This window comes from Achromobacter sp., assembly GCF_032113835.1.
Classification (GTDB): domain Bacteria; phylum Pseudomonadota; class Gammaproteobacteria; order Burkholderiales; family Burkholderiaceae_B; genus Achromobacter.
On record NZ_DAMCTG010000029.1, the window covers coordinates 1 to 55,513 of the forward strand.

General features: G+C 64.2%; 56 protein-coding genes, 1 tRNA gene and 1 pseudogene. 39 read left to right on the forward strand and 19 right to left on the reverse strand.

The genetic code is table 11. The features are described 5' to 3' along the window. The 6 genes and pseudogenes from RT697_RS12505 to RT697_RS12530 form a co-directional block, all read left to right on the forward strand. Positions 1-557: pseudogene (locus RT697_RS12505) on the forward strand (metal-dependent hydrolase); the annotation flags it as partial. Positions 558-703: 146 nt separating this feature from the next. After that, entirely contained in the window at positions 704-1,471 is a 768-nt protein-coding gene (locus RT697_RS12510; protein ID WP_313699247.1) for an IclR family transcriptional regulator, read from the forward strand. A 65-nt stretch (positions 1,472-1,536) separates the two neighbouring features. After that, a complete protein-coding gene (gene pepE, locus RT697_RS12515; RefSeq protein WP_313699249.1) occupies positions 1,537-2,241 on the forward strand; it encodes a dipeptidase PepE in 705 nt (234 codons plus the stop codon). After that, the gene (locus tag RT697_RS12520; protein WP_313699250.1) at positions 2,238-3,167 is read left to right on the forward strand and encodes a DUF1177 domain-containing protein; all 930 of its coding nucleotides are present in this window, start codon (positions 2,238-2,240) and stop codon (positions 3,165-3,167) included. The genes pepE and RT697_RS12520 overlap by 4 nt, the downstream gene beginning before the upstream one ends. Beyond that, positions 3,164-3,853: an AroM family protein gene (locus RT697_RS12525; RefSeq protein ID WP_313699252.1), complete on the forward strand. Its 690-nt coding sequence runs from the start codon at positions 3,164-3,166 to the stop codon at positions 3,851-3,853. The genes RT697_RS12520 and RT697_RS12525 overlap by 4 nt, the downstream gene beginning before the upstream one ends. A 112-nt stretch (positions 3,854-3,965) precedes the next feature. Then, positions 3,966-4,955: a tripartite tricarboxylate transporter substrate binding protein gene (locus tag RT697_RS12530; RefSeq protein WP_313699254.1), complete on the forward strand. Its 990-nt coding sequence runs from the start codon at positions 3,966-3,968 to the stop codon at positions 4,953-4,955. Between the two features lie 98 nt (positions 4,956-5,053). Here the strand turns inward: RT697_RS12530 and coaBC are convergent, their stop codons facing one another. The 4 genes from coaBC to RT697_RS12550 all read right to left on the reverse strand — a co-directional run bounded on the left by coaBC (position 5,054) and on the right by RT697_RS12550 (position 10,817). After that, on the reverse strand, positions 5,054-6,250 hold the full coding sequence (coaBC, locus tag RT697_RS12535; protein WP_313699255.1) for a bifunctional phosphopantothenoylcysteine decarboxylase/phosphopantothenate--cysteine ligase CoaBC: 1,197 nt from the start codon (positions 6,248-6,250) through the stop codon (positions 5,054-5,056). 211 nt (positions 6,251-6,461) lie between these two features. Further along, on the reverse strand, positions 6,462-6,992 hold the full coding sequence (gene lspA / locus RT697_RS12540; RefSeq protein WP_313699257.1) for a signal peptidase II: 531 nt from the start codon (positions 6,990-6,992) through the stop codon (positions 6,462-6,464). A 2-nt stretch (positions 6,993-6,994) separates the two neighbouring features. Beyond that, complete coding sequence (gene ileS, locus RT697_RS12545; RefSeq protein ID WP_313699259.1) at positions 6,995-9,862, reverse strand: isoleucine--tRNA ligase; 2,868 nt, start codon at positions 9,860-9,862, stop codon at positions 6,995-6,997. After that, on the reverse strand, positions 9,852-10,817 hold the full coding sequence (locus tag RT697_RS12550) for a bifunctional riboflavin kinase/FAD synthetase (protein ID WP_312428520.1): 966 nt from the start codon (positions 10,815-10,817) through the stop codon (positions 9,852-9,854). The genes ileS and RT697_RS12550 overlap by 11 nt, the downstream gene beginning before the upstream one ends. Before the next feature lie 146 nt (positions 10,818-10,963). On the opposite strand from RT697_RS12550, the gene purN reads away from it, so the two are divergent. Both purN and RT697_RS12560 read left to right on the forward strand, forming a co-directional pair. Beyond that, positions 10,964-11,629: a phosphoribosylglycinamide formyltransferase gene (purN, locus tag RT697_RS12555; protein WP_056566693.1), complete on the forward strand. Its 666-nt coding sequence runs from the start codon at positions 10,964-10,966 to the stop codon at positions 11,627-11,629. 1,045 nt (positions 11,630-12,674) lie between these two features. Continuing rightward, entirely contained in the window at positions 12,675-14,090 is a 1,416-nt protein-coding gene (locus RT697_RS12560) for an RsmB/NOP family class I SAM-dependent RNA methyltransferase (protein WP_409517433.1), read from the forward strand. Here RT697_RS12560 and RT697_RS12565 read toward each other — a convergent pair. Both RT697_RS12565 and RT697_RS27095 read right to left on the reverse strand, forming a co-directional pair. Next, complete coding sequence (locus tag RT697_RS12565) at positions 14,074-14,454, reverse strand: hypothetical protein (protein WP_409517432.1); 381 nt, start codon at positions 14,452-14,454, stop codon at positions 14,074-14,076. The two genes, RT697_RS12560 and RT697_RS12565, sit on opposite strands and share 17 nt — an antisense overlap. A 341-nt stretch (positions 14,455-14,795) precedes the next feature. Further along, entirely contained in the window at positions 14,796-14,972 is a 177-nt protein-coding gene (locus RT697_RS27095) for a hypothetical protein (RefSeq protein WP_400524621.1), read from the reverse strand. Here RT697_RS27095 and RT697_RS12570 point away from each other — a divergent pair. The 3 genes from RT697_RS12570 to RT697_RS12580 are packed head-to-tail and all read left to right on the forward strand — an operon-like array spanning position 14,892 to position 18,631. Next, positions 14,892-16,028 carry a fatty acid desaturase gene (locus RT697_RS12570; RefSeq protein ID WP_409517434.1) on the forward strand — a complete coding sequence of 379 codons (1,137 nt, stop codon included), beginning with the start codon at positions 14,892-14,894 and terminating at the stop codon, positions 16,026-16,028. The two genes, RT697_RS27095 and RT697_RS12570, sit on opposite strands and share 81 nt — an antisense overlap. Then, entirely contained in the window at positions 16,025-18,319 is a 2,295-nt protein-coding gene (locus tag RT697_RS12575; protein WP_313699263.1) for a UvrD-helicase domain-containing protein, read from the forward strand. The genes RT697_RS12570 and RT697_RS12575 overlap by 4 nt, the downstream gene beginning before the upstream one ends. A gap of 6 nt (positions 18,320-18,325) precedes the next feature. Beyond that, positions 18,326-18,631, forward strand: a complete 306-nt coding sequence (locus RT697_RS12580; RefSeq protein WP_312428508.1) for a chorismate mutase — start codon at positions 18,326-18,328, stop codon at positions 18,629-18,631. A gap of 94 nt (positions 18,632-18,725) precedes the next feature. On the opposite strand, the gene RT697_RS12585 is transcribed toward RT697_RS12580, so the two are convergent. From RT697_RS12585 to dapC, 5 genes are all read right to left on the reverse strand, one after another. Then, entirely contained in the window at positions 18,726-20,660 is a 1,935-nt protein-coding gene (locus RT697_RS12585; protein WP_313699265.1) for an ABC-F family ATP-binding cassette domain-containing protein, read from the reverse strand. Continuing rightward, positions 20,657-21,562, reverse strand: coding sequence for a 50S ribosomal protein L3 N(5)-glutamine methyltransferase (gene prmB, locus RT697_RS12590; protein WP_313699267.1), 906 nt, complete (start codon positions 21,560-21,562; stop codon positions 20,657-20,659). The genes RT697_RS12585 and prmB overlap by 4 nt, the downstream gene beginning before the upstream one ends. A 95-nt stretch (positions 21,563-21,657) precedes the next feature. After that, on the reverse strand, positions 21,658-22,797 hold the full coding sequence (gene dapE / locus RT697_RS12595) for a succinyl-diaminopimelate desuccinylase (protein ID WP_313699269.1): 1,140 nt from the start codon (positions 22,795-22,797) through the stop codon (positions 21,658-21,660). Continuing rightward, positions 22,797-23,618, reverse strand: coding sequence for a 2,3,4,5-tetrahydropyridine-2,6-dicarboxylate N-succinyltransferase (dapD, locus tag RT697_RS12600; protein WP_105239439.1), 822 nt, complete (start codon positions 23,616-23,618; stop codon positions 22,797-22,799). The genes dapE and dapD overlap by 1 nt, the downstream gene beginning before the upstream one ends. Positions 23,619-23,642: 24 nt before the next feature. Continuing rightward, on the reverse strand, positions 23,643-24,839 hold the full coding sequence (gene dapC, locus RT697_RS12605) for a succinyldiaminopimelate transaminase (RefSeq protein ID WP_313699271.1): 1,197 nt from the start codon (positions 24,837-24,839) through the stop codon (positions 23,643-23,645). 47 nt (positions 24,840-24,886) lie between these two features. Between dapC and RT697_RS12610 the strand changes: the two genes are divergently transcribed. Further along, positions 24,887-24,973, forward strand: a tRNA-Leu gene (locus RT697_RS12610). Between the two features lie 171 nt (positions 24,974-25,144). Further along, positions 25,145-26,551, forward strand: coding sequence for a diguanylate phosphodiesterase (locus RT697_RS12615; protein ID WP_313699272.1), 1,407 nt, complete (start codon positions 25,145-25,147; stop codon positions 26,549-26,551). A gap of 26 nt (positions 26,552-26,577) precedes the next feature. Here RT697_RS12615 and RT697_RS12620 read toward each other — a convergent pair whose 3' ends face one another. After that, positions 26,578-26,982 carry a hypothetical protein gene (locus tag RT697_RS12620; protein WP_313699274.1) on the reverse strand — a complete coding sequence of 135 codons (405 nt, stop codon included), beginning with the start codon at positions 26,980-26,982 and terminating at the stop codon, positions 26,578-26,580. A 396-nt stretch (positions 26,983-27,378) separates the two neighbouring features. On the opposite strand from RT697_RS12620, the gene aqpZ reads away from it, so the two are divergent. The 3 genes from aqpZ to RT697_RS12635 all read left to right on the forward strand — a co-directional run bounded on the left by aqpZ (position 27,379) and on the right by RT697_RS12635 (position 29,463). Then, entirely contained in the window at positions 27,379-28,092 is a 714-nt protein-coding gene (gene aqpZ / locus RT697_RS12625) for an aquaporin Z (protein WP_313699276.1), read from the forward strand. Between the two features lie 136 nt (positions 28,093-28,228). Next, positions 28,229-29,086, forward strand: coding sequence for a 3-deoxy-8-phosphooctulonate synthase (gene kdsA / locus RT697_RS12630; RefSeq protein ID WP_313699278.1), 858 nt, complete (start codon positions 28,229-28,231; stop codon positions 29,084-29,086). Positions 29,087-29,154: 68 nt separating this feature from the next. Then, positions 29,155-29,463, forward strand: a complete 309-nt coding sequence (locus tag RT697_RS12635; protein WP_291378261.1) for a DUF3892 domain-containing protein — start codon at positions 29,155-29,157, stop codon at positions 29,461-29,463. Between the two features lie 14 nt (positions 29,464-29,477). Here the strand turns inward: RT697_RS12635 and RT697_RS12640 are convergent, their stop codons facing one another. After that, complete coding sequence (locus tag RT697_RS12640) at positions 29,478-29,963, reverse strand: GNAT family N-acetyltransferase (RefSeq protein ID WP_313699280.1); 486 nt, start codon at positions 29,961-29,963, stop codon at positions 29,478-29,480. A gap of 161 nt (positions 29,964-30,124) precedes the next feature. On the opposite strand from RT697_RS12640, the gene RT697_RS12645 reads away from it, so the two are divergent. Together RT697_RS12645 and RT697_RS12650 are read left to right on the forward strand one after the other, a co-directional pair. Continuing rightward, positions 30,125-31,774, forward strand: a complete 1,650-nt coding sequence (locus tag RT697_RS12645) for an intermembrane transport protein PqiB (RefSeq protein ID WP_313699281.1) — start codon at positions 30,125-30,127, stop codon at positions 31,772-31,774. 112 nt (positions 31,775-31,886) lie between these two features. Next, entirely contained in the window at positions 31,887-32,144 is a 258-nt protein-coding gene (locus tag RT697_RS12650) for a hypothetical protein (protein WP_313699282.1), read from the forward strand. Positions 32,145-32,169: 25 nt separating this feature from the next. Here RT697_RS12650 and RT697_RS12655 read toward each other — a convergent pair whose 3' ends face one another. Next, a complete protein-coding gene (locus RT697_RS12655) occupies positions 32,170-32,478 on the reverse strand; it encodes a hypothetical protein (RefSeq protein WP_313699283.1) in 309 nt (102 codons plus the stop codon). A gap of 160 nt (positions 32,479-32,638) precedes the next feature. Here RT697_RS12655 and RT697_RS12660 point away from each other — a divergent pair, with 160 nt between their 5' ends. Then, a complete protein-coding gene (locus RT697_RS12660; protein ID WP_313699284.1) occupies positions 32,639-33,037 on the forward strand; it encodes a RidA family protein in 399 nt (132 codons plus the stop codon). Between the two features lie 30 nt (positions 33,038-33,067). Here the strand turns inward: RT697_RS12660 and RT697_RS12665 are convergent, their stop codons facing one another. Continuing rightward, complete coding sequence (locus tag RT697_RS12665) at positions 33,068-33,982, reverse strand: LysR family transcriptional regulator (RefSeq protein ID WP_313699285.1); 915 nt, start codon at positions 33,980-33,982, stop codon at positions 33,068-33,070. A 122-nt stretch (positions 33,983-34,104) separates the two neighbouring features. On the opposite strand from RT697_RS12665, the gene RT697_RS12670 reads away from it, so the two are divergent. The 3 genes from RT697_RS12670 (at position 34,105) to RT697_RS12680 (ending at position 36,075) form a co-directional block, all read left to right on the forward strand. Then, positions 34,105-35,262 (forward strand): DSD1 family PLP-dependent enzyme, encoded by a 1,158-nt coding sequence (locus RT697_RS12670; RefSeq protein WP_313699287.1) that lies wholly within the window; start codon positions 34,105-34,107, stop codon positions 35,260-35,262. 25 nt (positions 35,263-35,287) lie between these two features. Beyond that, entirely contained in the window at positions 35,288-35,674 is a 387-nt protein-coding gene (locus RT697_RS12675; RefSeq protein WP_313699305.1) for a Rid family hydrolase, read from the forward strand. Between the two features lie 95 nt (positions 35,675-35,769). Beyond that, positions 35,770-36,075, forward strand: coding sequence for a hypothetical protein (locus RT697_RS12680; protein WP_313699288.1), 306 nt, complete (start codon positions 35,770-35,772; stop codon positions 36,073-36,075). Positions 36,076-36,100: 25 nt separating this feature from the next. Here RT697_RS12680 and RT697_RS12685 read toward each other — a convergent pair whose 3' ends face one another. Next, a complete protein-coding gene (locus RT697_RS12685; protein ID WP_313699306.1) occupies positions 36,101-36,403 on the reverse strand; it encodes a DUF2513 domain-containing protein in 303 nt (100 codons plus the stop codon). A 123-nt stretch (positions 36,404-36,526) separates the two neighbouring features. On the opposite strand from RT697_RS12685, the gene RT697_RS12690 reads away from it, so the two are divergent. The 5 genes from RT697_RS12690 to RT697_RS12710 all read left to right on the forward strand — a co-directional run bounded on the left by RT697_RS12690 (position 36,527) and on the right by RT697_RS12710 (position 39,144). Continuing rightward, positions 36,527-36,925, forward strand: coding sequence for a hypothetical protein (locus RT697_RS12690; protein WP_313699289.1), 399 nt, complete (start codon positions 36,527-36,529; stop codon positions 36,923-36,925). A gap of 93 nt (positions 36,926-37,018) precedes the next feature. Then, positions 37,019-37,339 (forward strand): hypothetical protein, encoded by a 321-nt coding sequence (locus tag RT697_RS12695; protein ID WP_312428470.1) that lies wholly within the window; start codon positions 37,019-37,021, stop codon positions 37,337-37,339. Between the two features lie 371 nt (positions 37,340-37,710). Further along, positions 37,711-37,914, forward strand: a complete 204-nt coding sequence (locus tag RT697_RS12700; protein WP_006220190.1) for a cold-shock protein — start codon at positions 37,711-37,713, stop codon at positions 37,912-37,914. Positions 37,915-38,053: 139 nt separating this feature from the next. After that, positions 38,054-38,617 (forward strand): DUF924 family protein, encoded by a 564-nt coding sequence (locus tag RT697_RS12705; protein ID WP_313699291.1) that lies wholly within the window; start codon positions 38,054-38,056, stop codon positions 38,615-38,617. Between the two features lie 320 nt (positions 38,618-38,937). Beyond that, positions 38,938-39,144, forward strand: coding sequence for a cold-shock protein (locus RT697_RS12710; protein ID WP_042794090.1), 207 nt, complete (start codon positions 38,938-38,940; stop codon positions 39,142-39,144). Between the two features lie 94 nt (positions 39,145-39,238). Here RT697_RS12710 and RT697_RS12715 read toward each other — a convergent pair whose 3' ends face one another. Further along, on the reverse strand, positions 39,239-39,784 hold the full coding sequence (locus RT697_RS12715) for a TIGR00645 family protein (RefSeq protein WP_313699292.1): 546 nt from the start codon (positions 39,782-39,784) through the stop codon (positions 39,239-39,241). A 255-nt stretch (positions 39,785-40,039) separates the two neighbouring features. Here RT697_RS12715 and RT697_RS12720 point away from each other — a divergent pair, with 255 nt between their 5' ends. The 5 genes from RT697_RS12720 to lon all read left to right on the forward strand — a co-directional run bounded on the left by RT697_RS12720 (position 40,040) and on the right by lon (position 47,038). After that, complete coding sequence (locus tag RT697_RS12720; protein WP_313699294.1) at positions 40,040-40,795, forward strand: M48 family metallopeptidase; 756 nt, start codon at positions 40,040-40,042, stop codon at positions 40,793-40,795. 164 nt (positions 40,796-40,959) lie between these two features. After that, positions 40,960-42,270: a trigger factor gene (gene tig / locus RT697_RS12725; RefSeq protein ID WP_313699295.1), complete on the forward strand. Its 1,311-nt coding sequence runs from the start codon at positions 40,960-40,962 to the stop codon at positions 42,268-42,270. Between the two features lie 4 nt (positions 42,271-42,274). Further along, positions 42,275-42,928: an ATP-dependent Clp endopeptidase proteolytic subunit ClpP gene (gene clpP, locus RT697_RS12730; protein WP_056562440.1), complete on the forward strand. Its 654-nt coding sequence runs from the start codon at positions 42,275-42,277 to the stop codon at positions 42,926-42,928. A gap of 102 nt (positions 42,929-43,030) precedes the next feature. Further along, complete coding sequence (gene clpX, locus RT697_RS12735) at positions 43,031-44,329, forward strand: ATP-dependent Clp protease ATP-binding subunit ClpX (protein ID WP_313699297.1); 1,299 nt, start codon at positions 43,031-43,033, stop codon at positions 44,327-44,329. Between the two features lie 258 nt (positions 44,330-44,587). Further along, on the forward strand, positions 44,588-47,038 hold the full coding sequence (lon, locus tag RT697_RS12740) for an endopeptidase La (RefSeq protein WP_313699298.1): 2,451 nt from the start codon (positions 44,588-44,590) through the stop codon (positions 47,036-47,038). A 206-nt stretch (positions 47,039-47,244) separates the two neighbouring features. Here the strand turns inward: lon and lexA are convergent, their stop codons facing one another. Together lexA and RT697_RS12750 are read right to left on the reverse strand one after the other, a co-directional pair. After that, positions 47,245-47,892 (reverse strand): transcriptional repressor LexA, encoded by a 648-nt coding sequence (lexA, locus tag RT697_RS12745; RefSeq protein ID WP_313699299.1) that lies wholly within the window; start codon positions 47,890-47,892, stop codon positions 47,245-47,247. Positions 47,893-48,042: 150 nt separating this feature from the next. Further along, the gene (locus RT697_RS12750; protein ID WP_105239416.1) at positions 48,043-49,242 is read right to left on the reverse strand and encodes an amino acid aminotransferase; all 1,200 of its coding nucleotides are present in this window, start codon (positions 49,240-49,242) and stop codon (positions 48,043-48,045) included. A gap of 75 nt (positions 49,243-49,317) precedes the next feature. Between RT697_RS12750 and uvrB the strand changes: the two genes are divergently transcribed. From uvrB to hscB, 7 genes are all read left to right on the forward strand, one after another. Continuing rightward, on the forward strand, positions 49,318-51,384 hold the full coding sequence (gene uvrB / locus RT697_RS12755) for an excinuclease ABC subunit UvrB (RefSeq protein WP_056562421.1): 2,067 nt from the start codon (positions 49,318-49,320) through the stop codon (positions 51,382-51,384). A 252-nt stretch (positions 51,385-51,636) separates the two neighbouring features. Then, positions 51,637-52,128 carry a low molecular weight protein-tyrosine-phosphatase gene (locus tag RT697_RS12760; RefSeq protein WP_006386176.1) on the forward strand — a complete coding sequence of 164 codons (492 nt, stop codon included), beginning with the start codon at positions 51,637-51,639 and terminating at the stop codon, positions 52,126-52,128. 192 nt (positions 52,129-52,320) lie between these two features. Further along, on the forward strand, positions 52,321-52,860 hold the full coding sequence (gene iscR, locus RT697_RS12765; RefSeq protein WP_056318865.1) for a Fe-S cluster assembly transcriptional regulator IscR: 540 nt from the start codon (positions 52,321-52,323) through the stop codon (positions 52,858-52,860). 18 nt (positions 52,861-52,878) lie between these two features. Next, positions 52,879-54,090 carry an IscS subfamily cysteine desulfurase gene (locus RT697_RS12770; RefSeq protein ID WP_191575565.1) on the forward strand — a complete coding sequence of 404 codons (1,212 nt, stop codon included), beginning with the start codon at positions 52,879-52,881 and terminating at the stop codon, positions 54,088-54,090. Positions 54,091-54,123: 33 nt separating this feature from the next. After that, positions 54,124-54,528, forward strand: a complete 405-nt coding sequence (gene iscU, locus RT697_RS12775; protein ID WP_313699302.1) for a Fe-S cluster assembly scaffold IscU — start codon at positions 54,124-54,126, stop codon at positions 54,526-54,528. Between the two features lie 2 nt (positions 54,529-54,530). Further along, positions 54,531-54,854: an iron-sulfur cluster assembly protein IscA gene (iscA, locus tag RT697_RS12780; RefSeq protein ID WP_175123402.1), complete on the forward strand. Its 324-nt coding sequence runs from the start codon at positions 54,531-54,533 to the stop codon at positions 54,852-54,854. Between the two features lie 3 nt (positions 54,855-54,857). Continuing rightward, positions 54,858-55,370, forward strand: coding sequence for a Fe-S protein assembly co-chaperone HscB (gene hscB / locus RT697_RS12785; protein WP_313699304.1), 513 nt, complete (start codon positions 54,858-54,860; stop codon positions 55,368-55,370). Positions 55,371-55,513 lie beyond the last annotated feature (143 nt).

Below are 55,513 nucleotides of genomic sequence, written 5' to 3' on the forward strand. Positions count from 1 at the left end.
CGCTGATCTTCAGCACGCTGTACCTTGGCTTCGGGCTGGCGGGCCGCATGGCGGCCGAGCACCGCGTGCGGGACGCCATGCAGGAACAAGGCATCACCGTGACGCAATTGCGCGCGGTCCCCATGCCGTTCAATACGTTGGTGTGGCGGGTGTTTGCCAAGACGGGCGATGGCGACTACTACGAATCGGTCAGCAGCCTGTTCGACCGCGATCCGCCGGAATGGGTGCGCCTGCCGCTCAATCTGGAGGCCGGAAGCGTGTTGACGGGCGAGCCGCTGCACGAACGGCTGCGCTGGTTCACGGACGATTGGCTTCGGTATGACGTCATCGGAGACGCGCTGGTCGTGTCGGACCTGCGCATGGGCATGGCGGGTCATTACACGTTCCGCTTCAAGATGGCCGAGCGCGCGCCGGACGGCGCTTGGCGCGCGGTCACGCCTTCCGTCTGGCCGACCGACCGCGGCGGCTGGAATGAACTGAAGCTGGTGCTCGGCCGCATCCTGCACGCGCAACCGCCATTGCCGCTGGCCGAGTGGTCTGAGCTGGCGAAGCAGTAGGCAGAAGCGGGTCTGACGGCTCGCACGAACAAGGCTCCCGTGATCCGGGGGCCTTTTTTCTTGCCTGGCCGTATTGACCTGTTTCCGCCGCTTGCATTATTCTTGTTCTCTAATAAGGAACTTCGGTTCCGTTAAATGGAACAAATATGAGTATTCTTGACGGCGTCCAACGCGTGCTGTCGCTGTACGCAGAGGGCGCGGCCGAGCTGAGCTTTACCGAAGTCGCCGCGCGGCTGGCCATGCCCAAGAGCACGGCCTCGCGTCTGCTTAACCAGATGCAGAACTACGGCATGCTCGATCAGGACGCCGCCACGCGCCGCTATCGGCCGGGCGCCCTGCTCGCGCAGGCCGTGCGCGCCGGCATGGCCGCCACGCCGCTGGACGAGGCCTGCCGCGCCGTGCTGGCCCGGCTGTCCGACGACAGCGGGCTCACGGCGTATCTGTCCACCCTGAATCAGCGCGAGACCGTCGTGCTGCAACGGTTGAACGGCTCGCATCCCGTGCAAGTGCTGTCGCCGCCCGGATCGCGGCGCGCGGCGTCCGGCACGGCCATGGGCCGGGCGCTGCTGTCGCGCCTGACCGACACCGAATTCCAGGCCCTGTATGGCGCAGATCCCGCCCAGTCGCTGCCCGTGGAAGGACGCGACTGTCCGGCCACCGTGGGCGACCTGGCGCGCCTGGTGGCACAGACGCGCGCGGACCACTGCGGCGTCGCCATCGACCAGGCCATGCCGGGCATTGGCGCCGTCGCGGCGGCCGTGCGCGACCCGGCCACCGGCGAACTGCGCGGGCTGTGCCTGTCGTTCGTCTCGTTCCAGGCCGATGCCGCGCGCGTGGCGGTGCTGCGCGAGTCCGTGCTGCAACACGTCGGCGCGCTTGGCCGCGAGCTCAACGATCCCTACTGGCTCAACTGACCTTCCGAATGCCTTGCGGCGGCTTCACCGCCGCATCCAGAACCATCATCCATCGGACCTTATTCATGAACCTTCTGCTCCTCAGCAATTCCAGCAGCGACGCCGGCTATCTGGTGCACGCCATGGCCGACATCCGCGAACTGATCGAATCCCTGCCGCAAGGCGCGCCGGCCGTGTTCGTGCCGTTCGCCGGGGTCACGCGCAACTGGGACGACTACACGGCGCTGGTCACGTCGGCATTGGCCGACACGGGCCTGGCCATCCAGGGCCTGCACACCGCAGCGGATCCGGTCGCCGCGCTGGAAGGCGCGTCGGTCATCATCGTCGGCGGCGGCAACACGTTCAACCTGCTGGGGCAACTGCGCCGCCAGGGTCTGCTCGAAGTCGTGGCGCGCCGCGTGCGCGAAGGCGCCGCCTATCTGGGCTGGAGCGCGGGTTCCAACCTGACGTGCCCCACCATCTGCACGACGAACGACATGCCCATCACGGACCCGCAAGGCTTCGACGCACTGGGGCTGCTGTCCTTCCAGATCAATCCGCATTACACGAATGCCCATCCTCCCGGCCACCGCGGCGAAACGCGCGCCCAGCGCCTCGCCGAGTTCTGCACGCTGAATCCGGCCATGCCGGTGCTGGGCCTGCCCGAAGGCGCAGGCCTGCGCGTGCGCGGCCACAAGATCGCGCTGGTCGGCCCGCACGACGCGCCGCTATTCCTGGGCCGCGAAGAACCACGCATGTTCCGTCCCGGCCCGGTGGAGATCCCGGCATGAAGCAGGTGATCGACGTCATCGAATTGCTGTCGTCCGCGCACGTCACGGGTGAATCCGTGGCGCAGGTGTTGCGCGACGCCGGCAATTGCGAAGTTGAGGTCACGCATCTTGCGCGCGACGGCCTGGCCACCGACTTCCTGTCCATCGTCATTCCGGGCTTGGATGATTCGGCTCCGCAACTGGGCATCGTCGGCCGGTTGGGCGGCATCGGCGCGCGCCCCGCGGTGACGGGCCTGGTGTCCGACAGCGACGGTGCGGTCGTGGCGATCGCCGCGGCGCTCAAGCTGATGGCGATGGCGAAGCAGGGCGACGTGCTGCCCGGCACGGTCCGCATCCGCACCCACATCTGCCCGCGCGCCGGCACGCGCCCGCATCATCCGGTGCCGATGATGCGCTCGCCGTTCCCCATGCGCGAGATGATGTCGCACGAAGTGGATCCGCGCATGGACGCGATCCTGTCTGTGGACACAACGCGTGGCAACCGCCTGGTCAACAAGCGCGGCGTGGCGCTTACGCCCGTCGCCAAGCAGGGTTATCTGCTGCGCATCCCCGAGACCATGCTCGACGTCATGGGCTGGGTCAGCGGCGAACTGCCGGTGACGCTGCCGCTGACCACGCAGGACATCACGCCCTACGAAAACGGCCTGTGGCACGTGAACTCCCTGATGCAGCCGGCCATCGTCACGGACGCGCCGGTCGTCGGCGTGGCCTTGACGGCGCAGACCACCGTGCCGGGCTGCGCCACGGGCGTCACCAACGCCGTGGATGCCGACGTCGCCATGCGCTTCTGCATCGAGATCGCCAAGCTCTACGGGCAGCGCGCCATGACCTTCTTCGACGACGCCGAGTGGCGCGCGCTGCAGGCCCGCTACGGGTCGATGGCGCACCTGCAGACCGTCGGCCGAGAAGACGGAGCCGCGCAATGAGCGCCTGCACACCGCGCCGCGTCGCGTTTTTCACCATCGGTCAATCGCCGCGCAGCGACGTGGTGCCGGAAATGGCGCCGGTGCTCGGCGCCCACGTGCGCATCGACGAGTTCGGCGCGCTCGACGGCCTGGATGCCGCCGCACTGGCCGCACTGGCGCCGCGCCCAAGCCAGTACCGCTTTGCGACGCGCATGCGCGACGGTTCCCAGATCGAACTGGATGCCGCCGCTGCCGAGGCGCGTTTGGCCGACGTGATGCGCCAGGCGGACGGGCAGGGCTACGACGTCCTGGTCCCGCTGTGCACCGGCACGGCCATCGCGCCCATGCGCACCCTTGTGGTGGAACCGCAGCAGGTCGTGGATCACCTCGTCGCGGGCCTGGCGCAACATTGCCGCAAGGTCGGGCTGGTGGTGCCGCTGGAAGCGCAGGTCGATGCCTTTCACATGGTCGTCCCGCTGGAATGCGAAACGCAGGTCGTGCACGCCTCGCCCTATGAGGCCGACGCGCAGCAGGCCGCCCGCAACTTCGAAGCTGCCGGCCGCGAACTGGCGTCCTGCGACCTGATCGTCATGCACTGCATGGGCTACGCGCAGCACATGCGCCAGATCGTGGCGCAGGCGTCGGGGCGCCCCGTGCTGCTGTCCAACCGCCTGGTGGCGCAAGCCCTGGCACAAATACTGGAATAACGCCGCCGGACGCAATCCCGAAGTTCCGGCCGCACAGGTTCGCGCGGCCGGTCCGGGCGAGCGGCGAGAGGAGACGAAGCCGACTTCGTCAATCAATCGTTGGGAGTTTTTTATGATCAGCCGTACCCTGTACCGCGCCGCTGGCGCACTATTCGCCGTCGCCGCGCTGTCGGCCACTTCCGCGCATGCCGCCGACGCCTGGAAGCCCGCCAAACCCGTGCGCCTGCTCGTGGGCTTCGCGCCGGGCGGTTCCGCCGACACGCTGGCCCGCCTGCTGGCCGAGCCGCTGTCTGCACGCCTGGGCCAACCGGTCGTCGTCGAGAACCTGGCCGGCGCCGGCGGCAACATCATGGCGTATCGCCTGAGCCAGGCGCCTGCCGACGGCTACACCATTGGCATCGCCGCGGCCGGTTCCATGGCCATCACCCACGTGCTGAATCCCAAGGGCACGAACTACAAGCCCGCCGACTTCACGCCCATCACGCTGGCCGCGGTGCAGCCCAATGTGGTCATCGTGAACAAGGACGTGCCGGCCAACAACCTGGCCGAACTGAAAGCGTATTTCCAGAACACGCCGACGGCCACCTACGGCACCGCGGGCGTGGGCATCTCCAATCACCTGATCGCCGAGACCATGCTGTACAAGCTGGGCGTCAAGGTGCCGCACGCCGCCTACCGCGGCGCCGCGCCCGTGATCACCGACCTGCTCGGCGGCCACATCGCCATGACGATGGACAACATCTCGACCGCCGCGCCGTTGGCGTCGCAAGGCAAGGTCAAGGCGATCGCCGTGGCCTCGATCAAGCGCGCCGCGCAATTGCCCAACGTGCCGACGCTGGACGAGCAAGGCCTGAAGGGCTTTGACATGCCGACGTGGCAAGGCGTGTTCGCGCCCGCCGGTGTGCCGGCCGACGTGCTGGCGGCTTACTACGCCGCGCTGCAGGACGTGCTGAAGCAGCCCGCACTGATCGAGAAGATGGCTGGCCTGGGTTCCGAGCCCGTCACCGGCATGGCGCCCGAGAAGTTCAGCGAGTTTCTTGAAAACGACCGCAAGCAGTGGGCGGACATCGTCAAGGCCGCGAACATCAGCCTTGAGCAGTAAGGCGCCGCAGGCGGCTTGAACGCTGCAAAGCAAAACGCCAGACCCGAAAGGGCCTGGCGTTTTTTATTGGCGCGGCTTGGCGGCAACGCACCGCCGCGTCAGGCCGGCATGCGCGCCGCGATCTCGGCGATAAGACGGCGCGCGGCATCCAGCTTGTTGCCGGCGGGCAGCGGGTGCGTGCCTTGCGCGTCGAACAGCACCAGTTCGGTGGTGTCAGCGTCCATGACCTTGTGCGCCAGATTGCCGACCAGCAGCGGAATGCCCTTGCGCGTGCGCTTGGCTTCGGCGTGTTCGGCCAGCTTTTCGGTTTCGGCGGCAAAGCCCACGCACCAGGGACCGTTCTCCAGCTTGGCCACTTCGGCCAGGATGTCCGGATTGGGTTCGAATTCCATCAGCGGCGCGCCGCCGCCTTCGCTGGTTTTTTTGAGCTTCTGCGTGCTGACGTTCTTGACGCGCCAGTCGGCCACGGCGGCCACCGCGATGAATATGTCGGCGTCGCCCACGCTGGCCATGACGGCATCGTGCATCTGGCGCGCGGTGGTGACGGACAGGGCCGTCACGCCACGCGGAATGGGCAGGAACGTGGCGCCGGTGATGAGGGTGACGCGGGCGCCGGCCTCGCGTGCGGCGCGGGCCAGCGCATAGCCCGTCTTGCCGGAAGAGCGGTTGCTCAGCACGCGCACCGGGTCCACGGGTTCGGAGGTGGGACCGGCGGTCAGCAGCACATGACGGCCGGCCAACAGCTTGGGCTGGAAGAAAGCGATCAGGTCGGTCAGGATCTCGTGGGCTTCGAGCATCCGGCCGTCGCCGGTTTCGCCGCAGGCCTGTTCACCGGCCGAGGGGCCCAGCACGGTGACGCCGTCGCCGCGGAGGGTTTCGACGTTTCGCTGCGTGGCCGGGTTGGCCCACATTTCGCGGTTCATGGCGGGCGCCACCAGCAACGGACAGGCGCGGGCCACACACAGCGTGGACAGCAGGTCGTCGGCCATGCCGTGCGCCACCTTGGCCATGAAGTCGGCGCTGGCGGGGGCGATCAGCACGGCGTCCGCGCCGCGCGTCAGGTCGATGTGCGCCATGTTGTTGGGCACGCGCGCGTCCCAGGCGTCCACGAACACGGGGCGGCCCGACAGCGCCTGCATGGTGACCGGCGTGATGAAGTGCGTGGCCGCTTCGGTCATCACCACGTCCACCGTGGCGCCTTGTTCGGTCATGCGCCGCACCAGCTCGGCGATTTTGTAGCAGGCGATGCCCCCGGTCAGACCGAGGACGATGCGTTTGCGGGCGAGATCGAGCATGAGGACGGAGCGGCGGGTTCAGCGCCGCGTAATCGAGGAATTGAGGGGGATTTTATTCTGCATTGCCGCAATGCGCCGTTCGTCATGTATTAGAGGGGGCATCAAACCGGACGAAAGCCGCGGAAAGCGCAACAGGCGAATCGGCGTGACGGAAGCAGAAAGTGCGGCAAAAGAGGGGCAGCAGAAAGGGGGGCGATGCCCCCCAGTCGCATCAGCCTTGCGGCTTGCGGGCACGGAGCAGTTCGTCCAGCACCAGCAGCACGGCGCCGCAGGTGATGCCGACGTCCGCGATGTTGAAGGCGGGGAACTGCCAGTCGTTCCAGTAGAAGAGTAAAAAGTCCACCACATGGCCATACACCACGCGGTCGATGACGTTGCCGATGGCGCCGCCCAGGATGAGCGTGAGCGCCAGGCTGAAACGCGGCTGCCCGTGCGTGCGTCGCAGCATCCATACGATGACCACCGCCGCCACGACACCGAGCCCGGTGAACAGCCAACGTTGCCAGCCTTCTTCGGACGCGAGGAAACTGAACGCGGCGCCGCGGTTGAACACCAGCGTGAAGTCGAAGAAGGGCAGGATGTTGACGCGCTCGCCGTACTGGAATGACGTGTTGAAGTAGATCTTCGTCAACTGGTCCAGCACGATGATCAGCAAGGCCAGCGCCAGCCAGCCGCCCACGCGCGCCGGCGCGGCGCGGGTGGGGGCGGCGTCCGTCACTCCGGGTGCGGAGGGGCGGACCATGTTCAAGCCTTGTCGCGGGCTTCGCCCGAGCCGAACAGGTTGGACACGCAGCGGCCGCAGATCTCGGGATGATCGGCGTCCTGGCCGACGTCAAGGCGCCAATGCCAGCAGCGTTCGCACTTCTTGTGGGCCGACGGCGTGACCTCGATGCGGGTCTCGCCTTCACCCGCGTGCACGGCGGCGCGCGAGACGATCAGGACAAAGCGCAGGTCATCGCCCAGGCTGGCCAGCAATTGCTGGTCTTCGCCGTTGGCGTACAGGTCGACTTCGGCCTGCAGCGACGAACCGATGTCGCCCGCCGTACGCACTTCTTCCAGCTTGCGCTGGACCTCGGCGCGGATGGCGCGCAGGCGCGTCCACTTGGCGGTCAGGGCATCGGCGTCCGCAAACGGCGGCAGCACGTGATAGACCTCGGTGAAGATCGTGGCGCGGGCTGCGTCGGCCTGGTTCTTCAGGGCGGAGCCAACCAGTTCCTTCCAGGCCTCTTCCGCCGTGAACGACAGGATCGGCGCCATCAGCTTGAGCAGCGTCTGCGTGATGTCCAGCAGGGCCGTCTGCGCCGAGCGGCGGGCGCGGCTGTCAGGGGCCGACGTGTAGAGGCGATCTTTCAGGATGTCCAGGTAGAACGCGCCCAGGTCTTCCGAGCAGAACGTCTGCAGGCGCGAGACGGCCGGGTGGAAGTCGTAGCGTTCGTAGTTGGTCTGCACTTCAGACTGCATCTGCGCCGTCATGGCCAGCGCGTAGCGGTCGATCTCGAAGAGTTCGCCGTAAGGCACCGATTGCGACACCGCGTCGAAGTCGGCCAGGTTGGCCAACAGGAAGCGCAGCGTGTTGCGGATGCGGCGGTAGCCTTCCACCACGCGCTTCAGGATCTCGTCCGAGATGGACAGTTCACCCGAGTAGTCGGTGGACGCCACCCACAGGCGCAGGATTTCGGCGCCCAGGGAATCGGATACCTTCTGCGGGGCAATCACGTTGCCGACCGACTTGCTCATCTTGCGGCCCTGGCCGTCCACCACGAAGCCGTGCGTCAGCAGGGCTTTGTAGGGCGGCTGGCCGTACAGCATGCAGCCGGTCAGGAGCGAAGAATGGAACCAGCCGCGATGTTGGTCTGAACCTTCCAGGTACAGGTCGGCGGGCCAGGCGAGTTCGGCGCCATGCGAGCCGGCGAATTCGCCGTCCTTGCCGCCCAGCACCGTCGCGTGCGTGCTGCCCGAATCGAACCACACGTCCAGCGTGTCGCGGTTCTTTTCGTACAGGTCGGCTTCGTCGCCGAGGAGTTCGCGGGGATCGAGCGCCTGCCAGGCCTCGATGCCACCCTTTTCGACGCGCTGCGCCACCTGTTCCAGCAATTCGGACGTGCGCGGATGCAGTTCGCCGGTTTCCTTGTGCACGAAGAACGCCATCGGGACGCCCCACTGGCGCTGGCGCGACAGGGTCCAGTCCGGACGGTTGGCGATCATGGCATGCAGGCGCGCGCGGCCCCAGGCGGGATAGAACGCGGTGGCGTCGATGCCGGCAAGCGCCGATTCGCGCAGCGTCGGGCTGCCGTCCTTGGGGGCGACATCCATGCCTGCGAACCATTGGCTGGTCGCGCGATAGATGATCGGCGTCTTGTGCCGCCAGCAGTGCATGTAGCTGTGCTTGTGCTTTTCGACGTGCATCAGCGCGCCGGCTTCCTTGAGCGCTTCGACGATCTTGGGATTCGCGTCCCAGATCGACAGGCCGCCAAAGAGCGCCAGGCTGTCCACGTACTTGCCGTCGCCCATCACCGGGCTGATGAAGTCGGTGTCCTTCATGCCGTGCTCCTTGCACGACACGAAGTCTTCGATACCGTAGGCCGGCGCCGAGTGCACCACGCCCGTGCCCGAGTCGGCCGTCACGTAGTCGCCCAGGTAGACGGGCGCCTTGCGGTCGTAGGCGGCGTTGAACTGCGCGAGCGGATGGCGGAACTCGATGCCGGACAGGGCCTCGCCGGGCGCCGTGGCGATGACTTCGCCTTCGAGGTCCCAGGACTTCAGGCAGGCCTCGACGCGTTCCTTGGCGATGAGCAGCAGGGGGCCAAATTTGGGCTTGTCAGCGGAAGTGACCCGCACCAGCGCGTATTCGATCTCGGGATGGACGTTCAGCGCCTGGTTGGACGGGATGGTCCAGGGCGTGGTCGTCCAGATGACGATGGCGCCGTCGTCCACCGAATCCAGGCCGAAGGCCTTGGCCAGTTTGGCAGGTTCGGCGAACGGGAAGGCCACGTCCACGGCCGGATCCACGCGATCCGCGTATTCGACCTCAGCCTCGGCCAGCGCCGAGCCACAGTCGAAACACCAGTTCACCGGCTTCAGGCCGCGGAACACGTAACCCTTGTCCAGGATGCGGCCCAGCGCACGGATCTCGTCGGCCTCGTTGCTGTAGTTCATCGTCATGTACGGACGATCCCACTCGCCCAGCACGCCCAGGCGCTTGAAGTCCTTGCGCTGGCGATCGATCTGCTCGAGAGCGTAGGCGCGTGCCTTGGACTGCACTTCCGCCACGGGCAGGTGCTTGCCGTACTTCTTTTCGATCTGGATCTCGATGGGCATGCCGTGGCAGTCCCAGCCCGGCACGTAGTGCGCGTCGTAGCCGGCCATGTTGCGGCTCTTGACGATGATGTCCTTCAGGATCTTGTTGACCGCGTGGCCGATGTGGATGTCGCCGTTCGCATAGGGCGGGCCGTCATGCAGGACGAAGCGGGGCCGGCCGCGGCTGGCCGCACGGATCGCCTGGTAGACGTGGTTTTCCTCCCATTGCGCAATCCAGGCGGGCTCGCGCTTGGCGAGGTCGCCCCGCATGGGGAAGGGGGTATCGGGCAGGTTGAGGGTCTTTTTATAGTCCATGAACGGCAAAATAGGCGCGCGCGTTTCGCGCGTCTTCGGCGATGGCGGCAGTCAGGGAAGGGAGGTCAGGAAATTTTTCTTCGTCCCGCAGCTTTTGCAGGAATTCAACGCGTACGAGTTTACCGTAAGCGTTGACGGACTCGTCGAGCAGGTGTGACTCAAGCAGCACTCTGCCGCGGTCCTCGACCGTCGGGCGCACACCAAGGCTTGCGACCGCCGGCAACGCCCGGTCGGCCAACCCATGAACCTGCACCACGTAGATGCCCGAACGCGCGGCGCATCGTTCGGCCACGCGCAGGTTCATGGTCGGAAAGCCCAGCGTGCGGCCAAGCTTCTGGCCGTGGATGACGTGCCCGCTGATATGGAAGGGGTGGCCCAGCAGATGACGGGCGCGCTCCAGATCGCCCACGGCCAGGGCGGTGCGCACCTCGGAACTGGAAATCCGGTGGCCTTGGCGGTCCGTCACGTCCGCCAGCGTCTGGACTTCAAAGCCATGCACCATGCCGGCTTCGCGCAGCAGGTCGATATCGCCGCTGCGCTTGTGCCCGAAGCGAAAGTCCTCGCCCACGAGCAGCCATTTCGTCTGCAGCCCCTGCACCAGCAGGTGTTCGATGAAGGCGTTGGCCGACATTTCGGCCAGCCGGGCGTTGAACCGCTCGACCACAACTTGCGAGATGCCGTAACGCGCCAACGCGGCCAGCTTGTCGCGCAGTCCCGAAATGCGGGTCGGCGCCAGTTCCGGTCGCTGATTGAGGGTGGCGAAATACTCCCGCGGATGCGGCTCGAAGGTCATCACGGCGGGCGTCAGCCCGCGTTCGCGGGCCACCTGGCAGACGCGGGCAAGCATGGCCTGGTGTCCGCGATGGACGCCGTCGAAATTGCCGATCGTCAACGCGCAAGGGGCGCGCCGGTCGGGCGGGGGCAGGGATCGGTAGATGCGCAGCGATGGTTTCACGAGCGAGAGTTTACAATTTTGGATTACGGGTTTGTTCGTATCCCGCCCGCAGGGTGCACACAGGCGCCTTTACGGGCACGGCGTGCGCAGGGCGCGCGCCTGATTTCGGGACCGGAACCGCCCGTTTTCCCTTGGAATTGTTCATCTTGCCGGAAACTTCTTCTATCAAGCGCCGCCTCGTCATCCTGATCTCGGGGCGGGGCAGCAACATGCAGGCGCTGGCCGAGGCCTGCCGCGACGAACGCTGGCCGGCGGAAATCGCCGCCGTGATCGCCAGCCGTCCCGATGCAGGCGGCCTCGAATGGGCCGCCGCGCAGGGCATCCCCACCGCGGCCCTGTATCACAAGGACTACGCCAGCCGCGAAGCGTTCGATACCGCGCTGGCCGCCGAAATCGATCGCTACGCGCCCGACTACGTCATCCTGGCCGGGTTCATGCGCGTGCTTACGCCCGGCTTCGTCAATCATTACGCTGGCCGTCTGGTCAACATCCACCCGTCGCTGCTGCCCGCATTTCCCGGGCTGCACACCCATGCGCAGGCGCTGGCGACCGGCGTGCGCGTGCATGGCTGCACGGTGCATTTCGTCACCCCGGTGCTGGACCACGGCCCCATCATTGCCCAGGGCTGCGTGCCGGTCCTGGCCGGCGACACGCCGGAACTGCTGGCCGAGCGCGTGCTCGCCGTTGAGCATCAGGCCTTTCCGGCTGCCGTTCGCTGGCTTGCCGAAGGCCGGGTTACCCTGACAAACGATCACCGCGTGGCCGTCCAGGGCGACCCCGTGCGCCTTTTCTCCTGGTCGCCGGCCGCTTGAACGGCCCTGAAAAGCATTTTTCGGGCGGAACACCTCCGCCCCACTGGAATACACCATGACTAAACCCCAATCCCCGCGTTCCCGCCCGGCCGGCTCCTTCGGCGCCGCCTCGGAAGGCCGCGACGGCCGGTCCTTCTTCTCGCGTCCCAAGGGCGACGCCCGCAAACCGGCGCCGCGCGACCGGGCCGAATCCGGCGACCGCGCCCGCGACGAGCGCTCGGGCGATCGCGGCGGCTACGGCCAGGACCGCGGCGAAGGCCGGGGCCGCTCCGACTCCCGCCCGTCGTTTGGCGGCCAGCGTGGCGAAGGCCGCGGCGCCCAGGGACAGGATCGCGGTGAGACCCGCGGCGGCGAACGCGGTTCGTACGGCCAGGACCGCCGTGAAGGGCAGGGTCGCCCGGATTCCCGCTCGTCGTTTGGCGGCCAGCGCGGCGAAGGTCGCGGTTCATATGGACAGGATCGCGGCGGTGCTCGTGGCGGCGAACGCGCTTCGTATGGCCAAGACCGCCGTGAAGGGCAAGGACGCCCGGATTCCCGTTCGTCGTTCGGCGCCCAGCGCGGTGAAGGTCGCGGCTCCTATGGACAGGATCGCGGCGAAAGTCGTGGCGGCGAACGCGGCGCGTACAGCCAAGACCGCCGTGAAGGGCAGGGGCGCCCGGATTCCCGGTCGTCGTTTGGCGGCCAGCGTGGCGAAGGTCGCGGTTCGTATGGGCAGGATCGCGGCGGTGCCCGTGGCGGCGAACGCGCTTCGTATGGCCAAGACCGTCGTGAAGGGCAAGGACGCCCGGATTCCCGCCCGTCGTTTGGCGGCCAACGCGGCGAAGGTCGCGGCTCCTTTGGACAGGATCGCGGCGAAAGCCGAGGCGGCGAACGCAATTCGTACGGCCAGGATCGCAGCGAAGGGCAAGGACGCCCGGACTCCCGCTCGTCGTTCAGCGGCCAGCGCGGCGAATATCGCGGCGAGCGTGATCACGCCCCGCAAAAGCCCCAGTCCAATCGACCCCGCCTGTCGCATGCGGCCATCCGCATCGACCAGGTGCAGCGCGTGCTGGGCGAAATCCTGCAATGGACCTATCCGGCCGACGCCGCGCTGTCGCACTGGCTGCGCCATCACCCGAACCTGGGTGCGCGCGACCGTTCCGAAGTCGCCGAAGCCGTCTATGACGTGCTACGCCACCTGCGCCGCTACCGCCAGTACGGTGAAAGCGGTGTCGGACCCGCCTCGCGCCGTCTCGCCATTCTGGGCCTGAATGCGACCCTGGGCGCCGAGTTCCTGCAGGAAGGCATGGATGCGGCCGAAGCCGAGTGGCTGCAGCGCGTGACGCGTATCGACGTCGCGACTTTGCCCCGCGCCGTGCGCGGCAGCATCCCCGATTGGCTGGACGAGCGCCTCAGCGCCATGGAAAGCCCGGAAACGCTGGTCGAGGCCCTGAACCGCCAGGCCAGCCTGGACCTGCGCGTGAACCCGCTCAAGGCCGAGCGCGATGCCATGCTGACGGAATTGCAACAAGGCGCGGGACGGTATGCGCCCACGGCAATGCCTTTTTCGCCTTGGGGCATCCGCATGGAAGGCCGGCCCGCCATCAACCGGTGGCCCCAATTCGAAAACGGCAGCATCGAGGTGCAGGACGAAGGCAGCCAGCTGCTCGCGCTGCTGGTCGCGCCGCGCCGCGGCGAAATGATCATCGATTTCTGCGCCGGCGCGGGCGGCAAGACGCTGCTTCTGGGCGCGCTGATGCGTTCGACTGGCCGGTTGTACGCCTTTGACGTCTCGGCGGCTCGCCTGGCGCGCGCCAAGCCGCGCTTTGCGCGCAGCGGCCTGTCGAACGTGGTGCCGGTGGTGATCGACAACGAAAACGACGCCCGCGTGAAGCGCCTGGCCGGCAAGGCCCAGCGCGTGCTCGTCGACGCGCCTTGCAGCGGCATCGGCACCCTGCGCCGCAATCCGGACCTGAAGTGGCGCCAGCACCCCGAGGCGCTGGCGGAACTGGGCCAGCTCCAGGAACGCATCCTGAACAGCGCCGCGCGCTGCGTCGCGCCCGGCGGCCGCCTGGTCTACGCCACGTGCAGCCTGCTGGCCGAAGAAAACGAAGTCCAGGCTGACCGTTTCCTGGCCAGCCATCCGGACTTTGAACGTGTGGACGCCGCCGAAATCCTGGGCGCCCGCTGCGAGACCCTGAAGCTGGAAGGCCCGTACGTGCAACTGCGTCCCGACCTGCACGGCACCGACGGCTTCTTTGCCGCCGTGTTCGAACGCAAGAAGAAGGGCGCCGGCACGGATGCCGCGGAGGCTGCCGAGGCCGATCTGGCGGACGAGGACGACCGGCTCGACGCGGCCGATGGCGCAGAGGCCGAATCTCAAGCCGACGCTCAGACCGTCACGGCTCAGGAAACCGCCGTCGAGGAAGCCGAAGTGAAAACGCCTGACGTCAAGGAAACCGAGGTCAAGGAGCCGGTGTAACCCCCACCGTCGCGCTATAGCGGCGGGTTCCGATCGTCTTGTTCTGGTACTTCACTTCCCAGGACAAGGTGTCGGAACCGGGCTGGTCGGCCTGGTAGACCACCTGCGCCACGGGCACCGATTTGTACGCGCAGCGTCCGGAATTATTGGACTGCCCGCGAGTCTGCTGAATGCTGGCCTTGCCCAGCGTCGGCATCTGGGTGATCGACACGCGCGGCGCCCGCAGCGCCAGGCAATCAGAGCCGCGGATCTCATAGTAGGAAGCCAGGACGGCGACGTCCCCAGACTTCAGCGTTTGCGCTGAGACCGGGGCCGTCAGAGCCACGCCCAGCGCGGCCAGGACGGTAAAAAAACGGTGACGCATTGTTTTGGGCGACATTCGTGGGAGAAAAGAGACAGTTGGCGGGCGGAACGGCGTGCAGTGTGCCCCGGTATCGTGGCGCCTTCAAGACTGCGGGTTTGCCTGACTGGAACTTTAAACGCCATATGGTGCCAAAACCCGGTGCGACTGCGAAATTTACGCTGTCCCCCGGGGGCTCCAGCCACTGCGGCAGCACGAGTGAAGGTTCTGCGCGCGCCCAAAGCGCGCGCAGCGCGGCTTTTTTTGCTCAAAACCGCGCCTTAGTCCTTGATTTCTCTCAATAACTATTTTGAAACTAGATTGTCATCAGACGGCTAAGGTACGCTAAACTTTCAGCCACCTTCTCATGCGAGGCTCATAACAGCTTTATGGATTACATCCTCTCCTTCATTGCCGGCGGCCTGACCCAAGCGACTTGGTGGCAGATCGTCGTTTTCACTTTGGTCGTGACGCACATCACGATTGTTGCGGTCACGGTTTTTCTCCATCGCAGCCAAGCGCACCGCGGTCTGGATCTGCATCCGGCTGTCATGCACTTCTTCCGCTTCTGGCTCTGGATGACGACCGGTATGGTCACCAAGGAATGGGTGGCTATTCACCGCAAGCATCACGCCAAATGCGAAAAGGAAGGTGACCCGCACTCGCCCATGCTGTTCGGCATCTGGAAGGTTCTGTTCCGCGGCGCCGAGCTGTACCGCGAAGAATCGAACAACAAGGAAACCATGGCCAAGTTCGGCCACGGTACGCCTGACGACTGGCTCGAGCGCAACGTCTACAGCAAGCACAGCCTGTGGGGCGTGCTGACCATGCTCGCCATCGACGTCGCTCTGTTCGGCGCCGTCGGCGTCACGGTCTGGGCTGTCCAGATGGCCTGGATTCCCTTCTGGGCCGCCGGCGTCGTCAACGGCATCGGCCACTTCTGGGGCTACCGCAACTACAACAGCCCGGACACCAGCACCAACGTGTTCCCGTGGGGCATCGTGATCGGCGGCGAAGAGCTGCACAACAACCACCACGCCCACGGCACGTCGGCCAAGTTTTCGGCCAAGTGGTACGAGTTCGACATCGGCTGGTGCTACATCAACATCCTGAAGTTCTTCGGCCTGGCCAAGATCAAGAAGGTTGCGCCCAAGCTCAAGCTGGACGACTCGCGCACGGGCATCGACCTGCGTACGCTGCAAGGCGTGATCACGCACCGCTACGAAGTCATGGCCCGCTACGCGGACGTGATCAAGAGCGCCGCCCGCGAAGAGCTGGCCAAGCTCAAGGCTTCGCGCCAGGAAGGCAACGCCGAATGCGGCTACACCAAGCTGCATAGCGTGCGCCGCGCCATCCATCGCAACGAAGAAATCCTGCAGCCCGAGCAACTGGCTGCCGTGGACAAGGCCATCGCCCAGAACAAGTCGCTGTCGACGCTGGTGCAGATGCGTCGCGAACTCGGCCGTATCTGGGAAAGCTCCAGCGCCAGCAGCGAACAGCTTCTTCACGACCTGCAGGCCTGGTGCCAGCGCGCCCAGCAAAGCGGCATCGCTGGGCTTGAGCAGTTCGCTCAACATCTGCGCCGCTACGCGGCATGATGCTAGAGAAGCTAAACCCTGAACAACGCGCCGCAGTAACGTTAGAACCGCAGCACGCCCTGGTCCTGGCCGGGGCGGGCAGCGGGAAGACCCGGGTGCTCACCACCCGCATGGCCTGGCTGATTCAAACCGGCCAGGCTTCGCCTTTTGGGCTGCTGGCGGTCACGTTCACCAACAAGGCCGCCCGCGAAATGCTGGCGCGCATGTCGGCGATCCTGCCGATCGATACGCGCGGCCTCTGGATCGGCACGTTCCACGGCCTGTGCAACCGCATGCTGCGCGCGCACCATCGCGACGCCGGTCTGCCCCAGAGCTTTCAGATCCTCGATGTCACGGACCAGCTTGCGGCCATCAAGCGCCTCATGAAGGCCAACGGCGTCGACGACGAAAAGTACCCGCCCCGCGACGTGCAGCGCTTCATCAACGGCGCCAAGGAAGAGGGCCTGCGTCCGCCGGACGTTGAAGCCTACGACGCCCATCGCCGCCGCCTGATCGAGATCTACCAACTCTACGAAGCCCAGTGCCAGCGCGAAGGCGTGGTCGATTTCGCCGAGCTGCTGCTGCGCGCCTACGAATTACTGTCGCGCAACGCGCCCGTGCGCGAACACTATCAGCGCCGTTTCCGTCACATCCTGGTCGACGAGTTCCAGGACACCAACACGCTGCAGTACAAGTGGCTGCGACTCTTGGCCGGTGGCGGCGCCGCCATTTTTGCCGTGGGCGACGACGACCAGTCCATCTACGCGTTCCGCGGCGCCAACGTCGGCAACATGGCCGACTTCGAGCGCGACTACGCGCACGGCACCGTCATCCGCCTGGAGCAGAACTACCGCTCCTACGGCCACATCCTGGATTCGGCCAACGCCCTCATCGGTCACAACTCGGGCCGCCTGGGCAAGAATCTCTGGACCGACCAGGGCGAAGGCGAACCGGTGCGGGTCATCGAACAGCCCTCCGATGGCATGGAAGCGCAGTGGATCGTGGACGAAATCCGTTCGCTCATCCACGAAGGCAGCGACCGCCGGGAAATCGCCGTGCTGTATCGCAGCAACGCGCAGTCGCGCGTCATCGAACACGCCATCTTTTCCGCCGGCATTCCGTACAAGGTTTATGGCGGCCTGCGCTTCTTCGAACGCCAGGAAATCAAACACGCGCTCGCCTACCTGCGCCTGATGGCCAATCCGCACGACGACACCTCGTGGATGCGGGTGGTCAACTTCCCGACGCGCGGCATCGGTGCGCGCACGCTCGAGCAACTGGCTGACGCCGCCCGCCAGCACGACACCAGCCTGTATGGCGCGGTGGCGCTTGTCGGCGGCAAGGGCGGTTCGAATCTGGCGCAGTTTGCGCAACTGATTCATCGCCTGATCGAAGAAACGCGCGAGCTGCCGCTGCCCGAAATGGTCGAGCACATGCTCGAGACCAGCGGCCTGAACGCCCATTACAAGGCCGAACGCGAAGGCGCCGAGCGGCTGGAAAACCTGAACGAACTCATTACGGCCGCCGCGGTGTTCGCGTCCGAGGAAAACTACGACGGCATGCCCGCCGGCGTGGTGCCCGACCACGACACGTCTTCCACGCTCATGCCGGGTGTGGTGGATGCGCCGGCGGTAGCGGGCGACAACCTGACGCCGCTTGCCGCTTTCCTGTCGCATGCGGCGCTCGAAGCCGGCGACAACCAGGCCCAGCAAGGCCAGGATGCCGTCCAGCTCATGACGGTGCATGCCGCCAAGGGCCTGGAGTTCGACGCCGTCTTCATCACCGGCCTGGAGGAAGGACTGTTCCCACACGAGAACAGCATCCTTGAACCCGCCGGCCTGGAAGAAGAACGCCGCCTGATGTATGTGGCGATTACCCGCGCGCGGCAGCGCCTGTACATCAGCCTGGCGCAAAGCCGGATGCTGCATGGCCAGACGCGCTATGCGATGCGCTCGCGCTTCCTGGACGAAATCCCCGAGCAGCACCTGAAGTGGCTGACGCCCAAAGCCGGGCTGGCGCCGATCAGCGCCACGGGCGCGGGCTGGGGCGGCGGCAACCGGGGCGATGCCTTCGGCCGCAAGCCGACCAACACCATTGCGCCGCGTCAACCCCGTGGCGTCGCAACCGGCGTCACGGTGGGCGACAAGCAGTATCGTGTGGGACAGGGCGTCCGTCACGCGCGTTTCGGCGACGGCACCATCATCGGTCTGAGCGGCGCGGGTCAGGACGCACAGGCGGAAATCCACTTCCGCGACGTAGGCGCCAAGACGTTGGCGCTGGGCATCGCCAAGCTCGACATTGTTCAGGGTTGACTACATATGGCCACCAACGATTCCCCCAAAGCCGAGCTGGCGGCCCTGCGCGCCGAAGTCGACGAGATCGATCAGCAGATCATGCTGCTTCTGGGCGTGCGATTCCGTTGCACCGACATGATCGGCGAACTGAAGACCAACCACGGCATGGACCTGGTCGATCCCAAGCGCGAGGCCCAGCAGGTCGAGCGCATCCGCCGCCTGGCCCTCGAAGCGGGCGTGCCGCCCGATCTGGGTGAAACCATCCTGCGCGAAGTGATCGACACGGTGATCGACAACCATACCCGCCTGCGCGAGCGTCCGTACTCCTGACCGCGGGTTCGCACCCCTGGCTTGCCAGGCAAGCGCGCGGACATGAGCAAGCCCAAAAAAATCGGCCCCAGAATTGGGGCCGATTTCATTTGAATCAGGCTTCGCTCTGGTCTATCTCTTCCAGCGAACCCTGCAGCTCGAGCCACTGCTCTTCCAATTCGCCCATCCGTTTGCCGTGTTCGCCGTGTTCCGCCATGACTTTTTGGCGTTCGGCGCGACGCGCGTCGGAATACAGGTCCGGATCGGCGATCACCGCGTCCAGAGCTGCCAGTTTGACCCGCAGCTTTTCCATCTCGGATTCGACCTTGGCCAGCTTGGACTCTAGCGGCTTGCGCAGCGCCGACAGGCGTTGCCGCTGCTCGGCCTCGGCGCGGCGCTGCGCCTTGCGATCGACGACAGGCTCGCCGCCGTTCTCGGCGTTTTCGCGCGCCTCGGCCCGTTCGTCCGCGTTGCGGGCGGCCAGCCAGTCACGGTAGTCCTCCAGATCGCCATCGAACTCGCGCACCGCACCGTCCGCCACGATCCAGAAGCTGTCCACCGTGGTCCGCAGCAGATGACGGTCGTGGGACACCAGCAGCATGCTGCCGCCGAAGTCCGCCAGCGCGGTGGCCAGGGCCTCGCGCGTTTCCACGTCCAAGTGGTTGCTGGGTTCGTCCAGCAGCAGCAGGTTGGGTTTTTGCCAGACGATGAGCGACAGCGCCAGCCGCGCCTTTTCGCCGCCCGACATCGGGCCGACCTTGCTGGTCACCGTATCGCCCGAAAACCCGAACCCGCCCAGGTAATTGCGCAGCTCCTGCTCACGCGCCTCGGGCGCCAGGCGTGCCAGGTGCGCGATCGGCGTGCTGTCCACGTCCAGCATGTCCAGCTGGTGCTGGTGGAAGTACCCGATGGCCAGACCGCGCGAAGCGCGGCGTTCGCCCGCCTGCACGGGGATCTCTTCGGCCAGGGTCTTGATCAGCGTGCTTTTGCCGGCCCCGTTGGCGCCCAATACGCCCACGCGGCTGCCGGCGCGAACCATCAGCGTCACGTCGCGCAGGATGGGCACGGCATTGCCCTCGGCGTCCGTGTAGCCCGCCGACAGGTGTTCCAGCGTCATCAGCGGATCGGGCACCTGTTCGGGCGACGGAATGCGGATGTCGATGCCCGCTTCGGCCTGCAGCGGCGCCAGCACCTGCATGCGCGCCAGCGCCTTAACGCGGCTCTGCGCCTGCTTGGCCTTGGAGGCCTTGGCCTTGAAGCGGTCGATGAAGCCTTGCAGCCGGGCCGTCTCGCGCGTCTGCCGCTCGTAGGCGATGTTGGACTGGCGCAGGCGCTCGGCGCGCTGCGTCAGGAAGTCGCCGTAGCCGCCGCGGTAGCGCGTCAGCTTGGCATGATCGAAATGCAGAATGGAGCGTGCGACCGCATCCAGGAATTCGGTGTCATGGGAGATCAGCATGACGGTGCCTTCGTAGGCGCCGAGCCACTTCTCCAGCCACAGCATGGCGTCGAGGTCCAAGTGGTTGGTGGGCTCGTCCAGCAGCAGCAGTTCGGACGGGGCCATCAGCGCACGGGCCAGCGCCAGGCGCATGCGCCAGCCGCCGGAAAAGCTCTCGACGGGCTGCGTCCATTCGGCGGGCTTGAAGCCCAGGCCGGCCAGCAGCTGCTCGGCGCGCGAGGCGGCGCTCCAGGCGCCGGCCTCCACCAGCGCAGCTTCCACTTCCGCGATCTGCGTGCCGTGGTCGTCGGACAGCGCAGCGCGTTGCGCCTGCAAGGCGCGCAGGTGCGTGTCGCCGTCGATGACGAACTCGCGGGCAGGGCGGTCGTCCGCGTGCAGCTCCTGCTCGACGCTGGCGATGCGCCAGCCGGCGGGCAGCGACAAGGTGCCGGCGTCCAGGTCCAGCGCGCCGGTCAGCAGCGCGAACAGCGAGGACTTGCCCGCGCCGTTCTTACCCACGATACCGACCCGTTCACCCGGGTTTACGACGAATTCGGCGCCGTCCAGCAGCACTTTCGTGCCGCGGCGCAGGGTCAATCCAGAGGCGCGTATCACAGGCTAAGTTGCTCGCGGGTAAGCAGCAGAAGCTGGTCCGAGGCTTCCTCGGTGTCCAGCCAGACAGGCGAAAGCTGCGGGAAGGCGGCCTCGAAGAAATCGCGCTCGTGGCCGATTTCCAGCACCAGTACACCGTTTTCCGTCAGGTAGCGCGGAGCCGCCTCCAGGATGCGGCGCACGAGGTCCATGCCGTCGTCGCCGCCGGCCAGCGCCAATTGCGGTTCGTGCAGGTATTCCTGGGGCAGGGCGCGCATCGAACCGCTGTTCACGTAGGGCGGATTGCAGACGATCACGTCGTATTCACGCGCGGGCAGGTTGTCGAAGAGGTTGCTCGCGTGCAGGTCCAGGCGGTCGGAAAGCCCGTAGTCGCCGACGTTGCGGCGCGCGACTTCCAGCGCGTCGGCGGACACATCCACCGCGTCCACGTGCGCATAGGGAAAGGCCAGCGCCGACAGGATCGCCAGGCAGCCCGAGCCGGTGCACATGTCCAGCACGTTCTCCACGGCCAGCGCATCCTGCACCCAAGGCGACAGCCCCTGGTCCAGCAGCTCGGCGATCGGCGAGCGCGGCACGATGACCCGCTTGTCCACGTAGAACCGATGGCCGCGAAGCCAGGCTTCGTTGGTCAGGTAGGCGGCCGGCACGCGTTCGGTCACGCGGCGGTCCAGCAGGTCGAGCACGCGCTCGCGCTCTTCGCGCACCACCCGCGCATCCAGGAACGGATCCAGCGTGTCCAGCGGCAGGTGCAGCGCGTGCAGGGTCAGGTAGACCGCCTCGTCCCAGGCATTGTCGCTGCCGTGTCCCAGCGACACTTGGGCGCCATTCAGGCGCGACACGCCGTAGCGGATCAGGTCGCGCACGGTTTGCAGTTCTTCGCGGGAGGTTGCGTTCGTATCAGGCATTCAATTCACCGCCCCAGGGGGAAAACGGAAAAACGCCCCCGGGAAGGGGGCTAAAAAGATCGCGCGGCGGGACTGGCATCCCGCCGGCGCGCGCATCATGCGGGCAACAGCAGGTTTTCCAGCGTGCGCCGATAGATGTTTTTAAGCGGTTCCAGCGAGGCGACCTCGATCCGCTCGTTCACCTTGTGGATCGTCGCGTTGCCGGGGCCGAACTCGATGACCTGCGGGCAGATCTTGGCGATGAAGCGGCCGTCCGACGTGCCGCCGGTGGTCGACAGCTCGGCGGTCACGCCGGTCTCGGCGTGGATCGCCTGCACCAGTGCATCGGTGAGCGAACCGCGCGGGGTCAGGAAGGGCTCGCCACCCAGTTCCCACTCCAGGTCGTATTCCAGGCCATGCTTGTCCAGCACGGCATGAACTCGCTGCTTCAGGCTTTCCGGCGTGCTGGCGGTCGAGAAACGGAAGTTGAACAGCGCCACCGCCTCGCCCGGCACCACGTTAGTGGCGCCCGTACCGGAATTCAGGTTCGACACCTGGAACGTAGTGGGCGGGAAGTACTCATTACCCTGGTCCCATTCGATGTTCACGATGTCGGCCAGCGCCGGCGCAAGCTGGTGCACAGGATTGCGCGCCAGATGCGGGTAGGCCACGTGGCCCTGGATGCCCTTGACCGTGAGCTTGCCCGACAACGAACCGCGGCGTCCGTTCTTGCAGGTGTCGCCCAGCACCTCGCCCGACGTGGGCTCGCCGACGATGCAGTAATCCAGCTGCTCGCCGCGCGCTTTCAGGGCGTCGCAGACGATGGCCGTGCCATCGATGGACGGGCCTTCCTCGTCGGACGTGATCAACAGGGCGATCGAGCCGCCATGGTCCGGATGGGCCGCCACGAACTCCTCGGCCGCCACCACGAAGGCGGCGATCGAGCTTTTCATGTCGGCCGCGCCGCGGCCATACAGCCAGCCGTCGCGTTCAGTGGGAACGAAGGGATCGCTGTTCCACTTTTCGCGCGGGCCCGGGGGCACCACGTCGGTGTGGCCGGCAAAGACCGTCAACGGGGCGGCGCTGCCGCGCCGGGCCCACAGATTGGTCACGCCGCCCTGCGCGATGGTCTCGCAAGTAAAGCCAATGCGTTCGAGCCGGGCGGCAAGCGCCGCCTGGCAGTCTTCGTCCGCGGGCGTCACGGAGGGACGCGCGATCAGGTCCTTGACCAGATCCAGTACGGCCGAATTGCTCATCAAGCCCTCAGCAGGTCGTTGATGCTGGTCTTGGCGCGGGTCTGCGCGTCGACACGCTTGACGATCACGGCGCAGGCCAGGCTGTGCGAACCATCAGCCGACGGCAGCGAACCGGGCACCACGACCGAACCCGAGGGCACGCGGCCGTACGTGATCTTGCCGGTGGCGCGGTCATAGATCTTGGTGCTTTGCGACAGGAACACGCCCATGGCCAGCACCGAGTTCTCTTCGACCACCACGCCTTCCACGACTTCGGAGCGCGCGCCGATGAAGCAGTTGTCTTCGATGATGGTGGGGTTGGCCTGCAGGGGCTCGAGCACGCCGCCGATGCCAACGCCACCCGACAGGTGGACGTTCTTGCCGATCTGGGCGCACGAACCGACGGTGGCCCACGTGTCGACCATGGTGCCTTCGTCAACGTAGGCGCCGATGTTCACGTACGAGGGCATCAACACCACGTTGCGGGCGATAAACGAGCCGCGGCGGGCCACGGCCGGCGGCACCACGCGGTAGCCGCCTTGCTTGAAGGCGTTGTCGCCGAATTCCGAAAACTTGAGCGGCACCTTGTCGTAGAACTGCAGCGGCGCCTGGCCCATGATGGCGTTCTCGTTCAGACGGAACGACAGCAGCACGGCCTTTTTGATCCACTGGTGGACGACCCAGTCGTCATTGATCTTCTCGGCCACGCGCAGGCGGCCCAGATCCAGCCCGTCGATGGTGTGCTCAACGGCTTCGCGCACTTCCGCGCTGGCGTCGGTGGGCGACAGGTTGGTCCGGTTTTCCCAGGCTTGTTCAATGGTGGTCTGCAGGTCGAGAGTCATATCGGCTCAGCTTTTAAAGGTTGGTCAAACAGAGGTATGTACAAAATGGGCGATGCGTTCGGCCGCCTGCACGCAGTCGGCCAAAGGCGCCACCAGCGCAATGCGGATGCGGCCCTGGCCAGGATTGAAGCCATGCGCTTCCCGCGCCAGGAAACTGCCCGGCAGCACGGTAACACCGGTGCGGCCATAGAGGTCACGTACGAACGCGGTATCCGAGCCGGGCGTTGCCGCCCACAGATAAAACGAAGCTTGCGGCCGCGACACATCCAGCACTTTTTGCAGGATGGGCACGACCGCATCGAATTTCTCGCGGTACTGGCGCCGGTTTTCCTTCACGTGCGCCTCGTCCGTCCACGCGGCAATGCTGGCCGCGGAAACGATGGGGCTCATCGCACTGCCATGATACGTGCGATACAGCAGAAACCGTGCGATCAGCGCCGCATCGCCCGCGACGAAACCGGACCGCAGGCCCGGCACGTTGGATCGCTTGGACAGGCTGGAAAAAGCCACCAGATTGCGGTAGTCGTCCCGGCCCAGACGCCGCGCCGCCTGCAAACCGCCCAGCGGGGGATCGCCTTCGTCCAGGTAGATTTCGGAATAGCACTCGTCCGACGCGATCACGAAACCATGACGGTCGGACAGCTTGAACAGGGTTTCCCATTCATCCAGCGACATCACGTTGCCGGCGGGGTTGCCCGGCGAACACACGAACACCAGACGCGTCTTCTTCCAGATGTCGTCCGGCACCTGGTTCCAGTCGCTGCCGAAATTGCGTACCGGATCGGCGTTGACGAAGTAGGGCGTCGCGCCCGCCAGCAGCGTGGCGCCTTCGTAGATCTGGTAGAACGGGTTGGGGCAGATCACCACCGAACCGGCCGACGGATCGATCACGGTCTGGGTGAATGCAAACAACGCCTCGCGCGATCCCAGTGCCGGCAGCACCTGCGTGTCGGCGTCAGGCGCCGGAATGCTGTAGCGGCGCGCCAGCCACTCGGAAATCGCCCGGCGCAATGCGGGATCGCCTTTCGTGGACGGGTACACGGACAGCCCGCCCATGCTTTCGCGGATGGCTTGCGCCACGCGTTCGGGCGCGGCGTGCTTGGGCTCGCCGATCGACAGATTGATGGGCGCAATGCCGTCCGGTTGCGAGCTGGCGGAAGCCAGCAAAGCCCGCAGTTTTTCGAACGGGTAGGGGTGTAGGGCATCGAGGCGCGGATTCATGACGCAAGATTTTAACAAGCAAGCTACAATAGCGGGCTTGGCCTATTGCGAAGGTGGCGAAATTGGTAGACGCACCAGGTTTAGGTCCTGACGCCGTAACAGGTGTAGGGGTTCGAGTCCCCTCCTTCGCACCACCAAATTCCCCATGATTTCAATGACTTAGGTTCAATGACTTAGGTTCGACTACTTAAGTTTTGAGCCTGTCATTTCCGGAATGATTGGGCCGGGCATGCCAACTGTCCGGTTTCCCGGATTATTCAGGCCAAACCCGCCAGGCCGATCCGTCCAGACCTTTGCAACCGGTCTTGAAATCCTCAGACGGCATCGGCTCCCATGCGTGTCAGTGCATGCGTTTCAGTGCATACGCGCCAGCGAATCGTGTCTCCCTCGACGCCGTCCAGTCGCTGCGCTTCGCGCCTTGCGTTCACCCGCCGGCCGCTCGACATAGCTGCGAGCCATTACCCTTCCGACCCGTCTGCAAAGAGCACGACATGCTATCGACACTGATATACCGCAGCCGTGCTGTCACCCCGATGAACGCGCAGGATCTGACCGACCTGCTGACGCCCGCCCGCGCACGCAACGCCGCCATGCAGGTCACCGGCATATTGCTCTTTGACGGCGTTCATTTCGTGCAGTTGCTGGAAGGCCCGGACGAAGCGGTCAACCTGATATTCGATGCCATTCGGCGCGACGATGCCCACAAGAACGTCGTGCTGCTCATGCAGGACCAAGGACCTGCCCGTCGGTTTGGCGGGGACGCGATGGCGCTGCTGGATTTGCGAGAGCTTGGCCCGCAGCAGGTTTCCGCGCGCATTCTGGCGAAGATGGAAAAGCCGCCGCGATGGGCGGGCAGTGACGACCGGGTGGTAAAGATCCTTGGCTGGTACGCGGATGCACGCGGCACGGACCCTATCGTCGAGGGCGAGGAGGCGGCCAACTGGCAGTTGGTGGCCATCGATGCCCCTTTGGCGCAGGAAGACCCCGCGGCGCCTGCGCGCCCATATCCTTTTGCGCTGCAACCCATCGTCGATCCGCTGCGGCGCGAGATCACATCATTCGAGTTTCTGATCCGCAGCCAAGCCGGCGGGTCGCCGGAGCAATTTTTCGCCAGCCTCGACCCCGCAGATCGATATCGCGTTGATCTGGAATCCAAAGCCTCGGCATTCGAGCTGGCGCGGCGGTTGGGCCTGACCGACGTGAAGCTGTCGGTCAATCTGCTGCCGATGTCGCTGATCGAAGACCCGTGCGCCGTCGCCCGTCTGGTGGATCAGGTGGCGACGTGCGCGCTGTTGCCGCAGCACGTGATCGTCGAGATCACCGAACAGGAAGCCATCGAGCGGCCGCGCGCCTTCAGGGACGCGATCGAGCGCCTGCGCCGCGCGGGCATCGGCGTCGCAATCGATGATTTTGGCGCGGGTTATGCGGGCCTGTCGATGCTGGCCGAATTTCAGCCGGACAAGCTCAAGATCGACCGCCAACTCATCCAGAACATTCATCAGGACGGACCCCGCCAGGCGATCGTCAGCGGCATTGCCCGCGCGTGCAGCGCCATGGGCATCACGCCCGTCGCCGAAGGCGTGGAGCGGGTCGAGGAATGGTGCTGGCTGCAAGCCGCGGGGATCGAGCGGTTCCAGGGCTATCTGTTCGCCAAGCCGGCGCTCAATGGCGTGCCGGCTGTGCGGTGGCCTGAACGCATCCCGCCGCGCTGAATCCGTCTCAGGCCCGCCGCGCGCATTTACCGCCGGGCCGCCTTCGGCAACCACGCCGTAAACCAGGCCGCCGCGCCAAGCGCCGCCAGGATGACCACCGTGCCCACGGTGGCCGTGAAAGCCGGCACGTACATCATCGCCAGATCCGCCAGGACGATGACCACGAAGGCGCCTGCCCACGCCCACGCGATCCGTTCCGCAGTGCGCCGGAACGCCGGACGGGCGGCCACGTCGGGCGACACCTTTTCCATCGCGTACTGAAGTGTGAAGGGGCGGCCGGCAAAGATCGAGCCCAGCACGATGGCCAGCAGGCCCGCGTCCACCAGCAGCCGAACGCTCAAGAGCGACGGGCTGAACCCCGCGAAGCGCGTGGCGAAGGCCAGCACCCCAAAGAGGATCAGCGATCCCACTTCCAATGTCTTGGGCGACACATGAGAATGAACCGGTCCCGGATTACCAGCAGGGCAGAAACTGCCGTGGCCGCCACAAGCGCGGCGTGGGTGCGGAGCCGGTGCTCCAACAGCGCAAAGGTGATGAAGGGAACAAAGGCGAGCAACAGTTTCACGGTGTCCCTCCGGCTATGTCGTGCCGCTGAAAATTGCACCCGCCGATTTTTTCCGTCAACGGAATCGGATCCAGCACCGCGACAATCGAATGCGGTTCCATCCCCCATCCGAACGATCCCAAGCGGCGTGCGCCCCGGCTATGTTGTCCAGCAACTGCTCGCCTGACGCGCTTGCATACAAGAATCGTCAAGATTGTCGATTCTTGAATATTGCCCCGCGCGCTTGCCGATACCTTAGGGCTTTCGATACTGAGGAATGGACATGTATTCACTACCCAAGCGTTGCGGCGCTGAGTTCTTCGGCACCTTCTGGCTCGTGCTGGGCGGTTGCGGCGCGGCGGTGCTTGCCGCCGGATTTCCGCAATTGGGCATTGGTTTCGCGGGCGTCGCGCTGGCGTTCGGCCTGACCGTCCTGACGATGGTCTTTGCCGTGGGCCACATATCGGGCGGACACTTCAACCCCGCTGTCACGGTGGGGCTGGTGGCTGGCGGCCGCTTTCCCGCTCGCGAAATCCTGCCGTACGTCATCGTTCAGGTGCTGGGCGCCATCGCCGCGGCGGCGGTCCTGGCCTGCATTGCAAACGGCAAGCTGGGTTTCGACCTGAAGGCCAGCCATTTCGCCGCCAATGGCTATGGCGCCTATTCACCAGGCAAGTACACGCTTCTGTCCGCGCTGGTGACCGAAGTGGTGCTGACGGCCGGCTTCATCTTCGTGATTCTCGGCGCCACCAGCCGGCGGGCGCCGGCCGGCTTTGCCGCCATTCCCATCGGCTTTGCGCTGACCCTCATCCACCTCATCAGCATTCCGGTCACCAACACGTCGGTGAACCCGGCGCGCTCGACCGGGCCGGCACTGTTCGTGGGCGGCTGGGCGCTGGAGCAGCTGTGGCTGTTCTGGCTGGCGCCGATCTTGGGTGCGATCATCGGCGCGGTGGCCTACCGGCTGGTCAGCGACCCGGCGCTCGAGCGCGCCTGACAAGACGGAACCGCGGCCCGTGAATCACTTCCGGGCCGCTGCCTGACGGAAAATGGGGCCGGTCAGGGAAAGGCGCAACGAAGCAGGTTGTACATTACGCACTATCACCTGCTTCACCTTTACAGGATCGCCCATCATGACCGCCCCAGAAGTCGTAATTTCCCCCTCGATCGCCTGCGCGAACGACCGGCCCTTCGTGCTGTTCGGCGGCATCAATGTGCTGGAATCCAAGGAGCTGGCGCTGCGCGCCTGCGAGGAATACCAGCGCGTCACCATTAAGCTGGGCATTCCCTACGTGTTCAAGGCCTCGTTCGACAAGGCCAACCGCTCGTCCATCCATTCGTACCGCGGCCCCGGCCTCGAAGAAGGCATGAAGATCTTCGAAGCCGTGAAAAAGGAATTCGGCGTGCCGGTCATCACCGACGTCCACGAGCCGTGGCAGGCCGCGCCCGTGGCAGAAGTTGCCGACATCCTGCAACTGCCGGCCTTTCTGGCGCGCCAGACCGATCTGGTGGTCGCCCTGGCCAAGACGCAGCGCGTGGTCAATATCAAGAAGCCGCAGTTTCTTAGCCCCGCGCAGATGCTGAACATCGTCGAGAAGTTCACCGAAGCCGGCAACGCCAAGCTGATCCTGTGTGATCGCGGCACCAGCTTTGGCTACGACAATCTGGTCGTCGACATGCTGGGTTTCGGCGTCATGAAAAAGGTGTCCGGCAACCGTCCGCTGATTTTCGACGTGACCCACGCCTTGCAGCAGCGTTCGTCGCTGGACGCGGCATCCGGCGGTCGTCGTGAACAGGTGGCGGACCTGGCGCGTGCCGGCATGGCGGTCGGGCTGGCGGGCCTTTTCCTGGAAGCCCACCCCGATCCCAAGAATGCAAAATGCGATGGCCCCAGCGCCTTGCCGCTGGACAAGCTCGAGCCCTTCCTGACGCAGCTCAAGCAGCTTGATGACCTGGTGAAGTCCTTTGCGCCGATCGACATCGAACCCTGACGCGTGCGCGGTCATCACACGGCCGCCAAGCTGTTATACGATCCAGGCCAAACATTAGGGAGGCCTGGATGTCTTTGTATGTGATCGTCGCCGTGCGCAAAGAGGCCGGAAGTGGCCATATCGCCTACGTGCGCTGGGGGCAGGCCGTGCGCGGCGTTCCCGGTTGGATCTCGGAGCCCACGACGGCTGCAGCCGCCGAAGTCATTGAACTCATCAAGGACGGCGCCGAGGTCGAGACCGCGATCAGCGTCGACGGCCTGACCGTCGCATCGCGCGCGGTGCGCGTGCTGGTGGACGCCGGCGGGCGCGAACACCTTGCGTCGGTGCCGGTGCCCAGTTCCACCTTGCACACGCTGTTCGACCTGCCGGAGTTTTAACCGGTGCGGCTGCCCTAGCGGCGGCCCTCGGCGAAGTTGACCAGTGCATCGCCTGCCATCCGATAGCGCACCCATTCGTCCTGGGGCAGGGCGCCGATGGATTGATAGAAGTCGATGGCGGGCTGGTTCCAGTCCAGCACGCTCCATTCCAGACGTCCGCAGCCGTTCGCCACCGCCTCGCGCGCCAAATGACGCAACAGGTCGCGGCCCGCGCCGATGCCACGGTGTTCGGGTGTGACGTATAGATCTTCCAGATAGATGCCGTTCTTGCCGAGCCAGGTGGAGTAGCTGTAGAAATAGACGGCGTAGCCGATGGCCTTGCCGTCCAGCAGGCACATCAACGCGCGGGCGGGCGCGCCTTCGGCAAACAAGGTGCGCTCGACGTCTTCGGCGCTGGCGATCACCTCGTGCGCAGCCCGTTCATAGACGGCCAACTCGGTGATGAAGGCATGGATCTGGGCCGCGTCCGACGGCGCGGCGGGACGGATTTCGATATTCACGGAGCATTCCTGTTTATTGGGATGGCTATCCTACCCGCTATTGGCGCAGCAGGCAGCCGGGGACGTCGGGAATACCCTTGTTGCGCGGCGGACCGCCCGGCGCGACCCTTGATCGGGATTGCACCCAGAGTCCGTACGCGTGCTCAAGAAGGATGCCCTCAATGCCCGAGACTGCGCCTGCCGCCGTCCAAAAGCCGCCGCCCGCCGGCCGCGGCCGGCGATTTTCCTGGATTTGGCTGGTGCCGATCGTCGCGGTGCTGGGTGGCCTGCTGCTCGTGCTGAAGGTCTGGATGGACGCGGGGCCCGAGGCCACGATCAGCTTCCAGACGGCAGAAGGGCTGGAGGCCGGCAAGACACAGGTCCGCTACAAGGAATTGACCGTCGGCACGGTGCAACGTGTGGCGCTCAACGCGGACCGGACCGGCGTGATCGCGACGGTGCAGCTCAACAAGGACGCGGCAGGGCTCCTGCAAGAAGGCACCGTGTTCTGGGTGGTGCGGCCGCGCCTGACCCTCAGCGGCGTCTCGGGCCTGAGCACGCTGCTGTCCGGCGCCTACATCGGCCTGGATCCCGCCGGCCGCAATGGCGGCAGCGATCCGCGCAAGGCGACCAAATTCGCATTCGTCGGCCTGGAAGTCCCGCCCGAGGTGACGCAGGACAGGCCCGGCAAACGCTTCACCCTCAAGGGCCACGACCTCGGCTCGCTGGACATCGGGTCACCCGTCTATTACCGGCGCATCGCGGTGGGACAGGTGGTGAGTTACCGGCTGGATGCCACCGGCAAGGGCGTCGATATCCAGGTGTTCGTCGACGCGCCCAACGATGCCTTTGTCAACGAAGGCACGCGATTCTGGAACGCCAGCGGCGTCGACTTCTCGGTGGACGCGGGCGGGCTGCAAGTGCGGTCGCAGTCGCTGGTGTCGGTGATCGTGGGCGGCGTCGCCTTCGATTCCGTCGAGACCCGTTTGCACACCGCGGCCAAGCCGGACACCGCGTTCGTCATCTACCCCTCCGAGACCGCGGCGCGCGCGCAGCCGGACGGCACGCCGCTGCGCATCCGCTTGCGCTTCAATCAGTCGGTGCGCGGACTGTCCGTCGGTGCACCCATCGACGCGTTTGGCGCGTCGGTCGGGCGGGTCGACGCCATCGGACTGGAACTGGATCGGAGCACGCAGGAGTTCTACGCGCTGGTCGACGCCACGCTCTATCCCGAGCGGCTGGGCGCCAAAACGGTTGAGGAGATCAAGGAGTTTTCCGGCTCTACGGACACGCATCCCACCGGCAAGCTGATGGCGGCCATGATCGACCAGGGATTGCGGGCGCAACTGCGCATCGGCAATCTGCTGACTGGCCAGCTGTATGTCGCCATGGCCGTATTTCCGGACGCCGAGCCCGCGACGTTCAAGATGGAGGACGCGCCTTTCATCCCCACGGTGCCGAACAATCTGGACCAGTTGCAGCTGCAGATCAACAGCATCCTGACCAAGCTCGACAGGGTCCCTTTTGAAGGCCTGGGCGCCGAGCTCAACAACCTGCTGCAGGGCACGTCAAAGCTGATGAAGCGTCTGGACACGCAGCTTGCGCCCGAGGCGACCGCGACGTTGCGCCAGGCAAGCCGGTCGCTGGCCGCTGTCGGCGGGCTGCTCAGCCCCGATTCGGGCTTGCCCGTCAACACGAGCGCACTGCTGCAGGAGCTGGTGCGCACGGCGCGGTCGTTACGGGAATTGGCCGACTACCTGCAGGCCCATCCGGGGTCGCTGCTGCGAGGGCGCGCGCAAGACCCGGCGCCGGGGCGGGCAACGGCTCGTTGATCTGCCTCGGGTGTCTGACACCGGGACCCGGCGGGAACGCCACTTGCTGTATGCCTCCGGGGCGCCCGGTGGTTGCGGACCGAGCGGCGCCGCGTCAGAGCGGAGACTCAGCATGGACCATAGTGAAATGATGGCGCGCATGATCACGTTGCCGGTGTCGCCGGGCAGGTCCGACGGATGGGACGGCGTGCTTTCAAGCCTTGCGGACTGCCTCATGCAGGTGCAGGGCAAGCTCTCGGAAGCCGATGTGAAGCGCTTTCTGGACGTGGGAGCTCTGGTGTACCGGACCTGCTGTCAGGACGAAGCGCGCCAGCGCTGGACCGCGGAAGAATTGGCCGCCTTTCATCGCAAGGCGCCCGCCAACGCCTGAGGCGCGGGGCGCATCGCGTTGCGGATCAAAAAAGGCACTGTCTCAACGCAAAGGTCCTGCCAAACGCGCGGACCTCGTCGCCGTCCACCGACGCCGACACATCCCAATGGTCGCCCCGCGTGACAAGAATGGACTGGCTTGAAAAGGCGTGGCGCAGCGCAAATTGCCAGAACGCGCTTTCCGAGCCTTCGGGCGCCAGGTCATGCGGCCCGATCTGTAGCCGCGACGGCCGGGGCGTGGCGCCCAGCGACCATTTCAATGCGATCAACAGGAACGCGAAACGCGCGGATGCAGATGCGGGTTGAATGCACAGGACTCGAATCTTGTCGCTCATGGCCATCACCCTGGCTGAACAGATGAGCCAGCGTAGCAAACGCCGTGCCGCCCCTCCATACCGCGTTTGGTCGATCCGGCGGGGCGCCTGTGTGCTGACGCAGGCTGCCCGATTGCTAGAATGGCCAGCCGCCCAGCGCCGGCTTGCACAGGAGAAGTTCATGTCCCGAATCGTCGTCAATCCCGACACGGTATTCAATTCCGTGCAGTACGGTTTCAGCCAGGCGGTCATCGTGACTGGCCAGTGCCGCATGCTGCTGTCCGGCCAGGTCGGTGTGGACGCCAACGAAAAGACCGTCGGACCGGGGCTGCAGGTGCAGACCGAGGCCGCGCTGGACAACATCGAGCGCGTGCTGGCGGCGGCTGGCGGCAGCATGTCGCAGGTCATCATGCTGCGTATCTATATCTGCGATTCGGTCAGCACCGAACAGGAAGTCGTGGCGCAGGCGCTGCGGGACCGCTTCAAGGTCGATCCGCCGCCGTCTTCGTGGATCATCGTCAGCGGGCTGTCGCTGCCCGAATGGCTGATCGAGATCGAAGCGGAAGCGATGCTCGACTGAGCGGATTGCAGCTTTCGATCTGCGCGGCTGTCATGCCGACGGCTCGCGCCACGGCGGCACGGCGAATGCGGCGCGCAGAGACGCCAGAAATCCCGCGGTGCGCGCGGACAGCTCCTGCCGCGATTTCACCAGCGCCACCACATTCGCATCGGGCAAATTCCAGCCCGCCAGCAACGGCACGAGTTCGCCCGTGCGCAGGTGCGCGGCAACGTCCCATTCGGACCGCGCGATGATGCCGTGTCCGGCCCGCGCCCATTCCAGCGCCGTCGCGCCCGCATTGCACGACATCACGGGCGCGATGCGCACGCCTACCGCCGCGCCGCGCGCACGCCTGAATCGCCACAGCGTCACGTCTTCGTCGTTTTCGCGCAAGGCGATGCAGTCATGGTTGCGCAGGTCTTCCGGCGACGTCGGCGCGCCCCAGCGCGCCAGGTAGGCGGGCGATGCGCACAGGATGCGCCGGTTGGGCGCCAGCGGATAGGCGACCAGCGTGGAGTCGCGCAGCTCACCGATGTGGACCATCACGTCCCAGTTGTCGGATGCCAGCCGGGGAGGGCCGTCCGACAACGTCAGGCTGGCCGTCACGTCTTCGCTGCGCGACCGGAAATCGGCGACCAGGCCGGCGATGTAACGCTGACCGAACCCCAGCGGCGCGACCACCCGAAGATGTCCCGCCACGACGCCACGGCGGCCCGCCAGTTCGTCGGCCAGCAGGGTCAGGTCATTGCAGATCTGCGCGGCGCGCATGGCCAGCAGACGGCCTTCTTCGGTCAGCGCAATGCCGCGGGCCGAGCGGTTGACCAGCCTTACGCCCAGCCGCTTTTCCAGCGCGTTCAGGCGTTGCGTGATGGCAGGCGGCGTCACGTCCAGCGCGCGCGCGGCTTGCGCAAGCGAGCCGGCCGTGGAAAGGCTCAGGAAAAAGCGCAGGTCGTCAGTGGCGATCATTCAATTGTGGCTTAATGGAATATTAAGTTCGTATTAAACAAGCGAAGCGTCATCCGCGCCATACTGCGTACTGATTTCCGCGGGCCGCGACGTGCCCGCCGCTTACTCGCAAAGAGACTGCCATGACCCTGGAAACCGCCGTGTCCACGCTGGATGCCCTGGAAACGCCTTGCCTGCTGCTCGACGAAACGCGCATGACGCGCAATATTGAGCGCTTGAACGCCCTGATGGCCGGCCACGGCGTCCGGCTGCGTCCCCATCTGAAAACGCCCAAGTCGATCGAGGTCGCCCGCCGTCTGATGGCGACGCCGCAAGGGCCGGCCGCCGTCTCGACCCTGCAAGAGGCCAAACAGTTCGCCGCCGCGGGCGTCACCGATCTGCTGTATGCGGTCGGCGTATCGCCGTCGAAGCTCGACCGTGTGCTGGCCTTGCGTCAGCGCGGCATCGACCTGACCGTGGTGGTCGACAGTATCGAGGCCGCGCGCGCGGTGTCGGCACGTTCCAAGGCTGCCGGCGACCCCATCCCGGCGCTCATCGAGATCGATTGCGACGGCCACCGTGCCGGCGTGCAGCCCAAGGACACGGACCAACTGCTGGCAATCGCGCGCGTGTTGCACGAAGACGGCGCCTGCCTGCGCGGCGTCATGACGCACGCGGGCGAATCCTATGGCTGCCGCAGTGTCGAGGCCATTGCCGACATGGCCGAACAGGAACGCTGGGCCGCCGTAAGCTGCGCAGAAGCGATCCGCGGCGCGGGCCTGCCGTGTCCGGTGGTCAGCGTCGGTTCCACGCCCACCGCGCACTTCGCGCGCAATCTGGACGGTGTGACGGAAGTCCGGGCCGGCGTGTACGTCTTCTTCGACCTGGTGATGGCCGGGTTGGGCGTGTGCAGCGTGGACGACATCGCCGCCACGGTGCTCACTACCGTCATCGGCCATCAGCCCGAGAAGGGCTGGATCCTGGTCGACGCGGGATGGATGGCGATGTCGCGCGACCGTGGCACGGCCAAGCAGCCCGTCGACCAGTTGTATGGCCTGGTGTGCGACGTGGACGGCAAGGTCTATACGGACGTGCTGCTGGCCGAAACCAACCAGGAGCAGGGGATCATCAAGGTGCGCCCGGGCAGCAATGCGGTCCTGCCGGACCTGCCCATCGGCGCCAAGCTGCGCATCGTCCCGAATCACGCCTGCGCGACGTGCGCGCAGCACGACGCCTATGAGGTAGTGCGCTCCGGAGAGCCAGGCGTGGTGGCACGCTGGGAACGCTTCCGTGGCTGGTAAGCCGCGCATCACCAAGGACTTCGGCATGGACTTCATTCAAACCCCCGACGCCACGCCGCCGGCCGGGCATTACTCCCAGGCGGTTCGCGCGAACGGCTTCATCTTCGTCTCCGGGCAACTGGGCTTTTTACCCCCGGCCGGACCCGGCGTGCGCGCCGTCCTGGCGGAGGACGCGGCCGGGCAGACGCGGGAAGCGCTGCGTAGCGTGCGGGCCATTCTCGAGGCTGCAGGCTCGTCGTTATCGTCCGTGGTCAACGTCACCGTCTACATCCCGGACGTCAGTCTGTGGGATGAGGTCAACGCGGTGTACGAAGCGTGCTTCGGCAGCCACCGCCCCGCGCGTGCAATCGTGCCCACGCGCGAACTCCACTACGGCGCGCTGGTGGAAATCAGTGTGGTGGCGGTGGGCTGACCCCGTTCTGTGGGGCGAGGACGGACGCGAGAGGCCGCCAAACAGGCGACGCCTATAATGCGGGCGCCTCAATGCCCTTGGCGGAGACCGTCCACATGCACTACGAGTATCTGTTCTGGTCCATGGCTGCCATGGTGGCCGCCGCGCTTGCCGGCGGCGCCCTGTGCGGCCGCCTGCAGTCCGTCAAACACCTGGTGATCGGCCTGCTGGGATGGGCGGCGGCGATTTTCGCGGCCGTGCTGCTGCTGGCGCGCCAGGGAGGGTTCGACGAACTGGCGGCGATGCTGTCGATCGCCGCCTTCATGTTCAGTCTGGTGATCGGCGCCGCTGCGGCGCTGCTGACGCGGCGCATCCGCCTGCAACGGCAGCACCGGCAAATGGCTCAGTCATTGCGCCAATGATGCGCTGATCGGACGGACGGGCTTCTCATTCTTCCGCGTCGAAGTCCTCGTCCTCATCTTCGTCGTCCTCATCCTGCTCGAGGGCGTCATACCCCTTCCAGGTAATGCGCCAGCGCGTCGCACCGGCGTTCGCCGCGGTCTCGCTGACCTGCTTGACCAGGCCGGCATCTTCCAGCAGGTCCAGGTGATGCGCGATGACCTGCAGGCCTTGCTCTTCGGGGTGCGGCGCCAGCGCGGCATTCTTGATGTCGTGCGTGCTCAGGTTGGGGCCGGGGGCGTCGCGCAGGGCGCCCAGAATCGTGACGACCAAGTCGAAATCGCGTTGCATGATGTCCACCATGTAGGGGTAAAAGAACAGGTCGACGATAGCAGACTTCGGCTTCAGCAATAGGACTGCGCGCGCGCCTGCGTTACAGTCCGGGGTTCTTGCTAAACCACATTCGAAAACACCATGAAAAAACCCGCAGAACGGGATTGCCTGGCGGTCGTCCCCGGCTACACGGGCCAGTCCGCCAAGCTGTTCCTCTCGCGCGGCGAGGATGATCGCATTGACGGCGTCACCGTCTACGACCTGCTCGGCCACGTCAAGCAGCAGGGCGATGCCGAGGCCGCCGCCGCCTGGGTGGGCGAATGGCTCGCCAAAGAGGCTGACAACCGCAAGGCCCGCCGTACCCAGCTCCAGGCCCAGCTTTTCCTGTGCAAGCTGGCAGGCGACGAGAAGACCACGTTCCTGGCCGCCCAGAAGCCGCTGGCCCGCGTGCTGGCGGAAGCCGGGGTGCGCTGCCGTAGCGTGGCTGCCACTTCCGGGGCCGCGCGGCAGTCGCTAGGCCCCCTGTCGAAGAAACATTAGCCTAAGGCTGTTATAGTCGCGCCTGGGCGTGCGTGAGCACCTGCATGGTGCGGCGCCCTGGCGGGCTCAGCCCGCAAATCAAGGAAGATGGAAATGGAAATACTCAGTCGGCACGTTGCCGACGTAGCGGGCGGCGTCGAGCTGCACACCACGCTGGATGGCGAAAGCATCAGCGTCTATGTCGTGATGGGCGTAGACGATCTCAATGCGATCGCAGATATCGTGCCGCGCGAAAAAGTCGATGCAGGAGCGGACATACACGCCGCCAATGTCGACAATGTTGATAATGCGCAAGAACAGATCGACCAAGTGCTGGAAAATATGAATCCCGGCGACGTGGCGGTTTTCCTTTGCTCGGGCCCCGATGCTTTTGGCGCGGCGCTCGACTTGTTGGGTTTACCTATCGACGAGTAAGCCTGACGGCAAACCATAGTGTCATCCAAACGGCGTATTGCAGGTCGCGCTGACTTTAGATGGCATTTATATAAGCCTTGTTTGTTTTTTTATGATGTATTGGTGTTAACACCAATGCAGGGACCCGTTTTGCCTTTAAAAACGTGCGGAATAACTGCGCAGTTTCTCTTTGTTGCATTATTGGCACGTATTTTTTAGGATTATGTTGACTTGTGAGGGGAACATAACGATAGTGTCGGCACACGATCACAAGCGTTGCGATTTTCGATCAGTGCCGTGCCTTTTCCGGCTCAGCGTTATTGTTCTACTGTCCCCTCCTTGATTGATTCGTGACCTCCGGGCATTTGCCCATTATCTCTAGGAAATACAGTATGGAAACCGGCGTCGTTAAGTGGTTCAATTCGGAAAAGGGTTATGGCTTCATCACCCCGGAAGCGGGCGGCAAGGACCTCTTCGCTCACTTCTCCGAAATTCAGGGTTCGGGCTTCAAGTCTCTGGAAGAGAACCAGCGCGTCAGCTTTGTGACGGCCAATGGCCCCAAGGGCCCGCAAGCCACGAAGATTCAAGTCCTGTAAGGATCTGAGTTTTCTCAAGAAGGCCCCCTAGCGGGGCCTTTTTTGTTTTCTGCGCGTTATGCTTGGCGGCCGATTTTCCTTGGCGCGGCCAACGTTTCTGCGGCGGCAGCGCTTCCAATCCCAAGAGCCCATCGCCGCCATGACCACGACACCCCCAAAGCCGTCCGACCCGCAACCCGCCGATGTGGTCGCATTCTGGCTGGACGCCGGACCCGCGCAATGGTTCAGGAAGAGTGCGGAATTCGATGTCGCCTTTCGCGCACGCTTCGAAGGTGCGCACATGGCGGCTGCGGCACGCCAGCTCGATGCCTGGTTGGACGAGCCCGCGGGCGCGATCGCGCTCATGATCCTGTTGGACCAGTTTCCCCGCAATGCCTACCGCGATACCGGACACATGTTCGCCACCGACGCGCTGGCGCTGCATTTTGCTGAACGCGCCATCGCTGCGGGCCATGACCTCGCGGTCGATGCCTCGCTGCGTCAATTCTTCTACATGCCGTTCGAACATGCCGAGAGCCTGGCGGCTCAGAATCGGGCTATCGCGCTGATGGAGCCGCTGGGCGCGGAATCTGTGCGATGGGCCATCTTGCATCGCGACATCATCAAGCGTTTCGGGCGCTTCCCGCACCGGAACGCGGCGTTGGGGCGCCAGACGACCCAGGCCGAACGCGAGTTCCTGGAATCGGGCGGCTTTGCAGGGTAGGGCGCGGCGGCGTGGGCAAGCTCCAAGCGGCGCAGTGTCTACGTGTATCGGTACGTGGCAAGTTGAAAATGTTGAGCGTGTGCGCGCATCCGGCTTGCGCTCTTTAGCGGGTGTAGCCGGCTTTTTCGGGCATCAATCCAGCCCTTTCGGACATTTGACGTTTTTCCGGGTTCACCAATAAACTGGTTTCAGCGAGATTCTCAAGCGACGCGGTCTGCGTTCTCCTTGGTCGCCGTCAGTGGTGCCGCGGTTGCTATCCTCTCCCATCCTTGAAGATCTGGCGTCCCGCGAGCAATCGCTTTTTAGGTCAAGGACATCCCATGGCAACCGGCATCGTCAAGTGGTTCAACGCCGAAAAGGGTTATGGCTTCATCATGCCCGACGACGGCAGCAAGGATCTTTTCGCTCACTACTCCGAAATCCGCAGCGAAGGCTATAAGTCGCTGCAAGAAAACCAGCGGGTCACTTTCGACGTTGGAACCGGCCCCAAGGGTCCCAGCGCCAAGAACATCAAGGTCGCGGCCTGACACCTTTCGGGTAGCGTTCCGGGCTCGCCCGGCGTTCTATCCATAAAAAAGCCCCCACGTTTGCGCGTGGGGGCTTTTTTTGTCGTGGTTTGCCTCAGTGCTTGGCGGTGCTGCTGGTCGACAGCTTGTCGACCAGGGCGATCCCAAGTGCCGACAGGATGAAGATGGCGTGGATGATGGTCTGCCACATCACGCCAGCTTCGGTGAAGCGCGCGTTCGGCGTGCCGATGGTGCCGGCTTCGATGAAGGTGCGCAGCAGGTGGATCGACGAGATGCCGATGATGGCCATCGCAAGCTTCACCTTCAGGACGCTGGCGTTTACGTGGCTAAGCCACTCCGGCTGGTCGGGATGGTTCTGCAGGCGCAGGCGCGACACGAACGTCTCGTAGCCGCCCACGATGACCATCACCAGCAGGTTGGAGATCATGACGACGTCGATCAGCCCCAGCACGATCAGCATGATTTCCATTTCGCCGAAGCTGGCGGCGTGGGTGACCAGATGCCAGAGTTCCTTGAGGAACAGCATCACATAGACGCCCTGCGCGACGATCAGGCCCAGGTATAGCGGTAGCTGCAGCCAGCGCGAACTGAAGATGAGACTGGGAAGCAGGCCTAGGCGGGGAGGGGGATTCGGGATCATGTTGGGTGCGAGCCGTTGGATTTGCGAAAAAAAGCGCGGCGGCAATTCTATCAACGCCATGAGACAGCGGGCATCTCTTTTGAACGGCTTCAAATGGCCTGAAGATGCTTAGCATGGCAGCCTTCGAATTGCTCGGCTATTTGGTAAGCGAAAATCGCATTTGCGAAACTCTGTGCCGGAATGCTTCGAAAGCTATGGGCGTATATAGAATTGCCGCCTCGTTTGCATAGAACAAGTCAATAGGAGTTTGTTCCCATGAAGATCCGCTACACCGTCGCCGCGTTGGCCGTTGCGCTTGCCCCTTACTCGGCCGCACATGCGTTGGACATCGGTGGGCTCGTCGGCGCTGGCGCCAAGGTCGTCCAGGCGGCCACGCTGAGCGATGCCGAGATCAAGACCCTGTCGGACAAGGCGTGCGCCCAGAGCGATTCGCAGGAAAAGATCGCCGGACCGGGCAGCAAGTACGACGCCCGTCTGCAGAAGATCGCCAAGGCGCTGGGCAGCACGGTCAATGGCCAGAAAGCCAGCTACAAGGTTTACGTCACCAAGGACGTCAACGCCTGGGCAATGGCCAACGGTTGCATCCGCGTTTATAGCGGCCTCATGGACATGATGACGGACGACGAAGTGATGGGCGTGGTCGGTCACGAAATCGGCCACGTGGCGCTCGGTCACACGAAAAAGGCGATGCAGACCGCCTACACGGTGTCGGCTGCGCGTGACGCAGCTGGCGCGGCGGGCGGCGCGACCGTCGCTCAGCTGAGCTCCTCGCAACTGGGCGATCTGACCGAGAAGTTCATCAATGCGCAGTTCTCGCAATCGCAGGAAAGCGCGGCGGACGATTATTCGTTCGACCTGCTGCAGTCCAAGAAGCAGAATACGCGTGGCCTCGTGACCGCGTTCCAGAAGCTGGCTGAGCTCGACGGCGGCAAGAGCGATATGATGAGCTCCCACCCGTCTTCGGCCAAGCGCGCACAGCACATCGAAGACCGCATCGCCAAGGCCAAGTAACCGCTTAGCCAGGCGTCGATCGTCGTTTTTTGGACGATAAACGGGGCGCGAGCATCCGGGCAAATCCGGGGCTCGCGCCCCTTTGCGTCAGGGTTCCGGAAGTTTCCGGTAAAATGCCGCGTTTATCCGCCCGTAATCTCATCTCTCGGAAAATAGGTCTTTTAATGCAGCCTGTGGTTGAAACCCTCTCCGGCCTGGAGCGCCGTGTTGATCTGGCCGTCTCGGTGGCCGACGTCGAAAAGGAAGTCCAGGCGCAATTGAAGCGCGTGGCTCGGACCGCCAAGGTCCCCGGCTTCCGTCCGGGCAAGGCGCCGCTCGCCATGCTCGAGCGCAGCCATGGTCCCAGCATCCGCTACGACGTGATCAATAGCCAAGTTGGCCGTGCCTTTGAACAAGCCATCGACGGCGCCAAGCTGCGCGTTGCCGGCGCCCCGAACCTCGAGCCCAAGACGGAAGGCGTTTCCGACGACACGCTGGCGTTCACCGCCACGTTCGAGGTCTACCCCGAAGTCGCCGTGCCGGACCTGTCCGACCTGGCCGTCACCCGCTACGAAACCGACGTCACCGACGCCGAAGTCCAGCAGACGCTGGACGTGCTGCGTAAGCAACGCGCCACGTTCGAAGCCCGTGAAGGTCGCGCCAGCGCCGACGGCGACCGTGTCACGCTCGACTTCGCCGGCACCATCGACGGCGTGCCGTTCGAAGGCGGCAAGGCCGAAGACTTCCCGTTCGTGCTCGGCCAAGGCCGCATGCTGCCGGAATTCGAAGAAGCCGCCCGCGGCCTGAAGGCTGGCGAAACCAAGGTTTTCCAGCTCAAGTTCCCGGATGATTACCAAGGCGTCGAAGTCGCCGGCAAGACCGCCGAATTCACCATCACCATCAAGGAAGTGGCTGAAGGCGTCCTGCCCGAACTGAACGGCGAATTCGCCAAGTCGCTCGGCCAGGCCGAAGGCGACGTCGAAAAGCTCAAGGCCGACATCCGCAGCAACATCGAGCGCGAAGTCAAAGTCCGTTCGCAAGGCCGCACCAAGGCCAGCGTCATGGACGCTCTGGTCGAAGCCGGCAAGTTCGACGTGCCGAAGGCCCTGATCGACAACGACGTGCAAGGCCGTATCGCCGCTGCCCGCGAAGAACTGAAGCAGCGCGGTGTGCCCAACGCCGAATCCGTGCCGATCCCGGCCGAGGCTTTCTCGACCGAATCCGAGCGCCGTGTCCGCCTCGGCCTGCTGGTGTCCGAACTGGTCAAGCAAGCCCAGCTCCAAGCCAAGCCGGAACAGGTGCGCGCACGCATCGAAGAATTCGCCCAGAACTACGAACAACCCGCCCAGGTTGTCAGCTATTACCTGGCAGACCGCCAGCGTCGTGCTGAAATCGAAGCTATCGTGCTCGAAGACAACGTCGTCGCGCACGTTCTGGAAAAGGCCAAGGTCACCGACGAAAAGGTGGCTTTCGATCAGTTGATGGGGATGGCGTAACACTATGCAGAGATTCACCGATTTCTATGCGGCAATGAATGGCGGGTCTTCGGTGACCCCCACCGGCCTGGGCTACATTCCCATGGTGATCGAGCAGTCGGGGCGCGGCGAGCGCGCCTACGACATCTATTCGCGTCTGCTCCGCGAACGGCTCATTTTCCTGGTGGGTCCGGTGAACGACGCCACGGCCAACCTGGTCGTGGCTCAGTTGCTGTTCCTGGAATCGGAGAATCCTGACAAGGACATTTCCCTGTACATCAACTCGCCCGGCGGGTCGGTGTACGCGGGAATGGCCATTTTTGACACCATGCAGTTCGTCAAGCCGGACGTGTCCACCCTGTGCACCGGCCTTGCGGCCAGCATGGGCGCGTTCCTGCTGGCTGCCGGCAAGAAGGGCAAGCGGTTCACCCTGCCCAACTCGCGCATCATGATTCACCAGCCCTCGGGCGGCGCCCAGGGGCAGGCTTCCGACATCCAGATCCAGGCCCGAGAAATCCTGGACCTGCGCGAGCGCCTCAACCGCATCCTGTCCACCAACACCGGACAGAGCATGGAGCGCATCGAGCTGGATACGGAACGTGACAACTTCATGTCGGCCGAAGATGCGGTATCGTATGGACTGGTGGACAAGGTCATGGCCTCCCGGTCCGAAGGCTGACTTCCCGGTTGATCCAGACCCGCTGCCATCATGTTTGAGTAAGCGCATGCGCTAGGCCATTTACCCGGCCTGGCGCATCTTTACCTGAGATACGAAAGAAATATGCCTGAAAAAAAGGGATCGGCAGACGCTAAGGTGCTGCATTGCTCGTTTTGCAATAAAAGCCAGCACGAAGTCCGCAAGCTGATCGCGGGTCCGTCGGTATTCATCTGCGATGAATGCATAGATTTGTGCAACGACATCATCCGCGAGGAGGCGCAAGCCACCGCGCGTGCGGCGATTCGTTCCGAGCTGCCCACTCCGGCTGAAATCAAGACTTTCCTCGACCAGTACGTCATTGGGCAATCGTCGCCCAAGCGCATGCTGGCCGTGGCCGTCTACAACCACTACAAGCGCATTCGCCACGGCGAAATCAAGGGCGACGAAGTCGAGCTCTCCAAGAGCAACATCATGCTGATCGGGCCCACCGGCTCCGGCAAGACGCTCCTGGCCCAGACGCTGGCTCGCATGCTGAACGTGCCCTTCGTCATGGCCGACGCCACCACGCTGACCGAAGCCGGTTACGTGGGTGAAGACGTCGAAAACATCATTCAGAAGTTGCTGCAAAATTGCAACTATGAAGTCGAAAAGGCCCAGCGCGCCATCATCTACATCGACGAGATCGACAAGATCTCGCGCAAGTCCGACAACCCGTCCATCACCCGCGACGTGTCGGGCGAGGGCGTGCAGCAGGCCTTGCTGAAGCTGATCGAAGGCACGGTGGCGTCGGTGCCCCCGCAAGGCGGCCGCAAGCACCCGAACCAGGACTTCGTGCAAGTCGACACGACCAACATCCTGTTCATCGTGGGCGGCGCCTTCGACGGACTGGAAAAGGTCATCCGCGACCGCACTGAAAAGTCCGGCATCGGCTTCTCGGCGTCCGTGCGCGCCAAGTCCGAACGCGGCGTCGGTGAACTGTTCTCCGAAGTCGAGCCCGAAGACCTCATCAAGTTCGGCCTCATCCCCGAACTGGTTGGCCGTCTGCCCGTGGTCGCCACGCTGGACGAGCTGGACGAAGCCGCGCTGGTCCAGATCCTGACCGAGCCCAAGAACGCCTTGCTCAAGCAGTTCCAAAAGCTGTTCGCCATGGAAGGCGCTGAGCTCGACGTGCGGCCCGCCGCGCTCAAGGCCATCGCCCGCAAGGCGCTGCGCCGCAAGACGGGCGCTCGCGGTCTGCGTTCCATCATCGAACAGGCGCTGCTCGACACCATGTACGACCTGCCCTCGCAGGGCAACGTCAAGCGTGTGGTGCTCGACGAAAACGCCATCGAAGGCGAGGGCAAGCCCTTGCTCATCTACGCGGATGAAAACGCCGCGCCAGAGAAGCCGGATCGCGGAGAAGTCCGCGACGCCGCCGCCTGATATTTCAAAAAAGCCCGTTCCAGTAACGGGTTTTTTTGCCTAGGGCGCTTCTCCATCCCCGATCACGCTTTTCAGCCGGCCGCCATGGCCGCATACTGGAGGCGGTTCCAGGGCCTTTTTGGGGCCTTTTGGTGATCCAGGCGGCCGAGATCTTGAATTTTCGGCTATTGTTCCCATAACAGACGTAATTGACGAGTTTGCTCGGGTATTACCCGGGTGTCCCGTCCCCATACGCCGAGTCATACCGAGGAACCTCATATGTCTGCCAGCCAGACCCTGCCTTCCGACCCGATCGACCTTCCCCTGCTGCCGCTGCGCGATGTCGTAGTGTTCCCGCACATGGTCATCCCGCTGTTCGTCGGCCGTCCGCGCTCCATCCGCGCGCTCGAGGTCGCGATGGAAGCGGGCAAAAGCATCATGCTGGTGGCTCAAAAGTCCGCCGGCAAAGATGACCCCACGCCTGAAGACGTATACGAAATTGGCTGCGTCGCCGGCATCCTGCAAATGCTCAAGTTGCCCGACGGCACCGTGAAGGTGCTGGTCGAAGGCACGCAGCGCGCGCGCATCAACACCATTGAAGATGCCGATTCGCACTTCACCTGCCAGGTGTCGCCCATCGAACCGGACGCCATGCAGGGCTCCGAAACCGAAGCCTTGCGCCGCGCCATCGTTGCGCAGTTCGAGCAGTACGTAAAGCTCAACAAGAAGATCCCGCCGGAAATCCTGACCTCGCTGGCGGGCATCGACGATGCCGGCCGCCTGGCTGACACGATCGCCGCGCATCTGCCGTTGAAGCTCGAGCAGAAGCAAAAGATGCTCGAGATCACCGGCACCTCCGAACGCCTCGAAGGTCTGCTCACGCAACTCGAAACCGAAATCGACATTCTCCAGGTCGAGAAGCGGATTCGCGGCCGCGTGAAGAAGCAGATGGAAAAGAGCCAACGCGACTACTACCTGAATGAGCAGGTCAAGGCCATTCAGAAGGAGTTGGGCGAAGGCGAAGAGGGCGCGGACATCGAAGAGCTTGAAAAGAAGATCATCGCTGCCCACATGCCCAAAGAGGCGCGCAAGAAGGCCGATGCCGAGCTCAAGAAGCTCAAGCTCATGTCGCCCATGTCGGCCGAAGCCACCGTGGTGCGCAACTACATCGACACGCTCATCAATCTCCCCTGGAGAAAGAAGAGCAAGATCAACAACTCGATCAGCAACGCCGAAACGGTGCTGGACAACGACCACTACGGTCTGGAAAAGGTCAAGGAACGGATCCTCGAATATCTTGCCGTGCAACAGCGCGTGGACAAGGTGAAGGCGCCGATCCTGTGCCTGGTCGGCCCTCCGGGCGTCGGCAAGACCTCGCTCGGCCAGTCGATCGCCAAGGCCACGAACCGCAAGTTCGTGCGCATGGCCCTGGGCGGCGTGCGCGACGAAGCCGAGATCCGCGGCCACCGTCGTACGTACATCGGTTCCATGCCCGGCAAGATCGTGCAGAACATGTCGAAGGTCGGCGTGCGTAATCCGTTGTTCCTGCTTGATGAAATCGACAAGCTGGGCATGGATTTCCGTGGCGATCCCTCGTCGGCTCTGCTCGAAGTGCTGGATCCGGAACAGAACCACACGTTCCAGGACCACTACATCGAGGTCGACTTCGATCTGTCCGACGTCATGTTCGTGGCCACCAGCAACACGCTGAACATTCCGCCGGCACTGCTGGACCGTATGGAAGTGATCCGCCTGTCGGGTTATACCGAGGAAGAAAAGATCCACATCGCCCGCGACCATCTGCTGCCCAAGCTGATGAAGAACAACGGCGTGAAGGATACCGAACTGACTGTCGACGACAGCGCGCTGCGCGACATCGTGCGCTACTACACCCGCGAAGCCGGTGTCCGTGCGCTCGAACGCGAAGTGGGCAAGATCTGCCGCAAGGTCATCAAGCAGTTGCTGACCCAAAGCGATCGCGCCAAGGCCGAGGGCAAGACGCTCGAGGTCAAGGCGGTCAACGTTACGGCCGACAACCTCAGCGATTACCTCGGTGTGCGCCGCTACGCGTTTGGCATGGCCGAAAAGGAAAACCAGATCGGTCAGGTGACCGGCCTGGCGTGGACGGAAGTCGGCGGCGACCTGCTGACGATCGAAGTCGCGGACATGCCCGGCAAGGGCGTCATCCAGCGCACGGGTTCGCTCGGCGATGTGATGAAGGAATCGGTCGAGGCAGCGCGCACCGTCGTGCGTTCGCGGGCTCGCCGCCTGGGCTTTGCCGACAGCGTCTTCGAGAAGCACGACATGCACGTGCACGTGCCGGAAGGTGCGACGCCCAAGGACGGTCCGTCCGCAGGTATCGCGATCACCACGGCCATGGTGTCGGCCCTGTCGCGCATTCCGGTGCGCGCAGACGTCGCCATGACGGGCGAGATCACGCTGCGCGGTGAAGTGCTGCCGATCGGCGGCCTAAAGGAAAAGCTGCTCGCGGCTCACCGTGGCGGTATCAAGACGGTTCTGATCCCGGAAGAAAACGTCAAGGATTTGGCGGAGATCCCGGACAACGTCAAGAATCACCTTGAAATCGTGCCGGTGCGTTGGATCGACAAGGTGCTGGAACTGGCCTTGGAGCGTCTGCCGGAGCCGTTGGCCGAGGAAGAAGCCGTCAAGGAATCGTTGGTTGCCAAGCCGGCTGAACCTGGCTCGACCGACCCGGTCATGAAGCACTGATGGCGTCTTGAACGCTGGGGCGCTCTCGAAAGGGGGCGTCTCCGAAGCCCAAGGGGGTCGCAAGTCTTGCGGACATCCCAAAGCAAAAAACCCCGCTCAATGAGCGGGGTTTTCTTTTGAATCGGTGTATCTGCAGGGGCAAAGCCTGATCCAGGCGGCGCAGGCCGCGCGGCGGGAGTTTGACTAAGCGCCGCCCCTGGCCTCGCTTAGTGCAGCGCCTGGGTTCGGATGAGACCCACCGCAATGCCTTCCAGCGCAAATTCCTGATCGGCCTTGACCACGATGGTTTCGAAGTCGGGGTTTTCGGGCAGGAGCTCGATATGGCCGTTTTGGCGCTGGAGACGCTTGACCGTGACATCGTCGCCAATACGAGCCACCACGATCTGGCCATTGCGGGCTTCCGATGCCTTCTTGACGGCCAGCAGGTCGCCTTCGAGGATGCCTGCGTCGCGCATGCTCATGCCGCGCACCTTGAGCAGATAGTCGGGCGCCTGGGCGAAGAGGCTGGGGTCTACGCCGACTTCACGTTCAACGTGCTCGGCTGCAAGAATGGGGCTGCCTGCCGCAACTCGGCCTACCAGCGGCAGGAGAAGCTGGGCGAGGGCGGGGATGGGAAGCGAAGACTGAACGGGGGCGGCGGCGTCCTTCAGGCGGATGCCGCGCGAGGCGCCGGCCGTCAGTTCGATGGCGCCCTTGCGTGCCAAGGCCTTGAGGTGATCTTCGGCGGCGTTGGGAGAGCGGAAACCCAGGGCCTGGGCGATCTCGGCACGCGTCGGCGGAAAGCCGGTGCGCGTGACGGTTTGCCTGATGAGGTCCAGGATTTGTTGTTGGCGATCCGTGAGTTTGCTAGCCATGGCGATGATCCGGTGCGAGCGGACTGTACATATATACAGCGCCATTCTGGGGGACGCAGCGCAAAAAAGCAAGCCGGTCTCGGGGGCAGCAAAAACGGGACCCGCAAGTCCCGTTTTTGGCTAAAGACGGCTTGGCGCCGCCTGGTTTTTTTACAGCACGGCTGCGATGCCGGCTGCCACCTTGTCGATGTTGCCGCTGTTGAGCGCGGCCACGCAGATGCGGCCGCTGGACACGGCGTAGACGCCATGCTCTTCACGCAGGCGGTCCACCTGAGCGGCGGAGAGGCCCGAATACGAGAACATGCCGCGCTGCTTCAGCACGAAGCTGAAGTCCTGCTTGCCGCCGTGCTCCTTGATCTTGTCGACCAGTTGCGCGCGCATCAGGCGGATGCGATCACGCATGCCGGCCAGTTCTTCTTCCCAAAGGGCGAACAGCTCGGGCGTGTTCAGCACCGTGGAGACGACCGTGCCGCCGTGCGTGGGCGGGTTGGAATAGTTGGTGCGGATGACGCGCTTGAGCTGGCTCAGCACGCGGGTGGCTTCGTCCTTGCTGCCGGCCACGACAGTCAGCGCGCCGACGCGCTCGCCGTACAGCGAGAACGACTTCGAGAACGACGAGCTGATGAACATGGTCATGTCCAGGTCGGCGAACAGGCGCACGACCGAGGCGTCTTCCGTCAGGCCGTCGCCAAACCCTTGGTAGGCGATGTCCAGGAACGGGACCAGGTTGTTTTCCTTGACGACGGCGGCGATCTGCTTCCACTGGTCGGGGGTGGGATCCGCGCCCGTGGGGTTGTGGCAGCAAGCATGCAGCACGACGACGGTCTTGGCGGGTGCGGCCTTCAGGTCGGCCAGCATGGCTTCGAAGTTCAGGCCGCGGGTGGTGGCGTCGTAATAGGCGTAGGTGCCGACTTCAAAACCGGCGCGCTCAAACAGGGCGCGGTGGTTTTCCCAGCTGGGATCGCTGATCAGGACCTTGGAGCCCGGCAGCAATTGGCGCAGGAAATCGGCGCCGATCTTCAAGGCGCCAGTGCCGCCCAGTGCTTGTGTGGTCAGCACGCGGCCAGCGGCGGCCAGCGCGGAATCCTTGCCCAGCAGCAGCGCCTGAGCACCGGCGTTGTAGCCGGCGATGCCTTCGATCGGCAGATAGCCGCGAGCGGCGGCGGCTTCGATGCGGGCGGTTTCAGCCTTGCGCACTGCGCCCAGGAGTGGGATCCGTCCCTGATCATCGTAATACACGCCCACACCCAGGTTCACTTTACCGGGGCGGGTGTCCGCGTTGTATTGTTCGTTCAGGCCAAGAATGGGGTCGCGCGGCGCGAGCTCGACGGAATCGAATAGGGTGCTCATGGGACTCTGATGAGGTGGGTGGACGCAGTACGAAGTGCTGTGGATAATGGGGGGTTTACCCTGGAACAGTCTAGCATGCCTAAGAGCGCAATAGACCCAAGCGCGGGGGCTCCCGCCGCAGGTCCGGGATTCGTCGATTTCCCTGACAGCCCGTTTCATCTCTACCAACCCTATCCGCCGGCGGGAGACCAGCCCACGGCCATCGCAGGGCTGACCCAGGGTGTCGAAGACGGCCTCATGTACCAGACGCTTCTGGGCGTGACCGGGTCAGGCAAAACCTACACAATGGCCAATGTCATTGCGCGCATGGGCCGCCCGGCGCTGGTCCTTGCGCCCAACAAGACATTGGCTGCGCAGCTGTACGCCGAAATGCGCGAGTTCTTCCCGAAGAACGCGGTGGAGTATTTCGTTTCTTACTACGATTACTACCAGCCCGAGGCCTATGTGCCTACGCGCGACCTGTTCATTGAAAAGGATTCGTCCATCAATGAACACATCGAGCAGATGCGGCTGTCCGCCACCAAGAGCCTGCTTGAACGGCGCGACACGATCATCGTGGGCACGGTGTCGTGCATTTACGGTATCGGCAACCCCGGCGACTATCACGCGATGGTGCTGATTCTGCGCGCTGGCGACCAGATCGCCCGGCGCGAGATCCTCGCCCGCCTGGTTGCCATGCAGTACACCCGAAATGATGCAGAGTTCACGCGTGGGGTTTTCCGCGTGCGCGGCGAGACCATCGACATCTTCCCGGCCGAAAGCGCCGAGCTCGCCTTGCGCGTCACGTTGTTCGATGACGAGATCGAAACGCTTGAACTGTTCGATCCGCTGACAGGGCGCATCCGTCAGAAGCTGCCGCGATTCACCGTCTATCCTGGTTCGCATTACGTGACGCCGCGCGACACCGTATTGCGTGCCATCGAAACCATCAAGGAAGAGCTGCGCGAACGCGTCAAGCGCTTCGTGGACGACGGTCATCTGGTCGAGGCCCAGCGTCTCGAGCAGCGCACCCGCTTCGATCTGGAAATGCTGCAGGAATTGGGGTTCTGCAAGGGCATCGAAAACTACTCGCGTCATTTGTCGGGTGCCGCGCCGGGCGACCCGCCACCGACCCTGATCGACTACCTGCCGTCCGATGCGCTGATGTTCATCGACGAAAGCCATGTCACGATCGGCCAGCTTAGCGCCATGTATCGGGGTGACCGGTCGCGCAAGGAAACGCTGGTCCAGTACGGGTTCCGGCTGCCGTCGGCGCTGGACAATCGCCCGCTCAAGCTCGAGGAGTTCGAAACCCGGATGCGCCAGTGCGTATTCGTTTCAGCAACGCCCGCCGCGTACGAGCAGGAACACGCGGACAACGTGGTGGAGCAGGTGGTGCGTCCCACGGGGCTTGTCGACCCGATCGTGCAGGTGCTGCCCGCCCGCACGCAGGTGGACGACCTGTTGGGCCAGATCAAGACGCGTGTTTCGCAAGGCGACCGCGTGCTGGTTACGACGCTGACCAAGCGGATGGCCGAAGATCTGACGGACTTCCTGAGCGAGCATGGCGTAAAGGTGCGCTACCTGCATTCGGACATCGATACGGTCGAGCGCGTCGAAATCCTGCGGGACTTGCGCCTGGGCACGTTCGACGTGCTGGTCGGCATCAACCTGTTGCGCGAAGGCCTCGATATTCCGGAAGTATCGCTGGTGGCCATTCTGGACGCCGACAAGGAAGGCTTCCTGCGTTCGGAGCGCAGCCTCATCCAGACCATCGGCCGCGCAGCGCGCAACCTCAATGGTCACGCGATTCTCTACGCCGACCGCATCACGGATTCGATGAAGCGCGCCATGGACGAGACCGCGCGCCGTCGCACGAAGCAGCTGCAGTTCAACGTCGACAACGGCATCACCGCGCGCGGCGTGCACAAGGCGGTGCGGGAGCTGATCGACGGCATCGTGGCGCCTGCCCAACACGACACGCTTGAAGCGGCCGTCCCAGCCGAATTGTTGAAGGACGAGAAGGCCCTGGCACGCGAGATCAAGCGCCTGGAGAAACTGATGATGGACCATGCCCGCAACCTCGAATTCGAACAGGCCGCCGCGGCGCGAGATTCGCTCAATGCGCTCAAGCAACGCGTGCTGCTGGACGGGGCGGTTTAGGGCCAGATCGGACGTATCAATTCATCCCGGTTTGCTTACGCAAAGCTGAAAATGTGCAAGAAGTGGTGCGCTGCCATCATGGTGTAACCATTCCGGAATTTTGCGCCGCACGGATCTAATGCGTCACCTGAATACAAGCTTGCAAGTCCATGATTTTCTTATGGTTATGTGGGTCTTTAATTTGCGCTACGTCAATTGCGCAGGTGCAAAAAAAGCTTGCCTTATCTCGGGTTTTCCCGCACACTTGCTTCCATGATGACCAAGGTACTTTTCGTTTGCATGGGCAATATCTGTCGCTCGCCGAGCGCAGAGGGCGTGTTTCGCCATTTGGTGAATGACGCGGGTTTGGGCGATGTTGTGCGCATCGACTCCGCGGGCACGCACGCGTTTCATATCGGCGAGGCGCCTGATGCCCGGGCGCAGGCTGCGGCACGTAAGCGTGGCTACGAGATCACTCACTGCGAGGCGCGTCAGGTCACCGCGGAAGACTTCCGTGACTTCGATCTTATCCTCGCCATGGACTGGGACAATCTGTCCGCCATGCAGCAGCAATGCCCCAAGGCGTATCAGCACAAGCTGATGCTCCTGATGCGCTTTGCCAATGAATTCGAAGAAGCCACCGTGCCCGACCCGTACTACGGCGGCGCCGATGGTTTTGGCAAAGTCCTGGACTATCTGGAAGATGCCTGTCAGGGCGTTCTCGAATTGGTCCGCAAGCGCGCTACCCAGTACCAGGCTGCCTGATCGGCCGATTGCGGAGCCGCTCGCAGAGCGGCTCTCAAGGCACAAGGCAGTAAAAAACCGCGCAGATGCGCGGTTTTTTGTAGCCGGGAGCCATACCAAATTAGTCGGGAATAGGCTATACTTGAGCCAATTACTCGGGTATTGACCGCTGGATTCGCCGGCGGCCATTGCCGGAATCACAGGGAATTCACCATGCGGCTAACTACCAAAGGGCGTTTCGCCGTGACTGCCATGATCGACTTGGCTATGCGGCAGCATAGCGGCCCGGTCACTCTTGCGGCCATCAGCCAGCGTCAGAACATTTCGCTTTCGTATCTGGAACAGCTCTTCGGAAAACTCCGTCGTCACGAGCTCGTGGACAGCGTCCGCGGCCCGGGCGGCGGTTATTCGCTTGCGCGACTGGCGCGCAACGTGACTGTTGCAGACATCATTTTCGCCGTCGACGAACCGCTGGACGCCACGAGCTGTGGCGGGAAGCGGGACTGTACGAGCGGCAACGACGGCAAACCGGGCAAGTGCATGACGCATGAACTCTGGGCCACGTTGAATCGCAAGATGGTGGATTACCTGGATTCGGTGTCCCTGCAGGATCTCGTCGATCAGCAGCGTGTGCGCCAATTGCAGGAAGCGACCAATCAAGCGCAGGCCTGCGCAGTGCGCGTGAACCGGGTGGGAGGCGCTACCGCCGCCAATGCCCCGACCACCACTGTTGCTGCCAACGCCACCGTATAAGAAGTAGGAGTTGTTGAAATGACCACCCGTCCGATCTATCTGGATTATTCGGCCACGACGCCCGTCGATCCCCGCGTCGTCGATGCCATGGTGCCCTGGCTGTACGAAAACTTCGGCAACCCGGCATCGCGCAGCCATGCATTTGGCTGGGAATCCGAAGAGGCCGTCGAACGCGCCCGCGAACAAGTCGCCAAGCTGGTCAATGCCGACCCGCGCGAAATCGTCTGGACCTCCGGCGCCACCGAATCCAACAACCTCGCCATCAAGGGCGCGGCCAACTTCTATGCCGAACGCGGCAAGCACATCATCACGGTCAAGACGGAACACAAGGCGGTTCTGGACACCTGTCGTGAGCTGGAGCGCCAGGGCTTCGAAGTCACCTACCTGAACGTCAAGGACAACGGCCTGATCGACCTGGATGTCTTCAAGGCTGCGCTGCGTCCCGACACCGTGCTGGTGTCCGTGATGATGGTGAACAACGAAATCGGCGTGATCCAGGACGTGGAAGCGCTGGGCGAGATCTGCCGCGAAAAGGGCATCATTTTCCACGTCGACGCCGCTCAGGCGACCGGCAAGGTGGAAATCGACCTGCAAAAGCTGAAGGTCGACCTGATGTCGTTCTCGGCGCACAAGACCTACGGCCCCAAGGGTATCGGTGCGTTGTATGTGCGTCGCAAGCCGCGTATCCGTATCGAAGCGCAGATGCACGGCGGCGGTCATGAGCGCGGTTTCCGCTCGGGCACGCTGGCCACGCACCAGATCGTCGGCATGGGCGAAGCCTTCCGCCTGGCGCGCGAAGAAATGGGCACCGAGAACGAGCGCATCCGCATGCTGCGTGACCGCCTGTGGAACGGCCTGTCGGAAATCGAAGAGGTTTACCTCAACGGCGACATGGACCAGCGCGTGCCGCACAACCTGAACGTGAGCTTCAACTACGTCGAAGGCGAGTCCCTGATCATGGCGATCAAGGAGCTTGCAGTTTCCAGCGGTTCGGCCTGCACCTCGGCCAGCCTGGAGCCTTCGTACGTGCTGCGCGCCCTGGGCCGCAACGATGAATTGGCGCACAGCTCGATCCGCTTCACGCTGGGTCGTTTCACGACCGAGAAGGAAGTGGACTTTGCGGTCGAACTGATCAAGAGCCGGGTTGGCAAGCTGCGCGATATGTCGCCGCTTTGGGAAATGGCCAAGGAAGGCATCGACTTGAACACCGTGCAGTGGGCCGCGCACTAAGCGCCCGCGCCTTGATATACGTGGAGAATTAACATGTCTTACAGCACCAAAGTTCTGGATCACTACGAAAACCCCCGCAACGTCGGTTCGTTCGACAAGTCGGACGACTCGGTGGGCACCGGCATGGTCGGCGCGCCGGCCTGTGGCGACGTCATGAAGCTGCAGATCAAGGTGAACGAAGCCGGCGTGATCGAAGACGCGCGCTTCAAGACCTACGGCTGTGGCTCGGCCATCGCCTCCAGCTCGCTCGTGACCGAATGGGTCAAGGGCAAGACGCTGGATCAAGCCATGAACATCCGCAACACCCAGATCGCCGAAGAACTGGCCCTGCCGCCGGTGAAGGTGCACTGTTCCATCCTGGCCGAAGACGCGATCAAGGCCGCGGTGCAGAACTACAAAGAAAAGCATTCGGCCACCGCCGAAGTTGTGGCGGGCTGATCATGTCCGTTACCCTGACCCAACAGGCTGCCACCCACATCGGCCGCTACTTGCAGAAGCGCGGAAAGGGTATCGGCTTGCGGCTCGGCGTTAGGACGACGGGCTGCTCCGGCATGGCCTACAAGTTGGAATATGTCGACGCGGTCGAGGCGGAAGATGTCGTCTTCGAGAGCTTTGGCGTGAAGGTCTTCATCGACCCGAAGAGCCTGTCGTACCTCGATGGCACGGAGCTGGACTACGCCCGCGAGGGCCTGAACGAAGGCTTCAAGTTCCGCAACCCCAACGAAAAGGCGACCTGCGGCTGCGGCGAGTCGTTCACGGTGTAAGTCTTGGCTGGTGACGATCACTTCAGCCTGTTTGGCTTGCCGGCACGATTCGACCTGGACGGCCAGGCGCTTGAACACGCCTGGCGCACCGTCGCCGCGAAGGTGCATCCCGACCGGTTTGCCACGGCCAGCCCTGCGGAACGCCGCGTGGCGATGCAGTGGGCGGCCCGTGCCAACGAGGCGTATCGCGAGTTGAAGGATCCGCTGCTGCGGGCCCGCTACCTGTGCGAGCAGGCCGGCGTGGACCTGCAGACGGAAAGCAACACGTCCATGGACGGGGCTTTCCTGATGCAGCAGATGACCTGGCGCGAGATGCTGGACGATGGGCGCGATGACGCCAGCGTGCTGGACACGTTGCAAGCCGAACTGGACGAGGCGCGTGCCGAGATGCGCGCCACGCTGACGCGCCTTCTGGATGACGAACGCGATTACGCGGCGGCCGGGCGCAAGGTGCGGGAATGGATGTTCGTGGAAAAGCTGGCGCAGGAGCTGGCCCACGTGCAGCCCGCAGGATAGCCAACGGCGCGCTGGGGCGTTCCCGTCATGGGCGCCTGTCCGGCGCGGCCTACTGACCAGAAAAACAGAATCATGGCCTTATTGCAGATATCCGAGCCCGGCGAGTCGCCCGCGCCGCACCAGCGCAAGCTGGCGGTCGGGAT

Bases quoted from the DNA above. Each gene is read 5' to 3' on its own strand.
- RT697_RS12680 (WP_313699288.1), top strand. From the start codon at position 35,770: ATGCACTACGAGTATCTGTTCTGGTCCATGGCTGCCATGGTGGCCGCC.
- iscA (WP_175123402.1), top strand. From the start codon at position 54,531: ATGTCCGTTACCCTGACCCAACAGGCTGCCACCCACATCGGCCGCTAC.
- kdsA (WP_313699278.1), top strand. From the start codon at position 28,229: ATGACCGCCCCAGAAGTCGTAATTTCCCCCTCGATCGCCTGCGCGAAC.
- clpP (WP_056562440.1), top strand. From the start codon at position 42,275: ATGCAGAGATTCACCGATTTCTATGCGGCAATGAATGGCGGGTCTTCG.
- RT697_RS12650 (WP_313699282.1), top strand. From the start codon at position 31,887: ATGGACCATAGTGAAATGATGGCGCGCATGATCACGTTGCCGGTGTCG.
- RT697_RS12710 (WP_042794090.1), top strand. From the start codon at position 38,938: ATGGCAACCGGCATCGTCAAGTGGTTCAACGCCGAAAAGGGTTATGGC.
- RT697_RS12510 (WP_313699247.1), top strand. From the start codon at position 704: ATGAGTATTCTTGACGGCGTCCAACGCGTGCTGTCGCTGTACGCAGAG.
- RT697_RS12715 (WP_313699292.1), bottom strand. From the start codon at position 39,784: ATGATCCCGAATCCCCCTCCCCGCCTAGGCCTGCTTCCCAGTCTCATC.
- RT697_RS12520 (WP_313699250.1), top strand. From the start codon at position 2,238: ATGAAGCAGGTGATCGACGTCATCGAATTGCTGTCGTCCGCGCACGTC.
- pepE (WP_313699249.1), top strand. From the start codon at position 1,537: ATGAACCTTCTGCTCCTCAGCAATTCCAGCAGCGACGCCGGCTATCTG.
- RT697_RS12635 (WP_291378261.1), top strand. From the start codon at position 29,155: ATGTCTTTGTATGTGATCGTCGCCGTGCGCAAAGAGGCCGGAAGTGGC.
- RT697_RS12700 (WP_006220190.1), top strand. From the start codon at position 37,711: ATGGAAACCGGCGTCGTTAAGTGGTTCAATTCGGAAAAGGGTTATGGC.
- RT697_RS12580 (WP_312428508.1), top strand. From the start codon at position 18,326: ATGGCCACCAACGATTCCCCCAAAGCCGAGCTGGCGGCCCTGCGCGCC.
- RT697_RS12665 (WP_313699285.1), bottom strand. From the start codon at position 33,982: ATGATCGCCACTGACGACCTGCGCTTTTTCCTGAGCCTTTCCACGGCC.
- RT697_RS12690 (WP_313699289.1), top strand. From the start codon at position 36,527: ATGAAAAAACCCGCAGAACGGGATTGCCTGGCGGTCGTCCCCGGCTAC.
- lspA (WP_313699257.1), bottom strand. From the start codon at position 6,992: ATGGTCCGCCCCTCCGCACCCGGAGTGACGGACGCCGCCCCCACCCGC.
- lon (WP_313699298.1), top strand. From the start codon at position 44,588: ATGTCTGCCAGCCAGACCCTGCCTTCCGACCCGATCGACCTTCCCCTG.
- RT697_RS12655 (WP_313699283.1), bottom strand. From the start codon at position 32,478: ATGAGCGACAAGATTCGAGTCCTGTGCATTCAACCCGCATCTGCATCC.
- RT697_RS12770 (WP_191575565.1), top strand. From the start codon at position 52,879: ATGACCACCCGTCCGATCTATCTGGATTATTCGGCCACGACGCCCGTC.
- iscR (WP_056318865.1), top strand. From the start codon at position 52,321: ATGCGGCTAACTACCAAAGGGCGTTTCGCCGTGACTGCCATGATCGAC.
- RT697_RS12685 (WP_313699306.1), bottom strand. From the start codon at position 36,403: ATGCAACGCGATTTCGACTTGGTCGTCACGATTCTGGGCGCCCTGCGC.
- RT697_RS12525 (WP_313699252.1), top strand. From the start codon at position 3,164: ATGAGCGCCTGCACACCGCGCCGCGTCGCGTTTTTCACCATCGGTCAA.
- RT697_RS12695 (WP_312428470.1), top strand. From the start codon at position 37,019: ATGGAAATACTCAGTCGGCACGTTGCCGACGTAGCGGGCGGCGTCGAG.
- lexA (WP_313699299.1), bottom strand. From the start codon at position 47,892: ATGGCTAGCAAACTCACGGATCGCCAACAACAAATCCTGGACCTCATC.
- RT697_RS12565 (WP_409517432.1), bottom strand. From the start codon at position 14,454: ATGCGTCACCGTTTTTTTACCGTCCTGGCCGCGCTGGGCGTGGCTCTG.
- ileS (WP_313699259.1), bottom strand. From the start codon at position 9,862: ATGGACTATAAAAAGACCCTCAACCTGCCCGATACCCCCTTCCCCATG.
- RT697_RS27095 (WP_400524621.1), bottom strand. From the start codon at position 14,972: ATGCAGATCCAGACCGCGGTGCGCTTGGCTGCGATGGAGAAAAACCGT.
- dapC (WP_313699271.1), bottom strand. From the start codon at position 24,839: ATGAATCCGCGCCTCGATGCCCTACACCCCTACCCGTTCGAAAAACTG.
- coaBC (WP_313699255.1), bottom strand. From the start codon at position 6,250: ATGCTCGATCTCGCCCGCAAACGCATCGTCCTCGGTCTGACCGGGGGC.
- tig (WP_313699295.1), top strand. From the start codon at position 40,960: ATGCAGCCTGTGGTTGAAACCCTCTCCGGCCTGGAGCGCCGTGTTGAT.
- RT697_RS12575 (WP_313699263.1), top strand. From the start codon at position 16,025: ATGATGCTAGAGAAGCTAAACCCTGAACAACGCGCCGCAGTAACGTTA.
- RT697_RS12750 (WP_105239416.1), bottom strand. From the start codon at position 49,242: ATGAGCACCCTATTCGATTCCGTCGAGCTCGCGCCGCGCGACCCCATT.
- prmB (WP_313699267.1), bottom strand. From the start codon at position 21,562: ATGCCTGATACGAACGCAACCTCCCGCGAAGAACTGCAAACCGTGCGC.
- RT697_RS12645 (WP_313699281.1), top strand. From the start codon at position 30,125: ATGCCCGAGACTGCGCCTGCCGCCGTCCAAAAGCCGCCGCCCGCCGGC.
- RT697_RS12760 (WP_006386176.1), top strand. From the start codon at position 51,637: ATGATGACCAAGGTACTTTTCGTTTGCATGGGCAATATCTGTCGCTCG.
- RT697_RS12530 (WP_313699254.1), top strand. From the start codon at position 3,966: ATGATCAGCCGTACCCTGTACCGCGCCGCTGGCGCACTATTCGCCGTC.
- iscU (WP_313699302.1), top strand. From the start codon at position 54,124: ATGTCTTACAGCACCAAAGTTCTGGATCACTACGAAAACCCCCGCAAC.
- dapD (WP_105239439.1), bottom strand. From the start codon at position 23,618: ATGACTCTCGACCTGCAGACCACCATTGAACAAGCCTGGGAAAACCGG.
- RT697_RS12660 (WP_313699284.1), top strand. From the start codon at position 32,639: ATGTCCCGAATCGTCGTCAATCCCGACACGGTATTCAATTCCGTGCAG.
- RT697_RS12720 (WP_313699294.1), top strand. From the start codon at position 40,040: ATGAAGATCCGCTACACCGTCGCCGCGTTGGCCGTTGCGCTTGCCCCT.
- RT697_RS12705 (WP_313699291.1), top strand. From the start codon at position 38,054: ATGACCACGACACCCCCAAAGCCGTCCGACCCGCAACCCGCCGATGTG.
- RT697_RS12675 (WP_313699305.1), top strand. From the start codon at position 35,288: ATGGACTTCATTCAAACCCCCGACGCCACGCCGCCGGCCGGGCATTAC.
- clpX (WP_313699297.1), top strand. From the start codon at position 43,031: ATGCCTGAAAAAAAGGGATCGGCAGACGCTAAGGTGCTGCATTGCTCG.
- uvrB (WP_056562421.1), top strand. From the start codon at position 49,318: ATGCCTAAGAGCGCAATAGACCCAAGCGCGGGGGCTCCCGCCGCAGGT.
- dapE (WP_313699269.1), bottom strand. From the start codon at position 22,797: ATGAGCAATTCGGCCGTACTGGATCTGGTCAAGGACCTGATCGCGCGT.
- RT697_RS12670 (WP_313699287.1), top strand. From the start codon at position 34,105: ATGACCCTGGAAACCGCCGTGTCCACGCTGGATGCCCTGGAAACGCCT.
- aqpZ (WP_313699276.1), top strand. From the start codon at position 27,379: ATGTATTCACTACCCAAGCGTTGCGGCGCTGAGTTCTTCGGCACCTTC.